Genomic DNA, 56,423 nt, shown 5'->3' with positions numbered 1-56,423 from the left:
CGCTCCCACAGGGCGAAGACCGCGCCCTGGGGGTCGGCGACGAGTGCGCTCGTGCCCAGGCCGTCGACCGGCGCGGGCGGCGTGACGATCTGTCCGCCGGCGTCCCGGATCCGTCCGGCCAGCGCACCGGCGTCCCGGGTGGCGAAGTACACCGTCCACACGGTGGGCATCCGGCCGTCCGTCTTGGGCACCAGTGCGGCGACGGGCTCGCCGTCCAGCCGCGCCCGGTCGGCGCCGCCGGGCCCCGTCCCGTCGAAGGTCCACCCGAAGAGCTCGCCGTAGAAGCGCCGGCCCGCCGGGACGTCGGAGAGCTGTGCGTCCACCCAGCAGGGGACGCCTTCTGCGTACGCGGACGCCCTCTGGGCGGATGCACCGTTTTCGGCCATGCCGCCAACGTAACCGCGTCCCGCGCACCCCGCAGACCAGGCACAGCAGCCACTTCTCCCCCGCACACCCCATTTGCAGTCGGCCGAATCGCGCTCGGAACGCCCGTCGGTAAGCTGACGGCATGACAGGACAAGTGCGCACCGTCGACGGCCGCGTGGCCGGTCGACGCGGGCAGGCGACCCGGCAGAAACTGCTCGACTGCCTGGGCGACATGCTGAGCTCCTCCCCCTACCGGGACGTCAAGGTCATCGATGTCGCCCGGAAGGCAGGCACGTCGCCCGCGACCTTCTACCAGTACTTTCCGGACGTCGAGGGAGCCGTCCTGGAGATCGCCGAGCAGACGGTGGCCGAGAGTTCCGGCCTGGCCGAGCTGGCGGCGGAACGCTCGTGGGTCGGCAAGGCCGGCTGGCAGACGGCACAGGAACTGGTCGACGGGTTCCTGGAGTTCTGGCGGAAGAACGACGCGATCCTCCGGGTGGTCGACCTCGGCGCGGCGGAGGGCGACAAGCGGTTCTACAAGCTCCGGATGAAGATCCTCAACTCGGTGAACACGGCTCTCGCGGACTCCGTCGCCGAACTGCAGGCCAAGGGCAAGGTCGACAAGGACGTGAACCCGGCGGCGATCGCGGGTTCCCTGGTCACGATGCTCTCGGCCGTCGCCTCGCACCAGAAGGGCTTCACGTCCTGGGGCGTGAAGCAGGCCGAACTCAAGCCCAGTCTGGCCCTGTTGATGTACCTGGGCATCACCGGCAAGAAGCCCACGAAGTAACGCGCCCGACCGGTCACGCGGCACCTGTCATACCCGCCCGGTCCACCACGCCCCGCCCCGCGGACGCCCTCACCCACGTCGGTGACTCCCCGCCCCCCCCCCCCCCGCGCCTCCTTCCTGTCGGACGCCCGCCCGCCGCACTCGGCCCGAGGTACCGGGCTCCCAGCCGCCGTCGACCGTCCTCCCGGGGAACAACCGTCCGCCCGGCCGGTGTTGCACCCGGTGCAGTCCCCCGGACAGCCGGACGCCCGAGCGCCGTTGGAGGAGAGTCGGAATGGCCCTGACCCGCGAAGAGCGCGAGCAGTTCCTGGCAGAACCCCACATCGCCGCGTTGGCGGTGGACGCGGGAGCCGGACGCGCCCCGCTGACCGTGCCGATCTGGTACCAGTACGAGCCCGGCGGCGACGCCTGGATCATGACCGGGCTGGAGAGCCGCAAGAACGAGCTGATCAAGGCCGCGGGCCGGTTCTCCCTCATGGTCGACCGGCTGGAGCCCACCATCCGGTACGTGTCGGTGGAGGGCCCGGTCGTCGAGACGGTCCCCGCGACCGTCGAGCTGCTGCGGGAGATGTCCGCCCGGTACCTCCCGGCCGAGAAGGTCGACGGCTACGTCGACTTCGCCTGGAACAACCACGGCGAGCAGGTCGTCGTCCGGATGCGGCCCGAGCGCTGGGTCTCCTCCGACCTCGGCCAGGTGTGAACCGCACGGCGAACACCCCTCCCCCGGCCCGTCACCACGTGACAATCGGGGCATGGAAACCGATCTTCACGAGCTGCTGAGGTCGCTGCGGGTCTGGGACCCGGCGGTCACCGAGCTGCCCCCGTTCGACCCGGCCGGCGCGCCCGGCGACCCGCTGCCGTTGTTCACCCGGTGGCTCGCCGAGGCGGTCGCGGCCGGCCAGAGCGAGCCGCACACCGTGTCGCTGGCGACGGCCGACGCCGAGGGGTGGCCGGACGTACGGATCGTGATGCTGCACGGCGCGGACGCGGACGGCTGGTCCTTCGCCACGCACGCCGACAGCCGCAAGGGCCGCCACCTCGCCGCCCGCCCGTACGCCGCGCTCGTCTTCTACTGGCCCGTACTGGGCCGCCAGGTCCGGGTCCGCGGCCCGGTCGCCGTCGCCCCGGCCGACCAGGCGCGGGCCGACCTGCACGCCCGGTCGACCGGTGCGCTGGCCGCCGCCCTCACCGGCCGGCAGAGCGCGCCCCTGAGCTCCCCGGACGAGCTGGCGCGCGCCTCCGAGGCCGCGTGGGAGCAGGCGGAGCGCGACCCGGACGCGTCCGTCCCGTCCTGGACGCTGTACCGGCTGCGGCCGGACGAGGTGGAGTTCTTCCAGGGCGACGCGCGGCGCCGCCACGTCCGCCTCGCCTACCGGCGGGCGGAGGAGGGGTGGCGCACGCAGATGCTGTGGCCGTGAGCGGCGGTCACCGCACGCCGGGAGCGGCCGGCTCCGGGTCGGTCGCCAGCCGGGCGTGCAGGTGCGCGTCCCGGAAGGCGTCGCGCCGGTCGGCCTCGAACATGGCCCCGCGCATCGTCCCCTCGCAGAGGTAGCCGCACCGCTCGGCGACCCGGCAGGAGGCGTCGTGGCCCAGCGCGTGGCCCAGTTCCAGGCGGTGGAGGCCGAGTTCGGCGAAGGCCCAGCGCGACGCGAGGAGCAGGGCGCGGGTGGCGACGCCCCGGCCGCGGGCCTCGGGCAGCACCCAGTATCCGACGTGGGCGTGCCCCAGGGGCAGGTTGATCTCGTTGACGCCGATGTGCCCGAGCGTCGCGCCGTCCGCCCCTTCCGTGATCCGGAACGACGCGGACCTGCCCTCGCCGGCGTCCCGGGCCCGCGCACGCAGCGACTCGCGGGCCGCCTCGAGGTCGGTCACCGGCCTGAGCGGCGTGTTCCAGCGCCGGAAGTCGGGGTCCAGGCATCCGCGCAGCCACGTCCGCGCGTCGGCGTCGCCGCCGGCGTCCCAGGAACGGAGGTGCAGACCGTGCCCGCGCGGTTCGGTGACGGAGGGGGCGAGGGTGCGTATACGTGTGTGGGCCATCGGTCCATTCAAGCCGACCGGGGGCCGGCCGGGCCCGTGAGTTTCCCCGTGACCGATCCGCAACCGATTCCGGTCTTGACCGAGACCCATCAAGCCTGTCCCGGATTACGCTCGCCGCATGGCCGACTCCACAGCGTCCGCTGAACAGCGGTCCGCCCACCCCGCGGACCTCCCCGTGTACGTCATAGGCGCCGGCCCGGGCGGCCTGGCCGTCGCCCACGCGCTGCGCGCGCGGGGGCTGCGGGCCGTCGTCCTGGAGCGGGCCGACCGGGTCGGCGCGTCCTGGCGGCGCCACTACGACCGGCTGCGCCTGCACACCACCCGCCGCCTGTCGGCACTGCCCGGCCTGCCGATGCCGCGCCGCTTCGGACGGTGGGTGGCCCGCGACGACGTGGTGCGGTACCTGGAGAAGTACGCCGACCACCACCAGCTGGAGATCGTCACCGGTGTCGAGGTCTCCCGCGTCCAGCGCTCGCCCGACGGCACCGGCTGGCTGCTGCACGCGTCCGGGGGCCGCGAACTGACCGGCGCCGCCGTCGTGGTGGCCACCGGCCACAACCACACCCCGCGCCTGCCGGACTGGCCCGGCCGGGACACGTACGCGGGGGAGCTGCGGCACGCCGCCGAGTACCGGAATCCGGCCCCCTACGCCGGCCGGGACGTCCTGGTCGCCGGTGTCGGCAACACCGGTGCGGAGATCGCCGTGGACCTGGTGGAGGGCGGCGCCGCACGGGTGCGGCTGTCCGTGCGCACCCCGCCGCACATCGTCCGCCGCTCCACCGCCGGCTGGCCCGCCCAGTACACCGGCGTCCTGTGCCGGCGGCTCCCGGCCGGCCTGGTCGACCGGCTGGCCCGGCCGCTGGCCCGGGTCAGCGTGCCCGACCTCTCGGCCCAGGGCCTGCCGCGCCCCGGGACCGGGCTCTACACCCGGGCCCGGCAGGGTGCCATCCCGGTGCAGGACGTCGGCCTGATCGACGCGGTGCGCACGGGCCGGGTGGAGATCGTGGCCGCGGTGTCCGGCTTCGAGGACGGCAAGGTCCTCCTCACGGACGGCACCCGCGTCGCCCCCGACGCGGTGATCGCGGCCACGGGTTACCTGCGGGGCCTGGAGCCCCTGGTCGGCCACCTCGGCGTCCTCGACACCCACGGCAGACCGGTGGCACGGGGCGCCCGCACCCCGGCGGACACCCCCGGCCTGTACTTCACGGGCTTCACCAACCCGATCAGCGGCATGCTCCGGGAACTGGCCCTGGACGCCACACGGATCGCCAGGGCGATCGCGAAAACCGAGGGCGACCGGGTCTCACGGCTGCCGGGCTGACGGCGGCTCGGCCGCGGGTCACGACACCGCGAGCACCGGAGCGGTCCGGCGTCGGATCACCAGGGACATCAGGGCCGCGACCGCGCACAGGGCGCCGGAGGCGTACCAGACGACGTCGTACGTGCCGAAGGTGTCGCGGGCGACGCCGCCGAGGAAGGCGACGAGGGCCGCGCCGACCTGGTGGGAGGCGAGGACCCAGCCGAAGACGATCGCGCTGTCCTCGCCGTACTGCTCGCGGCACAGGGCGAGGGTGGGCGGGACGGTGGCGACCCAGTCGAGGCCGTAGAAGACGATGAAGAAGATCATCGGCGGGTGGACGCCGGGGGCCAGCAGGAAGGGGAGGAAGAGGAGGGAGACGCCGCGCAGGGCGTAGTAGACGGCGAGCAGGCGGCGCGGTTCGAAGCGGTCGGTGAACCAGCCGGAGGCGATCGTGCCGATCACGTCGAACACGCCGATCACGGCGAGCAGCGAGGCGGCGGCGGTCAGCGGCATGCCGTGGTCGTGGGCCGCGGGCACGAAGTGGGTCTGGATCAGGCCGTTGGTGGAGGCGCCGCAGATCGCGAAGGTGCCGGCCAGCAGCCAGAACGGACCGGTGCGCACGGCGGAGAACAGGACCGTCAGGGCGCGGCGGGCGGCGCCGGGGACTGGGGCGGGCTTCGGTACGAACTTCTTGCCGCCGTACGGCTTCAGGCCGACGTCGGCCGGATGGTCGTGCAGCAGGAGCCAGACGAAGGGGACCACGGCGAGGGCGGCGAGGGCCACGGTGACGGCCGCGGGGCGCCACCGGTACGTCTCCACGATCCAGGACAGCAGCGGCAGGAAGATCAGCTGCCCGGAGGCCGAGGCGGCGGTGAGGACGCCGGTGACCAGCCCGCGCCGTTCGGTGAACCAGCGGTTGGTCACCGTGGCGGCGAAGGCCAGCGCCATCGAGCCGGAGCCGAGTCCGACCAGCAGGCCCCAGCACAGGATGAGTTGCCAGGCGGACTCCATCCACACGGTCAGGCCCGAGCCGAGCGCGATGACGGTGAGGGCGACGGCCACCACGCGGCGGATGCCGAACCGGTCCATCAGGGCGGCGGCGAAGGGTGCGGTCAGGCCGTAGAGCGCGAGATTGACAGAGACGGCGGCGCCGATCGTGCCGCGCGACCAGCCGAAGTCGTCCTGGAGCGGGTCGATGAGGATGCCGGGCAGGGAGCGGAAGGCCGCGGCGCCGATGATCGTCACGAAGGTCACGGCGGCCACCCACCAGGCACGGTGCACCCGGGGGCCGCGGCGGGGCCGGCGGGGATCGGTCCGCCGCGCGGCCGCTGTGGCGTCGGTTGTCTGGGTCACGTCATCGAGCGTGCCGCCTCGGCACCACGCGATCGAGTGGCCCGAAAGTCAGGGTTCGCTAGGATCGGGCCATGACGTCCGGCCGTCCGCACCGTCCGCACCGTCCGCACCGCGTCGTCGTCCTCGCCCTCGACGGCCTGCTCCCCTTCGAACTGGGCATCCCGCAGCGCATCTTCGGGCGCGCCCGCGACGCCGACGGGCGCCGGCTGTACGAGGTCGTCACCTGCTCGGTCCGGCCACCGGGGCCGGTGCTGACGGACGCCGACTTCGCGATCCTGGTCGAGAACGGGCCCGAGGCACTGGCCGGCGCCGACACGGTCGTCGTCCCGGCGTCGTACGAGCTGGGCCCGGTCCACGAGGAGGGCACGCTGACCGGGGAGCTGGCCGCCGCGCTGGCTCTGATCCGGCCCGGCACCCGGCTGGTCGCCATCTGCACCGGGGGGTACGTGCTGGCCGCCGCCGGCTACCTCGACGGCCGCCCGGCGACCACGCACTGGGCCTCGGCCGCGCACTTCCAGCGCCTCTTCCCGAAGGTCCGGGTGGACGCCGACGTGCTGTTCGTCGACGACGGCGACGTGCTCACCTCGGCCGGGGTCGCCGCCGGGATCGACCTGTGCGTGCACATCGTGCGCCGGGACCACGGCACCGCCGTCGCCAACGACGTGGCCCGCCGGACCGTCGTGCCGCCCCACCGCGACGGCGGGCAGGCGCAGTACATCGAGCGGCCGGTGCCCGATCCGCAGCAGTCGTCCACGACCGGCGCCCGCGCCTGGGCGCTCGCCCGGCTCCGGGAGCCGATCCAGCTGCGGGACATGGCCGAGCGGGAGGCCATGTCGGTGCGCACCTTCACCCGCCGGTTCCGCGAGGAGGTCGGCGTCAGTCCCGGCCAGTGGCTGACCCGGCAGCGGGTGGAACGGGCCCGGCACCTCCTGGAGTCCACCGGCCTGTCCGTGGACCAGGTGGCGCGTGAGGCGGGTTTCGGGACGGCTCAGTCGATGCGGCAGCATCTGCAGGCGGTGCTCGGGGTCACGCCCACCGCGTACCGGCGGACGTTCCGCGCGGAGTCGTCCACAGCCTGTGGACAATGAGGGGGGCGCTGCCCCAAGGTGTCGGCCGGCGGCGCGGTGCCGTCCGCACCGAGCATGGGCACCGCACGCCGCCACCCGACTCCGGCGCTCCCGCCCGGTTCCCGCCGCCCCCGGGGGAACCGCCGCCGAATCACGACCCACACTCGTCGAGGGCTCCGTCACCGAGCCCTCGTCGTCCCCTCGCGGCGAATCGTTGCCTACAAGCGTGAAGAAATGGTCACGATCCGTCAACCGGCAAGAGGGGCCTACTCACTTGGGGCTTGGTCACGCGGGAAGCGCACGGAAGCACAGCCCGGCGCACTGCCGCGACGACGGGGGCTCCGGGCCGGCGCGCCCGGCACACCCCGCGCGTCCCGCCGGGCCTACACCGCTTCGTAGGCCAGCCCCTCCGGGGCCACCGTGCCGCCCGCGCAGGCCGGCGGGGCCGCTTCCGACCCGGGACAGCGGTCCAGTTCGCACCAGATCCGCTTGCCGGCGCCCTCCCGGCTCCAGCCCCAGCGGTCGGCGAGCCCGTCGACGAGGGCGAGGCCCCGGCCGCCCGTCGCGTCGCCGTCCACGCACCGGGGCACCGGGGCGCAACCGCTGGTGTCGTCCACCTCGAGGCGGACCGTGGTCTCCTCGCTCACCGCGCCCGGCAGGACGAGCCGCAGCACGGCGGGGCAGCCCGTGTGCACCACGGCGTTGGTGACGAGTTCGGAGACGAGGAGGACCAGCGTCTCGGCGAGTTGCTCGTCGGCCTGTATCCCGGACCCGGCGAGCCGTGCGCGCGCCCACCGACGGGCTCGCCCCACCTCTGCGGGGTCGGGCCGGATCTCCAGCTGCACTTGAAGCACCTGCACCGCTCACACCATCCGAACCGGCGGACACAAAGGCTCGCGCCTCATGAGGGCCACGATCGTAGCCATTTTCTGCATGGCCAGAACAACGGCCGGGTCAGGGTTCACGGAACGTGAATCCCGTACGGGACAGCATGGTTGACGTACAGTCACCCCAACAAGCGCTTCGGGCATATTCCCGCGCGAAGGAGTACCCGTGCGGCATACTGTGCGACGCTCGGTCCGGGCAGTCGAACAGGCGGCGGCCGACGGCCGTCCGGCCTTGCGGGGCACGGCGCACACGCCCGGTTCCGGGGCCGCCCGGCGGGCGGCACCGGCGCGGCCGGCGCTCGGGAGCACTCGCATCCCACACAAGGTACCGGAGCACGGCGCCGACTCCGGGCCGTGACGGGGCGCGCCCCGGGCCCGACCGGATGTCAACGCTCAGTGACCACGCACTGCCACGATCCGCGACACCACGGGCGGGGACGCCACACCGCCGCGCGTGTCACTCGGGCACGGTGAACCAGCGGGCGAACGCCGGGACGGCCTCCGCCTCCCCCACCTTGCCGTCGCCGTCCGTGTCGAGTTCGGCGGCGACCGTCCGGGCGGTGTCCCCGGGGACGCCGAACGCGGTGAGGACCCGCGCGGTGTCGGCGACCGTGACGGCCCCGTCGCCGTCCGCGTCGGCGACCGCGAGGGCCGCGTGCAGGAACGGACGGGCGATCTCGGCGAACCGGTCCGGGTTGTCACGCAGCCGCTTGACCGCCGCGGTGACGAACTCCTCACGGGTGATGCGCTGGTCGCCGTCGCGATCGGCGATGCCGGCCATGCCCTGCCACAGTGCCTCCGCTCCGCCGTACAGGGCCTGGCCCCGGTCGGACCGGGCGGCGACGGCGAACTCGGCGAGCAGCGCCTTGGCGGCCGCGCTGAAGTCCTGCCGGTCGATGTAGCCGTTGCCGTCCTGGTCGAAGGTGGCGAATCGCGCCGCGATCCTGCGCTCGTACTCGCTGTTGACCATGTCTTCTCCGACCGCCTTCACATCACGTCGGTGGGTGCGTCTCGCACGGAGAGTACGACGCCCCGGGACCGCCCGCAGGGCGAACGGGCGCCCGTCCCTCCCCGGGGCACGCCCGGTGCACGCTCCTACGCGGAGAGCGGGCGCGGTTCGTCGCCGGTGGCCGAGGCGAGGTCGGGGTGGACGTCGAAGAGCCGGCGCACACCCAGCGCACCGAGGACCCGGTTGACGTGGGAGCCGTCGACGGCGCCCTGGGCGGGCAGTATCAGGCGCAGCCTGCCCTGGCAGGAGCGGATGAGACGCCGGGAGGCGATGAGCACCCCGACCCCGCTGGAATCGCAGAAGAGCACCTCGGAAAGGTCCAGGACGAGGCTGTGCCGCCCCTCGGCCACCTCGTCGTGCACCCGCTGCCGCAGCACCGGGGACGTCACCAGGTCCAGTTCGCCCGACACCTGGAGCACGGCCCAGTCGCCCCGCTCGCCGCCGGTCACATTGAACGTCACCACCATGCCCTTCATTCGTCGGTACGTCCGGACTCGCCTGAAACGGAGGCCATGCCTACGCTTCTTGGGCGCGCGCCTGCCCAGCGGCCGTTCCCGCAAACACCCGGCCGGAAACGGGCCTCGATCAGAAGAGGCTTGTTTCAGACGCTTTCGATCCCGTTCGATCGAATTCGGTCGCACGATGGAGCCTAGGCGGTCGACCTGAGAGTCCGATGAGCGCCCTACCACCTGCGGCCCGCCGGGGGCGCACATTGACACAAAGGGGCGCGTGTCGCCGGACGTGCCGACTACATTCGAGGAGACGGTGGCCACAGGCTGGAGGCCGGCACGGGACCGGCCCGACCGTCGGGCCCGAGCAGGGGGGTGGAGGAGCCGTATGGCGAAGAAGGACCTGCCGCTGCGCTGGGACCGGAAAATGCAGCAGCGGCTCGCCCGGGGCGAGGCCGCGGCCCTCGGTGAGCTCTACGACCGGTTCGCCTCGCTCGTGCACGGCTTGGCGCACCGCGTGCTGGACGACGAGCGGGCCGCCGACCACATCACCCGCGACGTGTTCGCGCACGTCTGGGAACACCCGGACACCTACGACCCCAAGCAGGGACCGCTGCGGAGCTGGGTCGCCACGCTGACCCACCGCCTGGCCGTGCAGCGGCTGCGGGCCACCGAGGCGGCCGCCCTGGCGCGCGGGGGCCCCGGCACCACCGAGGAGCTGGAGCGCAAGGTGCGCCACGCCTCGGTCGCCGCCCGCGCCGACTACATCGTCCAGTCCATGCCGGCCCCGCTGCGGGCCGCCCTGGAGCTGGCCTACTTCCAGCGCCGCGACTACCGCCAGACCGCCGCCGACCTCGGCGTCACGGAGGACGAGGCCCGCCGCCGCCTGCGCCTGGGCCTGCAACTGCTGGCCACCGCCCGCGACGCCGGATCACCGGGGGCACCGCCGGGATACGGGGGTGCGGCATGAGCGGGGCGCACGACGAGCACGGCGGGAGCGACGAGTACAGCACCTTCGGCGAGCACGGCGAGCGTGACGAACGCGACGTTCCCGGTGACCGCGGTGAGCGCGGTGACCGCGGTGAGCGCGGTGACCGCGGTGAGCGCGGTGACCGCGGTGAGCGCGATGTTCACGGTGAACGTGACGAGAAGAACACGGACGGCGGGAGCGAGGCGTACGGCGGTGCCGGCGAGCCGGACCCCACGCCGCCGCGCATACCGCTGCCCCGTGCGTCCGTCGAGGACGGTGGGCGTCCGCTGCCCGCGGCGCGGCCGGCCGCGCCCCTCGTACTGGAGCATCACGTGCTGACCTCCCTCCTCGGTGCCTGGGCGCTGGCCGCCTGTTCCCAGGAGGAGGCCACGGCCGTCGAGGAGCACCTGGGCGAGTGCGGCGCCTGTGCGGAGGAGGCGCTGCGGCTGCGCGACGCGGTCGGGCTGCTCCAGCGTCCGGAGAGTCTCGACCTGGACCCCGCCCTGCGCACCCGGGTCCTGGAGGGCTGCCTGGAGCGCCGCCCGCCGCGCATCCCGGTGCCCGAGTGGGCGACACCGTACGACGCCGAGACGGCGCGCCTGGACGCACTGCTCCAGGACTTCGGGGACTCCGAGTGGCACGCGCCGGTACGGTTGCGCTGGTTCGGTGCCGACGGCACGGCGAGCCGGCGCACCACCGTGGCCGGGGTCATCGCGCACCTGCTGACGGTCGACGGACTGGTCGGGGTCGCGCTGGGCCTGCCCGACCCGCTCGGCGAGATCACCTCCCCGGCACCCGCTCCGGCGAGCCGCACCGAGGCCTACTGGCGCGCCTCGCACTACCCGCCCACGCGCGCGGTGCGGGCACCGTGGCGCGAGCAGAGCCACGCCCTCGTCCGGACCGTGGCGTTCACGGGCGGCACGGGTGGCGGCACGGGCCGGATGCCGGTCTCCTACGGCGACTTCGCGCTGCCGCTGCGCGACGCCATGCTGGACCGGGCCTTCGAGTGCTGGGTACACGCGGAGGACATCGCCGAGGCGGTGGACTACCCCTACGAGCCGCCCTCGCCGCGCCATCTCAACCGGATGATCGACCTGGCGGCGCGGATGCTGCCGGGCGTCCTGGCCGAGCGCCGCAGGGCCGGGCTCGCCGCGCCCGCCGGCGGCCGCCGTCTGGTCGCGGCGGGCGAGCCGGGGCGCAGCCTGCGGCTGGAGATCGAGGGCTCGGGCGGCGGCGAGTGGCTCATCCCGCTGGACTCACCGGCGGCGGTGGGCTCCGCGGAGCACGAGGTGGCCCATGTCGCCCTGGACGGGGTCGAGTTCTGCCGCCTGGCCGCGGGCCACGTGCCTCCGGCGGAGGCGGCGGCGGGGCAGGTCGGTGACCGGGAGGCGATCAGGGACGTGCTGTTCGCTGCGGCGAGCCTGAGCCGGATGTAGGGGCGGGTCGCGGTTTCGTGGGGGACTGCGGGCGCGTGAGGGCTGGTCGCGCAGTTCCCCGCGCCCTTCGGGGCGCGTTGCCTGCGCGTACCTCCAGGGGCGCGGGGAACTGCGCGACCAGCCGACGACTACGCGCAGCCGCCGACGAGACAGAACCCCCCGAGCCGCTAGGCGAACACGACCGTCCGCCGCCCGTTCAGCAAAATCCTCCGCTCGGCGTGCCACTTCACGGCCCGCGCCAGCGCCTGGCACTCCACGTCCCGCCCGATGGCGACCAGTTGGTCCGGCGTGACGTCGTGGCCCACGCGCTCGACCTCCTGCTCGATGATCGGCCCCTCGTCGAGGTCGGCCGTCACGTAGTGCGCGGTCGCGCCGATCAGCTTCACGCCCCGGGCGTGCGCCTGGTGGTACGGCTTCGCGCCCTTGAAGCTCGGCAGGAAGGAGTGGTGGATGTTGATGATGCGGCCGCTGAGCTGCTTGCACAGGTCGTCGGAGAGGACCTGCATGTAGCGGGCCAGCACGACGAGTTCGACGTTCTCCTCGCGCACCAGCTCCAGCAGCCGCGCCTCGGCGTCCGCCTTGGTGTCCTTCGTCACGGGGATGTGGTGGAAGGGGATGTCATAGGACCCCACCAGCTCCGCGAAGTCGGTGTGATTGGACACCACGGCGGCGATCTCCACGGGCAGTGCGCCGGTCCGGGCCCGGAACAGCAGGTCGTTCAGGCAGTGCCCGAACTTGCTGACCATGAGCACGATGCGCATCTTCTCGTCGGCCCGGTTGATCTGCCAGTCCATGTGGAAGGAGTCACCGATCGCCGCGAAGCTGGCCCGCAGCTTGTCCACGGTCACCGGAGCGTCCGCCGAGAAGTGGACACGCATGAAGAACAGGCCCGTGTCGTGGTCGCCGAACTGCTGGCTGTCCTCGATGTTGCAGCCGGTCATGAACAGGTAGCTCGACACGGCGTGCACGATGCCCTGCTTGTCCGGGCAGAACAGGGTGAGGACGTACTGGTCGGCCGGTGCGGCGGCGGGGCTGGACTGCTCGTTCATGGGGGACAGGGTCCCATACCCGGCCCTGCCGGGCCGAGGGCCGCCCGTCAGGCGGACCGCGTCATGATCCGCAGCACCTCGAGGCTGCGCGGCTCCGAGTCCGGCTCCTCCCCGTCGCTGGTGGCCAGCCGCACGTGCGCGTCCCGCGCCGCCCGCACCGCCTCCGGCCAGTCCGGGTGGTCCAGGTAGGCGGCCACCGGGGCGTCCGGCCCCACCTGGTGCATGATCCGCAGGACCCGCAGCACGGCGGTGTCGACGAGGGACGCCTCCTGGGAGTCGCGGAAGATGGTGCCGACGTACTTCTCCGCGGACCAGTGGTCCAGCCAGGTGTCCTCCACCAGCCGGTACACCGCGTCGGTGACGTCGCCGTAGCCGGGCGTACCGGCCAGCCAGACGTCCCGCTGGAAGGCGGGCGCGGAGAGCATGTGCAGCGCGGAGCGCACCTGGCTGCGCCAGCGCCACCACGGCATGTCGTTGAGTGGCATGCCGCCCATGGTGGAGGAGCGACGGCCGCGACGGGAAGTGTTCTCCGAACCTTGCACGGTCATCGATCGTACGTTCCCCTCCACCCGTGGCGTACCGGCCCCCGCAATTCACCTCGGTGTCACCGTGCGTTGACCGGAGGTCACTTCCAGGTTATCCGTGTGGCGGAATCGTGCGTGACCATGACCGGCAGGCGACGCAACCGCAGCACGTTCCTCCGCGACCTCCCGGGCCGCTCCCGGCGCACCCGAGCCGGAGCACTGACGGCGGCGGGTGCGCTGGCGGCGTGTGCGTCGCTCGTCACCGGCTGCGGGGTCGTCCCCGGTGTCACGGGGGGCGCCGGGGACGACCCGATCACCGTCATGACCTGGGCGCCCACGGACACGGGCGCGACCAACAAGCCCGGCATGCCCGCCTTCGCCCGTGCCTACGCCCGCTGGGTCAACGCCCACGGCGGCCTGGGCGGCCGCAGGCTGAACGTCCTGACCTGCAACGACCACAACGACAGCGTGGCCGCCGCGAAGTGCGCCCGCCGCGCAGTCAAGGAGGGCGCGGTCGCCGTGGTCGGCTCCTACAGCCAGCACGCCGACTCGTTCTTCCCCGTCCTGGAGGGCGCCGGCATCCCCTACATCGGCGGCTACGGCATCACCAACGCCGAGTTCACCAGCCCGCTGTCGTACCCCGTCAACGGCGGCCAGCCCGCGCTGCTCGCCGGTCTGGGCAGTGCGCTCGCCGAGCCCTGCGGGCCCGTCACGCTGGTCCGCCCCGACACCATCGCCGGCGACCAGCTGCCCGCGCTGCTCGACTCGGGGCTGACCGGAGCCGGGCACTCCTCGACGCACGACCAGCGGGCGAAGGAGGACGCCACCGCGTACGACGCCGAGTCCGACCGGGCACTGCGGCAGGCGACCGCCGACCCGGCGAACCGGGGATGCGTGGTGCCGGTCCTCGGGGACCGCACCGGCACCTTCATGGACTCCTTCCGGCGGGCCCGCGAGAACTACCCGGAGGTGCGGACGGCGACCGTGCTCGGCAGCGTCGACCAGTCGACCGTGAACGCGTCCGGCGGCGCCTCGGGACCGTACGAGGGCGCGTACGTCACCGGCTGGTACCCGGAGGTGAGCGATCCGGGCTGGGCCGGGATGAAGAAGGTCATCCAGGAGGAGGCGTTCGGCGACAACACCGTCGACGCCGCGGACGCCGGGGTGCAGACCACCTGGATCGCGTACACCGTGTTCAAGGAGGTCGTCGAGTCCCTCGGCGACGGCGGGGTGAGCGCCGACCGGGTCACCCGGGCCCTGGACGGCGGGCTGAAGGTCGGCACGGGCGGCCTCACGCCGACGCTCCAGTGGAAGTTCCAGGACAAGCTGGCCTCCGTCGGCTTCCCGCGGCTGGTCAACACGGAGGTCACCCTGCAGGTCGTCCGGCAGGGCCGGCTGGTGTCGGCCCGCGAGGGCGCCGTCGACACCACCCGGACCCTGGGCGACGCCGACATCGCCTGAGCCGGACCGGACCGGGCCGCGTCACGGGCGGGCGGGCCGTGCGAGCCCGCCCGCGGGCGGTCACAGCTGGGTCGCGTCGCGCTCCGTCAGGCCGTACTGCTTGGCGATGGTGTTCCAGAGGTCGGCGGCCTTCGCCTTCTCCGTGCTCGCCGTGCCGCTCGCCCGGTTGCCCGCCTGGGTCTCGGTGGTGCTGCGGGCCTTGCCCTTCTTGCAGCCCTTCTTCCCGGCCGTCTGGTCGGCCCAGGCCGCGTAGTGGTTGTCGGCCGACGCCGAGGCCTGCCACGCCTTGGTGAGCGCGGCGGTCAGCTCGGCGTGGCCGGGCAGCTTGTCCACGGAGAGCTGGGAGAGGCTCGTGACCAGGCCGGTGCGCTGCTTGGCGGCCTCGCGCAGGTCCTTGGCGGCCTGCGGCAGGTTGTCGCAGGACTTCACGTCCGCCACCGCGTCGATCACGGTGGTCCGGCTGCTGCCGCTGTCGGCCAGCAGCTTGTCGAGGGCCACGGCCTGCTGGCGGACCGGGTCGGCGGACGGTGACGCCGGGGCCGACGCGGAGTCCGCGGGGGCCGTGGCGGAGACGGTCTGGTTGTCGGCCTTGTCGTCGTCGCTGTCCCCGCCGGCCATCATCGCGCCGGCGCCGATCCCGACGACGGCGATGCCGACGCCGACGGCCGCGAGGAGCGGGAGGCGCGAACCGGTCCGTCCGCCGCGGCCGCCCCGGCCACCGTCGTCGTGACCGCCGCGCCGCCTGCCGCCGCCCGGACCCTGGGGGACGTACCCGGCCGGGTCCGGGGAGTGCGCGGGGCCCGGCTCGTCGAAGCGGGGCATCTGCTGGGTGGCGGAGGCGGGGCCGTCGGCGCCGGGGGCGCTGCGGAAGAGGTTGTCGAACTCGGCGGGCGGCTGCCGGCCGTCGTCGGCGCCGGGAACGCCGCCGTGGGGCCCGGCGGGCACGGGCGCGATGTACTGCGTGGCCTCGGCGTCGGGGCCGCCGGCCGCCGGGGCGGGCTGATGGCCGGCCCCGGGGTGCGGGGTGTGCTGCGGCGCGTGGCCGAGGAACTGCGTGGCGTCGGAGGGCGCGCCGGCGGGTCTCTCGGGAGGCAGCGCCCCCGGGGAGACGGGGGGTATGTACTGCGTCGCCCCCTCGTCGGCGGGCATGCCGACCGGCGGCAGGTACTGGGTGGCGCCCTCGTCGGCCGGCGGGAGCGGCGCGGACGGCTGCCCGTGCTGTCCGTACGCCTGCTGCCCGTACGCCTGCTGTCCGTACGCGGGTTGCCCGTGCTCCGGCTGCCCGTACTGCGGCTGCCCGTACTCCGGCTGCCCGTACGGCGGTTGCGGGCTCTGGGCGTGCCCGGCCGCGGCCGGACCGCCGTACGCCGGCGGCTGCGTGTTCTCCGGGGGCAGCGGGCCGGGGCCCGCCTCGGGCGGCAGGCCGCCGGGGGCCTGCGCCGGCCAGCCGTGCTGCTCGGCGGGCGGGCGGCCGGTGTCCGGGGAACCCCAGGGCTGGGCGCCGGGCGGAGTGGGCCAGCTCTCCCCCTGGGGCGGGCCGTACTGCTGCTGCCCGGGCCCCCACGGCTGGTCCCAGGCCTGGGCGCCGGGCGGCGCCGAGGCGGGCGCGGGCCGAGCGGCCTGCGGCCCGGCGGTCCCGCCCGCCGGGCCCGGCAGCAAGGGCGCACCGCCGTCCGAGGGCAGCACGATGCCTTCGCGCGCTTGCCGCGGCGAGGGCTCCTCGCCCTGTCCACTCTGCGTCACCGGGACTCCTGTGAATGGGGGACCTTCGGAATCGTCGGCTCACGCTACCGGGTACCCCGAGCCCCCTGCCACGCCGCCCGGGGCGCGACCTTCTTCCCTGTGACCGCAGTAACAAAACCGGGCCCCGGCACGCTGTTTACGTTCCTTTCCGCTCTCCGCACAGTGTTTCACCGCACGTTCACGCACCGGGCCCGTCGGCTCAGGCGGCGGCGGGCAGGTCGAGCCGCGCCCCGAACTCCCTCACCACCGCCTCCTCCCGGTAGGGCTCCAGGCGCTGCTGGAAGTCCTCCAGGTACTCGGCGCCCCGGTTGGACCGCAGCGTCTCCAGCAGGTCCACGGCCTTCAGCGCCGTGTGGCAGGCCTGTTCGATCTCCCGCTGCTGCACCTGCGCCGTGGCGAGCAGCACATGGCCGATGGCCCGCCTGCGCACCCGGGACTCGGGGTGCCCGGCCAGGGACTCCTCGGCGCACCGCGCCGCCGCGTCGGCCTGTCCGAGGTCCCGGTGGCAGTGCGCCAACTCGTCGGCCAGGTAGGCCTGGTCGAAGTGCGCGATCCACGCCGGGTCGTCGCCGGAGGCGGCGTCGGCCGCCTCCATCGCCCCGACCGCGCGCCCGGCCGCCTCCTGGGCCGAGCGCGCGTCGCCGAGCAGGGCGTGGCCGCGCGCCTCGGCCGCGTGGAACATCGACTCCGCGCGCGGCGTCACCCGCCCCCGGGCTCCCTCCTGCGCGGCCCGCGCCAACTGCGCGATCTCCCGCGGATTCCCGAGCTGCGCGGCCAGGTGGCTCATCGACGCGGCGAGGACGTATCCGCCGTACCCGCGGTCGCCGGCCGCCTGCGCGAGCCGCAGCGACTGGATGTAGTACCGCTGGGCCAGGCCCGGTTGCCCGGTGTCGACGGCCATGTACCCGGCGAGCTCGGTCAGCCGGGCGACCGTGGCGAACAACTCCCGCCCGACCGCCTCCCGGTAGGAGCCCGCGAGCAGGCCGGAGACGACGCTGTTGAGGTAGTGCACGACGACCGGGCGCACGTGCCCGCTGCCGTGCTGGTGGTCCAGGTCCACCAGTGCCTGCGTCATCGCCCGCACGGCCGCCACGTCGGACTGGCCCACCCGCGGCCCGGCCGAGCGCGACACCTGCGGGTCGGGCGCGGAGATCAGCCAGTCGCGGCTCGGCTCGACCAGGGCGGACGCGGCGACGGAGGAACCGGACAGGAAGTCCCGCCGCCCCACGTCGCTGCGCCACAGTTCGCAGACCTGCTCGATGGCTCCCAGTACCGTCGGCGAGAACTGGAGGCCGACGCCCGACGCGAGGTTCTTGCCGTTGGCCATGCCGATCTCGTCGATCGTGACCGTACGGCCGAGCTTGCGTCCCAGCGCCTCCGCGATGATCGCCGGTGCCCGTCCGCGCGGCTGCTGACCGCGCAGCCACCGGGCCACCGACGTCTTGTCGTACCTCAGGTCGAGGCCGTGCTCGACGCCGCACATGTTCACCCGGCGGGCGAGGCCCGCGTTCGAGCAGCCCGCTTCCTGAATGAGCGCCTGCAGCCGTTCGTTCGGCTGTCGCGCGACGAGAGGCCTTGCGGCCATGGCGTACCCCCATGCGGTCTCGATGCTGTCTCGGCGGAACGAGGAATTTCCGGCCGTGAAGATCAATGCCCCGCCGCTGTGCCGACAATGCGAGGCTTGTGAGGTTTGCCGGGGTTACGGCCGGTGCCGGCCCCAGACGTGGCTACCCAGCTCCGGCCACGGATCCTCCCGCGCGCCCCCGAACGTGCACCCATGCGCCCCGAGTGCGGGATCGATGCTCCTCCCCCGCGCGCGGGGGAGCCGTAACCCGTGGTGGGTGCGGGAGTTGAGTTCCACGTGGAAGAGACCATCCCGGGCACCGATACCGCTCAGATCCCGCAGCAACGAGGAACGTCGCTGCTGGAGACCGCCGTCCGCTATGCCGAGGAACGCCACTGGGACGTGTTTCCCGGGGTCTGGCTGGACGCCTCCGACGGGGTGCAGCGCTGCTCCTGCGGGGAGGCGGCGTGCGCCGCCCCGGGGGCGCACCCGGCGCGCGAGGACTGGGCGACGCAGGCGACGGGCAGTGCGACGGTCGTCCGCCGGATGTGGCAGCAGCACCCGTCGGCGTCGGTGCTGCTGCCGACGGGGCGGACGTTCGACGCGATCGAGGTGCCGGAGACCGCGGGGTTCCTCGCACTCGCCCGGATGGAGCGGATGGAGCTGACGCTCGGGCCGGTGACGCTGGCGCCGGACCGCCGGATGCGGTTCTTCGTCCTGCCGGGGGCCACGGTGAAGGTGCCCGAGCTGGTGCGGAATCTGGGCTGGTCCCCTCGCTCGCTCGACCTGACCGTGCTCGGGGAGGGCGGGTACGTCGCGGCTCCGCCGACGCGGGTGGGGACGCGGGGGGCGGTGCAGTGGGTGTGCCGGCCGACGCCGGCGAACCGGTGGCTGCCGGACGTGGAGGAGTTGATCTCGCCGTTGGCGTATGCGTGCGGTCGGGATCGCTAGGGGGCGCCCCTTCATCTGCGTGGCTCGAGCCCGGCGGCGGCTGCGGGTCGTTCTCGGTTGCTCGCGCAGTTCCCCGCGCCCCTGACGGGGCGCTCCTCCCCCGTAGGGTTTCACCTGACGGAGGGAGTTGCGGTGAGTGCTAGTGCCGTGCGGGTGCAGGGGTTGTGGAAGCGGTTCGGGCAGCAGGTGGCCGTGGGCGGGATCGATCTGGAGTTGCCCGCGGGCAAGTTCATCGGGCTCGTCGGGCCGAACGGGGCCGGGAAGACCACCACGCTCTCCATGGTCACCGGGCTGCTCCGGCCCGATCAGGGGTCGGTCGAGGTCGTCGGGCACGACGTGTGGCGCGACCCGGTCGAGGTGAAGGCCCGGATCGGCGTACTGCCCGAGGGACTGCGGCTGTTCGAGCGGCTGTCGGGACGGGAGCTGCTCGCCTACTCGGGCCGGCTGCGCGGACTGCCCGGCGCCGAGGTGGACAAGCGCGCCACGCAGTTGCTGGACGTGCTCGACCTGGCCGGGGCCCAGCACAAGCTGGTCGTCGACTACTCGACCGGCATGCGCAAGAAGATCGGCCTCGCGACCGCGCTGCTGCACAATCCCGAAGTGCTGTTCCTGGACGAGCCGTTCGAGGGGGTCGACCCGGTGTCGGCGCAGACGATCCGCGGCGTCCTGGAGCGCTACACCGCGTCCGGCGCCACCGTCGTCTTCTCCTCGCACGTGATGGAGCTGGTGGAGTCGCTGTGCGACTGGGTGGCCGTCATGGCCGCCGGACGCATCCGCGCCACCGGCCCGCTCGCCGACGTGCGCGGCGACGCCGCCTCGTTGCAGGAGGCCTTCCTGGAACTCGTCGGCGCGGGCGGCCGGAACGCCGGAAGCGACCTCGACTGGCTGGGCGGCGGGGCGCGATGAGCGCGCGGACCGTCCCCGCCGCCGGGGCCACGCCCCTGACGGCCGTCTTCGTACGGCTGAAACTGTCCCTGCTGCGCAACGGGCTGCGGCAGTCCGGCGGCCGGCGGGCCGCCTGGGTCGCCTCGGCCGTCGTCGTGCTGCTCTTCGCCGCGCTCCAGCTGATCGGCCTGATCGCCCTGCGCGGACACGCGCACGTGGACGCGCTGATCGTGCTGCTCGCGGCGGTGCTCGCCCTGGGCTGGGCGGTGATGCCGCTGTTCTTCCCGAGCGGCGACGAGACGCTCGACCCGACGCGGCTGGTGATGCTGCCGCTGCGGCCCCGCCCGCTGGTGCGGGCCCTGCTCGCGGCCTCGCTGGTCGGGATCGGGCCGCTGTTCACGCTGTGCATGTTCGCCGGTTCCGTGGTCGCGGTCGCGCACGGCGGTGCGGCCTTCGCCGTCGGCGTCGTCGGTGCCGTCCTCGCGCTGCTGGTGTGCGTGACCCTCGCGCGGGCCGTCGCCGCCGCGAACGTCCGGCTGCTGACCAGTCGCAAGGGCCGGGATCTCGCCGTGCTGAGCGGCCTGGTCGTCGCGGTCGGGGCGCAGCTGGTCAACTTCGGCGCGCAGCGGCTGGGCACGTCCGGTCTGGAGCAGCTCGACCCGGTGGCCGACGTGCTGCGCTGGGTGCCACCCGCGTCGGCGGTCGGCGCGATGGACGCGGCGAGCGACGGGGCGTACGGCGTCGCCCTCGCCCAGCTGGCGCTGACCGCGGCCGCCCTGGTGCTGCTGCTGTGGGTGTGGGCACGGCACCTGACGCGGCTGATGACCTCGCCCGACGGCTCCACCCTCCAGGCGGCCGAGGGCAGGCCCGCCCGCGGACCGGGCTCGGCGGGCCCGGCCCGGCTGCTCCCGGCGGGCCGCACCGGCACCACCATGGAGCGCTCCCTGCGGTACGTGTGGCGCGACCCCAAGACCAAGGCGGCCTGGGTGACCTCGCTCGCCATCGGCCTGATCGTGCCGGTGTTCAACGCCTGGCAGGGCACCGGCTCGGTCTACTTCTCCTGCTTCGCCGCCGGGATGCTCGGCATCCAGATGTACAACCAGTTCGGCCAGGACACGTCCGCCTTCTGGATCGTCGCGATGACGATCTCCTCGACGCGGGACGCGTACGTCGAGCTGCGCGCCAGGGCGCTGGCACTGCTGCTGATCACCCTGCCGTACGCCGTCCTCGTCACCGTCCTGACCACGGCGATGCTCGACGACTGGCGGACGCTGCCGGAGGCGCTCGGCCTGTCCTTCGCCCTGCTCGGCGCGATGCTGGCGACCGGTGCCTGGACCTCGGCCCGCTTCCCGTACTCCATTCCGCAGGAGGGCCACAAGAACGTGGTCCCCGGCCAGGTCGGACTGGCCTGGATCTCCATCGTCGGCGGGATGGTGGGAGCCGCCCTGCTGTGCGCGCCGGTCATCGCGCTGACCGTCTGGCTGAACGTGCGCGAGGGCGGCGACGCGTGGAGCGCGGTCCTGCTGCCGGTCGGCGCGGTGTACGGGGCGCTGCTCACCCTGCTCGGCCTGCGGCTGGCCGCCCCGCACACGGCGCGGCGGCTGCCGGAGATCCTGACGGCGGTGAGCAAGGGATGACGGGGGCGGGGCGGCCGCCCCGCCTCACTCCACCCTGAGGGCGTCCAGGAACGGCTCGATGGCCGCCCGCCAGGCCTCCGGCTGGTCGTAGTGGACGAGGTGGCCGGCGTCGGCGACCTCCGCGTACTGGCCCCGCGGCAGGACCCGGACCATCTCCTGGGCCTCCGCACGGCCGAGCTCACCGTCCAGGCCGCGCACGACCAGGGTGGGGCAGCGGACCTGGGCCAGCTCCTCCCAGTGGGCGTCGTGGACCCAGGTCGCGCGGGAGCGCAGCATCTGCTCGGGTTCGAAGACGGGGCGCCAGCCGTCCGGGGACTCGGCCATCACCTCGGCGTAGAACTCGCCCCGGGCCGGGTTGGGCCGCTCCACCCACGGGTCGTCCTCGCCGAACCACTTGCGCACGTCGGCGAGCGTCGCGAAGGGGACCGGCCAGGCCTTGAACCACTCGGCCCACACCTGCTGCGAGGCGGCGCCGAGCGCGGAGGCCCGCATGTCGCAGATGATCAGGCCGCGGACCAGGTCGGGCCGTTTGGCGGCGAGCTGCCAGGCGGTGAGCGCCCCCATGGCGTGACCGACGAGGACGGCCGGGCCGAGGCCGAGCTGCTCCAGGGCGGCCTCTGCGTCCTCGACGTAGGCCTCCCGGGTGTAGGCACTCCCCGAGGGCTTGTCGCTGCGGCCGTGGCCGCGCTGGTCGAGGGCCACGGCCCGGTGGCGCGCGGAGAGCCAGCGCGCGGTGGGCGCCCAGTGCGAGGCGCGGCCCATCAGGCCGTGCAGTAACAGCACGCCCGGGAGGCCGCCGTGCCCGTCGGCCGGCTCCGTGCCGTGCGTCCCGTCGGTCTTGGGCGGGTCCGCGAACTCCCAGGCGGCGAGGCGTACCCCGCCCGCCCCGGTGACGTCGATGCGCCGCGCCATAGGTCCTGGCACCCCCAAGTGTCGCGCCCTGCCGTGCCTGCGCCCTGCCGTCCCCGCGCTGCTTCTCGTGTCCGCGCTTGTCCTGCCGGGCGCCTGTCGTACGGGCCGTTCGTGTCCGACCGTCGCAGAGTATCGAATACGTATTCGAAAATGCCGTCCCGCTGGGCAACACCCCTCATTCGAGTGACACCCCTCAGGGATTGATCGCCGCCGCCGGGGGGAGATCTTCAGCGGGAGGCGGACCGCTCGGGGAAAACGGTCCGAGGGGATTGACCCTGAGAGCTCGGGGCTCCGGGTCAGCACAGGGGAGGACAGGCCCCGGCGCCACCAGGCGCCGGGGCCCTCTCCGTCTCACCGGCATGTCCCTCCCCCTCCCCGGCCGGGCCGACATCGCTGTCGGACCACGGTGCCGTCGGACCACGGTCCACCGCCCGGCGCATCCGCACTCACGCGACAGCCTCGCACGCGAAGCGCGCGACCGCTGCGATTCGGCGCACCCCGTCCCGGAAACGACGGGATCGGCGCGGTGGCACGCCCCCTGCCTCACCGACCGCCCGGCCGCCCCGCGACCGGCCGATACGCGCGCTCAGCGCTTGGCGACGAACACGTGGGACGCGACGTCCGCCTCCAGCTCGGCCGCCTCGCCGCCGCTGCCGACCAGCACACCGCCCGCCGACTCCGTCACGCTCACCACCGAGCCCGGCTGCACACCGGCCCGGCGCAGCGTGTACATCAGCTGCGCGTCCGTCTGGATCGGCTCGCCGATGCGGCGCACGACGACCGTCTTGCCCTCGGGACCCGGGCCGAGCTCGGCGAGCGACACCATGCCCTCGTCCAGGAACGGGTGGACGCCGTCCGTCTCGCCCAGCTCCTCCAGGCCCGGGATCGGATTGCCGTAGGGCGACTCCGTCGGGTGCCGCAGCAGCTCCAGCACGCGGCGCTCGACGGCCTCGCTCATCACGTGCTCCCAGCGACAGGCCTCGGCGTGCACCTGCTCCCACTCCAGGCCGATCACATCGACGAGCAGGCACTCCGCGAGCCGGTGCTTGCGCATCACGCGCGTCGCCAGCCGGCGCCCCTCGTCGGTCAGCTCCAGATGCCGGTCGGCCGCCACGGACACCAGACCGTCGCGCTCCATCCGCGCCACCGTCTGGCTGACCGTCGGGCCGCTCTGGTCGAGCCGCTCGGCGATCCGGGCACGCATCGGGACCACACCTTCCTCCTCCAGCTCGAGGATGGTGCGGAGATACATCTCCGTGGTGTCGATCAGTCCGGACATACGTGCCCCTCGATGAGATGTGCCGGAGGCCGAGGCCCACCGGCGCGTGCGCTGGCCCTGCATTCAATTCTGACGCATACCACCGACAAGCGTCCCTCGCCGCGGGAAGCCGGCCGCATCCGGCACCCCCGGACGCCGCCCGCGCGCCCCGCTCGGCCGTATTGACACCGCACAGGTCCAGACCGCACCGTGATCGCGACGCAGCCACACCGAAGGGGCCCCGCATGAGCGACCGCAAGCCGGCCGGCCAGTTCCTCGACGCGGCGATCGACCTGCTGCGCCGCGTCCGCGACGAAGAGGCCGACGCCATCGAGGCGGCCGGCACCCTGCTCGCCGACACCGTCCGCGACGGGGGGCGCCTCTTCGCCTTCGGCGCCGGCCACTCCTCGCTCGCCGCCCAGGACGTCGTCTACCGCGCCGGCGGACTGGCCCTGATGAACCTGCTCGCCGTGCCCGGCGTCGTCGGCGTCGACGTCATGCCGGCCACGCTCGGCTCCGCCCTGGAGCGCGTCGACGGCCTCGCGAGCGCCGTACTGGACTCCTCGCCCCTGCGCGAGGGCGACGCCCTGGTGATCATCTCCCTGTCCGGGCGCAACGCCCTCCCCGTCGAGATGGCCATGAACGCCCGCGCGCTCGGCGTGAAGGTCATCGGCGTCACCTCGGTGGCGTACGCCTCCGGGACCAGGTCCCGGCACACCTCCGGCACCTTCCTCAAGGACCACTGCGACCTGGTCCTCGACTCCAAGATCGCCGTCGGCGACGCGGAACTCACCCTCGACACCGTCCCGGCCCCCTTCGCGCCCGCCTCCACGGTCGTCACCACGGCACTGATGCAGGCGGTGATGGCCACGGCGGCCGGCGTCCTCGCCGAGCACGGCATCGAACCGCCCCTGCTGCGCTCCGGCAACGTGGACGGCGGTCACGAATGGAACGGCCGCGTCCTGCAGGAGTACCGCGACCGGATCTTCTACCGGCACTGACCCCCGGACGCACCGCCGCCGACGGCACACCGCCCGCGCCACGGCGGGCGGCCGCCCCCACCGGGGACACCCGCGGCCCGGGTCCCGTCCCACCCGGCGGCGCGCCACCGCGACCCCGGCTCACCGGGCACACCCGCGTCACGCGCGGACGGCCGGCCCCGGCCGAGCAGGTACGCCTACTCCCCGGCCACCGCCCCGGCCAGGTCCAGCGTCGTCGCGATGCGGACCGCCACGTCCTCCGCGTACATCGCGTCGGGGCGCTCGAAGGCACCGCGGCCGGCGCCCCGCAGGAACGTCACCACACCCAGCGTCCGCCCCCGGCTGCGTAGCACGGTGCACAGAGCGTGCACCGTGTCCGGCGGCCACTGCCGGGCCTCGGCCCACCGGCGCGCCTGCTCGGGGGGCACCGCGCCGACCCCCGCACTGGCCCGCACCGAGCCGACGCGCTCCACGCACTGCAACGCCGGATGCCCCTCGCCGTACCGCACCGGCAGCCCGGCCGCCCCGGAGGGCAGGCCGGTCCCCGGCGCCCCGGACGGCGTCGTCACCACCCGCACCAGACGCACCGGATCCGCCGGCCCGGTCTCCGCGAGCGCCCCGCCCGCCACCCGGTCGATCAGCGCGTGGTCCGCGAACCCGGCCAGCGCGAAGTCGAGATGGACGGTCGCCGCCTCCGCCGGGTCCTCGCACTCCGCCGCCGCCCGCGCCGCCCGGTGCAGCTGATTGGCACGGAACCGCAGCAGCGCCGCCTCCTGCTCGCCCTGCTTGGCCTCCGTGACGTCCTGGAACAGCCAGCCGACGCCCAGCGGCACCGGCTCCTCCGCGAGCGGCGAGGCCAGCCGCACGAAACCGCTGCGCCAGCACCGCCGCCGCTCGCCGTCGGGCGTGCGCACGCTCACCCACACCTCTGCGGGCGCCGGCGGCGCACCCTCCGCCAGGACGTGCGTGAGGGCGCTCTCCAGTTCCTCCACGCCCTGGGAGAGCAGATCGCCCAGCGGCCGGCCCAGCACCGACGTACGGCCGGTACCCAGCGCGCGCGCCGCGTGCGCGTTGACCACGGCGGGCCGCAGATCCACGTCCACCAGCACGACGCCCCAGCTCGCGTCCTCCAGCAGCGCCTCGCTCAGCGCGATCGACCGCTCCAGGTCGATCTGCGCGTGCACCTCGCTGAACGCGCAGTACACCCCGGCCGGTCCGCCGTCCGGGCCGCGCACGGCCGCCGACTGGGTACGCACCAGCACCCGCCCGCCGTCCTTCGTCAGCAACGCGAACTCGTTCACCTGACGCCCCGGCGACCGCATCGCGGACAGCAGCCGCTCCTCGACCTCCCCGGCGTCCGCGCTGCGCACCGCCCAGCCGGCGAACCCCTGCCGCCCCACGGCCTCCGCCGCGGTCCAGCCCAGGATGCGCTCCGCCTCACGGTTCCAGTGGGTGACGACGCCCTCGGCGTCGAAGGCGCACAGCGCCGCGTCCATCCCGTCGAGGAGCGCGGCCAACAGGTCCGCACCGTCCCGCTCGGGCTGCTCCGGTTCGCCCGGCCCCAGCTCGTCAGTGGTCCCACTACGCCGGGAAGCACTCACCTGAACCCCCTGCAGGCTGCGTCCGCCGTACCGTACGCCGGTTCGTTCACTGGCCTTCATTCAACTCGAACGTGATGCAGCACACACCGGGTTCCCGCAAGATTGCGGAAATCGTTGCGCAGCGGAAACCCGGCATACGCCCCTGTCATCAAGGGTCCCGCCGTCACGCCCCGGTCGCCAGCCGCAGATCGACCCACTCGTCGCTCCCGCCGTCCAGGACGTACCGCTCCCGCTCCGTGAACCCGCGCGCCCCGGCGAACCGCAGCCCCTCCTCGTTGGCCGCCAGCACCACCGTCTCCACCGCCCCGGCACCGAGCCCGCGCGCGTGCGCGAGCCCCCGCTCATAGAGCGCCGCGCCGATCCCGCGCCCCCGGAACGCCGGCAGCACCCGGGCGATCACGGTCGCCACCCGCTCCTCCCCCTCGGGCGGACGCACGGTCGAGCAGCCGACGAGGACGTCCCCCAGGTAGGCGTTCTCCAGCCGGTACCGGACGCTGCGCTCGCGCACGTCGTCCAGGGACATCGCCGCCGGCGGCACGATCTCGTTGTGGACGTGCCGCCACTCCTCCGCCATGTCGTCGCCGGCCACGGCGGCGATCCGCAGCCCCGACCCCGGCCCGACGGGCCCACGGCGCGCGTCCACCTCGATCTCGATGCGCATCCGCTCGTCCGCGAGCCCGCACACCGCCATCGTCGCCGCGGGCCGCACCGCGCCGAACACCCGCCGCAGCACCGGCCAGCACGGCTCGAAGTCCTCCCGCTCGGGCAGCAGGTACCGCACCCGCACCACGTCCGCGAAGGTGCAGCCGGCCCCGGCCAGCGCGGTCCCGATGTTGCGCAGGCACTGCTCGGCCTGCTCCACCACGTCGTCGGCGATGGTCATCGCCGCGTAGTCGAACCCGGTGGTCCCCGACACGTGCACCCGGTCCCCGTCGACGACGGCCCGGGCATACCCGATCCGCTCCTCGAACGTGGACCCACTCAGAATCGTCCGCCGCTGCGTCATGCGCGGAACGGTAGGTGACCAGGCAGAACACGTCCAAGCATATCGGTCGGCGGACCGGCTCGAAAAAAAGCCGTTGCCTCGGTGGCCGTCCGGTTCCTAGTGTGGTGGCACACGAGAAGGGAGGTGGTTCGGCAGATGTATGAGATCCGGACGCGTGAGGTGGCTGCGGGCTAGCGGCCCGGCACCACACGGAGTGCGGTGCCGGACCAGCGCGTGAGAAACGCGTGCAGCCGGCCCAATCCCAAGCAGTCACCCGACCCGCGAGTCGCCGGTACGTCCGGCCGGCTCCTCCCCGGAGGAACCAGACTCGCGGGTCGTCTGCGTTTCGCGGCAGCTCCCGAAGGTCAGCCCGCGATGTCCTCGTAGCCCTCGACCGCACGCGGGTCGCGGGGGCCCGGGCCGGTGTAGCGGGCGGAGGGGCGGACCAGGCGGCCCGTGCGCTTCTGTTCCAGGATGTGCGCCGACCAGCCGGCCGTGCGGGCGCAGGTGAACATGGACGTGAACATGTGGGCCGGGACCTCGGCGAAGTCCAGCATGATGGCCGCCCAGAACTCGACGTTGGTGGCCAGGACCCGGTCGGGGCGGCGGGCGTGGAGTTCGGCGAGGGCCGCCTTCTCCAGGGCCTCCGCGACCTCGTAGCGCGGGGCGCCCAGTTCGCGGGCGGTGCGGCGCAGGACGCGGGCGCGGGGGTCCTCGGCGCGGTAGACGCGGTGGCCGAAGCCCATGAGGCGTTCGCCGGCGTCGAGGGTCTTCTTGACGTACGCCTCGGCGTCGCCGGTGCGTTCGATCTCCTCGATCATGTGCAGGACGCGGGAGGGCGCGCCGCCGTGCAGCGGGCCGGACATGGCGCCCACGGCGCCGGACAGGGCCGCGGCCACGTCCGCGCCGGTGGAGGCGATGACGCGGGCGGTGAAGGTGGAGGCGTTCATGCCGTGCTCGGCGGCGGAGGTCCAGTAGGCGTCCACGGCGGCCACGTGCTTGGGGTCGGGCTCGCCGCGCCAGCGGATCATGAAGCGTTCGACCACCGACCGGGCCTTGTCGATCTCGCGTTGCGGGACCATCGGCAGGCCCTGGCCGCGTGCGGACTGGGCGACGTAGGACAGGGCCATGACGGCGGCGCGGGCGAGGTCGGCGCGGGCCTGCTCGGCGTCGATGTCCAGCAGGGGCTTGAGGCCCCAGACCGGAGCCAGCATGGCGAGCGCGGACTGGACGTCGACGCGGATGTCGCCGGAGTGCACGGGGATGGGGAAGGGTTCGGCGGGCGGCAGGCCGGGGTTGAACGCGCCGTCGACGAGCAGGCCCCACACGTTGCCGAAGGAGACGTGGCCGACCAGGTCCTCGATGTCGACCCCGCGGTAGCGGAGGGCGCCGCCCTCCTTGTCGGGTTCGGCGATCTCCGTCTCGAACGCGACGACTCCCTCTAGCCCGGGTACAAAATCGGACATCAGGCGGCTCCTCGTGGTCGTGATGTGTGGCGACCGGCGCGGGGACGAGTGCGGTCGTCCCGATGGATCCACGGCCGTGTGCCGGCTCGCGGTCCCCGCGGTCACCCGTGTGATGCCCCGTCCGGCAGGCGCTCACCCGACCGGGACGGAACCAGCACGATAACCCCGGGTGTCACCCTTGGGGAGGGGTCGCGGCACTCAGTGCCACTCAGTGACGAAGGACACCGCGGAACGGGGCCGTGCGGATACGGCAGGATGGCCGTCGTGACCGACCGCGATGCCGCCCCCTTCGATCTTCCGTCGATGCGCAAGCAGTACCGGGCCGACGGGCTCCGCGAGAGCGAGCTCGCCGCCACCCCCGTCGAGCAGTTCGCGCGCTGGTTCAAGCAGGCCGCGACGGACGGCGGCCTGTTCGAGCCGAACGCCATGGTCGTCTCCACGGCGGACGCCGAGGGCCGGCCCAGCTCGCGCACGGTGCTGCTGAAGCACTTCGACGAGCGGGGCTTCGTCTTCTACACCAACTACGAGTCCCGCAAGGGCCGCGAGCTGGGCGAGAACCCGCACGTGTCGCTGCTGTTCCCCTGGCACGCAATGGCCCGCCAGGTCATCGTCACGGGTGTCGCGCGGCGGACCGGGCGGGACGAGACCGCCGCGTACTTCCGGACCCGGCCGCACGGCTCCCAGCTGGGGGCGTGGGCGAGTGTCCAGTCGTCGGTGGTGGCCGGCCGGGAGGCCCTGGACTCCGTGTACGCGGAGCTGTCGGCGCGCTATCCGGAGGGCGAGCAAGTGCCGGTGCCGCCGCACTGGGGCGGGTTCCGGGTGGTGCCGAGCGCGGTGGAGTTCTGGCAGGGCCGGGAGAACCGGCTGCACGACCGGCTGCGGTACGTGGCTCCGGACGGCGGGGGCTGGCGGGTGGAGCGGCTCGCGCCGTGAGCCGCCGGGCGGGCCGCGGAATGCGGGCCGGCGGGCGTCAGCCCAGCGCCCCGTCCAGCAGGTCCGCCCACTGGGCCACGACCCGTTCCCGCCGGCCGGCGTCGTCGGTGAGGAGGTTGGCGAGGCCGAGGCCGCGGGCCATGTCCAGGAGGCCCTGGACGGTCTCGCGGACGCCGGGGCGGCTCTCGTCGGCGCCGAGGAGGTCGACGGCGATGCGGTGCGTCTCGCGGCCGACGCGGGCCTCCAGCTCGGTCACCCGGCCGCGCAGCTGCTCCTCGTCGGAGGCGGCGACCCACAGGTGGAGCGCGGCGCGGAACAGCGGGCCCGTGTACAGGTCGACGAGGGCGGCCACGACGGCGCGGCGGTCGTCGGTCGCCGCGCCGTCGGGGAACAGGGCGCGCAGCGCGCCCGAGCGTTCCTCGGCGACGTACTCGACCGCCGCCGTGAACAGGTCCTCGCGGGTCGGGAAGTGGTGCTGGGCGGCACCGCGGGAGACGCCGGCGCGTTCGGCGACGGCGGAGACCGTGGAGCCGGCCCAGCCGTGTTCGGCGAGGCAGGCCACGGCGGCTTCGAGGAGCCGCTGCCGAGTGGCCCGGCTGCGGTCCTGCTTGGGTACTCGCTCGGCTCGGTCGGCCGTGCTCACACCACCCATTCCGGATCCCGTCGTTCGAGGAAGGCCGTCATCCCCTCGCGGGCCTGCGGGGAGGAGAACAGCCGGGCCGAGAGCGCGGTCAGGTCGGCCGCGTCCCGGTCGAAGGCTTCCAGCACCCTAGCCGTGAGCAGCCGTTTCGTCTCGGCCAGGCCCTGCGGTGAGGCACGGCGCACACCGTCGAGGACGGGCGCGAGGACGGCGTCGACGTCGTCGCCCGCCGCCGTGACCAGGCCGATGCGGGCGGCCTCGGCGGCGTCGAAGCGCTCGCCGGTGAGGTAGTGGCGGGCGAGGGCGCGGGGGTCGGTGCGGGGCAGCACGGTGAGGCTGATGACGGCGGGGGCGACGCCGATGCGGACCTCGGTGAAGGCGTACGTCGACGTGGTGGAGGCGACGGCGACGTCGCAGGCGGCGAGCAGTCCGAGGCCGCCGGCGCGGACGTGTCCGGTGACCCGGGCGATCACCGGTTTGGGCAGCTCCACGATGCGCCGGAGCAGGGCGACGAGGGCGTCCGGGGCGGGCGGGTCCCGCAGGTCGGCGCCGGCGCTGAAGGTGGTGCCGGTGTGGGTGAGGACGACGGCGCGGACGGCGGGGTCGTCGCCGGCTTCCGTGAGGGCGTCGGCCAGGCCGGTGACGAGGGCCGCGGAGAGGGCGTTGCGGTTGTGCGGGGAGTCGAGGGTGAGGGTCTCGACGCCCCGCGCGCGGGTGCGGTGGACCGGGGTCACGGGCGGCCTCGCAGTTCCCGGCGGAGGATCTTGCCGCTGGCGGCCCGGGGCACGGCGTCGACGAAGGTGACCCGGCGTACGCGTTTGTAAGGGGCGACGCGTTCGGCGACGTACATCATGACCTCTCCTTCGGTCGGCCCTTCGGCGGGCGCCCGGCGCACGACGTGGGCGTGCGGCACCTCGTTGCCGTCGTCGTCGTGGGTGCCGACGACGGCGGCGTCGGCGACGCCGGGGTGGGTGAGGAGGAGGGCCTCGAGTTCGGCGGGGGCCACCTGGAAGCCCTTGTACTTGATCAGTTCCTTGACGCGGTCCACGACGAACAGCCAGCCCTCGGCGTCGACGTGTCCGACGTCCCCGGTGTGCAGCCAGCCGTCCTGGTCGATCATGGCCGCGGTGGCGTCGGGGCGTCCGAGGTAGCCCTTCATGACCTGGGGGCCGCGGATGAGGATCTCGCCGGACTCGCCGGCGGGGAGGTCCTTGCCGGGGTCGTCGAGGGAGACGATGCGCATCTCGGTGCCGGCGATGAGCTTGCCGACGGTTCCGGGGGGTGCGTCGGCCATGGCGTCCAGGGGGACGACGTGGGTGCCCGGGGACAGTTCGGTCATGCCGTAGGCCTGGCCGACGGGCGGCAGGCCGAGCCTCCTGGAGCAGGCGGCGGCGAGGCCGGCGTCCAGGGGGGCGGCGGCGCTGATGACGTACTTCAGGGAGGACAGGTCGTAGTCGGCGACCAGGGGGTGCTTGGCGAGGGCGAGGACGATCGGCGGGGCGACGTACAGGCCGGTGATGCGGTGGTTCTGGATGGCGGCGAGGAACTGTTCCAGGTCGAAGCGGGGCAGGACGACGACGGTGGCGCCGAGCCGCAGCGGGGCGTTCATGAGCGCCGTGAGCCCATAGATGTGGAAAAGGGGCAGAACCGCCAGAATCCGGTCGCCGGGTCCGGCGGCGACGGCGGGCTGGAGCTGGGCGAGGTTGGTGGCGATCTGGCGGTGGGTGAGCATGACGCCCTTGGGGACGCCGGTGGTGCCGGAGGAGTACGGCAGGGCGGCGACGTCCTCGGCCGGGTCGACGGCGACGTCGGGTTCGGGTGCGGTCGAGGCCAGCATGTCGATGAGGGAGCGGTGACCGGGTGCGCTGTCGCACACGAAGATCTCCTGGACCCCGCCCGCGAGTTCGGCGGCCCGGCGGGCGGTGGCCAGCAGGGGTGAGACGGTGACGATCCAGCGGGCCCGGGCGTCGCCGAGCTGTTTGGCGAACTCCTCCGCCGTGGCGAGCGGGTGCACGGTGGTCACGGCGGCGCCCGCGCGGGTGGCGCCGTAGAACGCGACCGGGAAGGCGACCGTGTTGGGGCTGTGCAGGGCGAGGACGTCGCCCTTGCGCAGGCCGGCCTCGGCGAGGGCGGCGGCGACGCGCCGGTGGAACCGGTCCACCTGTTCGTAGGTGAGCGTGGTGCCGTCGGTGCCGTCGATCAGTGCCGGGGTGTTCCCGAACACGGCGGCCCGGCCGAGCACGGCTTCGTGGATGGGCAGTTCGACGGGCGGGACTTCTGCGTACTCGCTGCGGAACACGGTTCCTCCACGGTGGGCTAGTACGACTTGGGCAGGCCCAGGGTCTGGTGGGAGACGTAGTTGAGAATCATCTCCCGGCTCACCGGGGCGATGCGGGACACACGCGCGGCCGTGATCAGCCGGGCGATCCCGTACTCGCGGGTGAGGCCGTTGCCGCCGAGGGTGTGCACGGCCTGGTCGACGGCCTTCACACAGGCCTCGCCGGCCGCGTACTTGGCCATGTTGGCGGCCTCACCGGCTCCCATGTCGTCGCCTGCGTCGTACAGGTGGGCCGCCCTCTGCATCATCAGGCGGGCCAGTTCGAGGTCGATGTGCGCCTGGGCGAGGGGGTGGGCGATGGCCTGGTGGGCGCCGATGGGGGCCTTCCAGACGGTGCGTTCGCGGGCGTACTCGACGGCGCGGGCCAGGGCGAAGCGGCCCATGCCGATCGCGAAGGCGGCGGTCATGACGCGCTCGGGGTTGAGGCCGGCGAACAGCTGGAGGAGCCCGGCGTCCTCGTCGCCGACGAGGGCCTCGGCGGGCAGCCGTACGTCGTCCAGGACGAGCTCGAACTGCTTCTCGGCGGCGTTGAGTTCCATGTCGATGGGGCGCCGCTGGAAGCCTTCCGCGTCGCGCGGGACGATGAAGAGGCAGGGCTTGAGCCTGCCGGTGCGAGCGTCCTCGGTGCGGCCGACGACGAGGGTGGCGTCGGCGATGTCGACGCCGGAGACGAAGACCTTGCGGCCGGTGAGCAGCCAGTCCCCGTTCGCCGGGTCGCGGCGGGCGGTGGTGGTGATGCGGTGGCTGTTGGAGCCGGCGTCGGGTTCGGTGATGCCGAAGGCCATCAGGCGGCTGCCGTCGGCGAGGGCGGGGAGCCATTCCTGTTTCTGGGCCTCGGTGCCGAAGCGGGCGATGACGGTGCCGCAGATCGCCGGGGAGACGATCATCATGAGCAGGGGATTGCCCGCGGCGCCCATCTCCTCGAGGACGAGGGAGAGTTCGGCGATGCCGCCGCCGCCACCGCCGTACGCCTCCGGCAGGTTGACGCCGATGTAGCCGAGCTTGGCGGCGTCGCGCCAGAACTGCCGGTTGTCGGTGGCGGGGTGGTTCTTGGCGAAGGCCGCGACCGCTTCGCGGAGGGACTTGTGCTCGTCGGATTCGATGAGGGTGGTCACTGTGCTCCTTCGGGTGCGGGTTTCGTCGTGGCTGGTCGCGCAGTTCCCCGCGCCCCTAACCGGCGTCCCCGTCGACCACGGCCAGGAGGGCGCCGACCTCCACCTGTCTGCCGGGCTCGGCGTTGAGAGCGCTCAGCGTTCCCGTGGCCGGGGCGGTGATCCTGTGTTCCATCTTCATCGCCTCCAGCCACAGCAAGGGCTGGCCCGCCTGCACGGTCATGCCCTCGGTCAGGCCCTCCGCGATGCGGACGACCGTGCCCGGCATGGGCGCGAGGAGGGAGCCGGGGGCGTGCTGGGCGGTGGGGTCGGGGAAGCGGGGCAGGAGGGTGAGGGCGGTGGTGTTCACGTGGACCCGGTCGCCGTAGCGGGCGATCTCGTACGTGCGCCGGACGCCGTCCGTCTCCAGGACGACGCGTGCGGCGTCGGCGTGGAGGACGCGTACGCCGTCGGCGGCGAGGCCGTCACGGGTGTGCCGGTAGCGGACCTCGTGTTCCTCGCCCGCGATGGCGTACCGCTTGACCTGGGGCTGTGACGGGACGTTCCGCCAGCCCCCGAACCGGGAGCGGCCGTGGGCGTCGGCCAGGGCGGCGGCCAGCGGGGCGAGGGGGTCGGGGGCCGGCTCGGTGAGGGCGGCGAGGTGGCGGTCGTAGAAGCCGGTGTCCATGCGGGCGGAGGTGAAGTCCTCGTGGCGCAGGGAACGGACGAGGAGGTCCCGGTTGGTGACCGGGCCGTGGATCGCCGCCCGTTCCAGCGCTCCGGCGAGGCGGCGGACGGCTTCCGCGCGGGTGGGGGCGTGGGCGACGGCCTTGGCGAGCATCGGGTCGTAGTGGACGCCGATGTCGTCGCCGTCGGTGCAGCCGGTGTCCAGGCGGATGCCGTCCGGGACGGCGAGGCGGTGCAGGCGGCCGGTCTGCGGGGCCCAGCCCCGCGCCGGGTCCTCGGCGTACAGGCGGGCCTCGACGGCGTGGCCACGCGCGCGCGGGGGGTCGGTGTCGAGGGCGTGGCCCTCGGCGACGCGGAGCTGGAGGGCGACCAGGTCGATCCCGAAGACCGCCTCGGTGACGGGGTGTTCGACCTGCAGCCGGGTGTTCATCTCCAGGAAGTGGGCCCGGCCGTCCGCGACGAGGAACTCGACGGTGCCGGCGCCGGTGTAGTCGACGGCGCGGGCGGCCCGGACGGCCTGCTCGTGCAGGTCCCGGGTGAGCGACGCGGACAGTCCCGGCGCCGGCGCCTCCTCGATCACCTTCTGGTGGCGGCGCTGGAGGGAGCAGTCCCGGGTGCCGAGCGCCCACACCGTGCCGTGCGTGTCGGCGAGGATCTGCACCTCGACGTGGCGGCCGTTCTCCAGGTAGGGCTCGACGAACACCTCGCCGTCGCCGAAGGCGGCCGCCGCCTCCGCGCGGGCGGCGGTCAGCTCGGCGTCCAGGTCCGCCAGGCGCCGTACGACGCGCATGCCGCGTCCGCCGCCGCCCGCCGCGGCCTTGACCAGCACCGGCAGGTCGGCCTCGGTGACCTCGCCGAGGGGGGTGATGCCCATCAGCTCCTTGGCGCGGGTCTTGGACGCCATCGCCTCGATGGCCCGCGGTGGCGGTCCGATCCAGGTCAGGCCGGCGTCGGTGACGGCGCGTGCGAAGTCGGCGTTCTCGGAGAGGAAGCCGTAGCCGGGGTGCACGGCGTCGGCGCCGGCGGCGACGGCGGCCTTCACGATCAGGTCGCCGCGCAGGTAGGTGTCGGCGGACGCCGTTCCCGGCAGGCGGACCGCCGCGTCGGCCTCGCGCGTGTGGAGGGCGTTCTCGTCGGCGTCCGAGTACACCGCGACGGTCCTGATGCCCGACTCCCGGCAGGTGCGGAAGACGCGGCAGGCGATCTCGCCCCGGTTGGCGACGAGGACGGAAGTGATCACTGGTCCCTCACCCCTCACATCCGGAAGACGCCGAAGCCACCGCGCGCACCTTCGTAGAGCGCGGTGTGGACGGCGGACAGGCACAGGCCGAGGACGGTGCGGGTGTCGCGCGGGTCGATGACGCCGTCGTCGTAGAGCCGGCCGGACAGGAACACGGGCAGCGACTCGGACTCGATCTGCTGCTCCACCATGGCGCGCAGCGCCGCGTCCGCCTCGTCGTCGTAGGGCTGTCCCTTCGCGGCGGCCGACTGGCGGGCGACGATGGAGAGCACCCCGGCGAGCTGTTGCGGGCCCATGACGGCGGACTTGGCGCTGGGCCAGGCGAACAGGAAGCGCGGGTCGTAGGCGCGGCCGCACATGCCGTAGTGCCCGGCGCCGTACGACGCCCCCATGAGGACGGACAGGTGCGGCACCCGCGAGTTGGACACGGCGTTGATCATCATGGCGCCGTGCTTGATGATGCCGCCCTGCTCGTACTCCTTGCCGACCATGTAGCCGGTGGTGTTGTGCAGGAACAGCAGCGGGATGTCGCGCTGGTTGGCGAGCTGGATGAACTGGGCGGCCTTCTGCGACTCCTCGCTGAACAGGACGCCCCGGGCGTTGGCGAGGATGCCGACCGGGTAGCCGTGCAGGCGTGCCCAGCCGGTGGTCAGGCTGGTCCCGTACAGCGGCTTGAACTCGTCGAAGTCGGAGGCGTCGACGATCCGGGCGATCACCTCGCGCGGGTCGAAGGGGGTCCTGAGGTCGTCGGGGACGATGCCGAGGAGTTCCCCGGGGTCGTACTTCGGCGGTTCGGCCAGCGGCGGATCGGCGTACGCCTTGCGGTGGTTGAGGCGGGCGACCACGCGGCGGGCCTGGCGCAGGGCGTCCGGTTCGTCGACGGCGAAGTAGTCGGCGAGGCCCGAGGTGCGCGCATGCATCTCGGCGCCGCCGAGCGACTCGTCGTCGCTCTCCTCGCCGGTGGCCATCTTCACCAACGGCGGCCCGCCGAGGAACACCTTGGCGCGCTCCTTGACCATGATCACGTGGTCGGACATGCCGGGGATGTAGGCACCGCCGGCCGTGGAGTTGCCGAAGACGACGGCGACGGTGGGGATGCCGGCGGCGGAGAGCCGGGTGAGGTCGCGGAAGATCGCGCCGCCGGGGATGAAGATCTCCTTCTGGGAGGGCAGGTCGGCGCCGCCGGACTCGACCAGGCTGATGCAGGGCAGCCGGTTGGCGAGGGCGATGTCGTTGGCGCGCAGCGACTTCTTCAGCGTCCAGGGGTTGCTGGCGCCGCCGCGCACGGTCGGGTCGTTGGCGGTGATCAGGCACTCGACGCCCTCGACGACGCCGATGCCGGTGACGAGGGAGGCGCCGACGGTGTACTCGCTGCCCCAGGCGGCCAGCGGCGACAGTTCCAGGAACGGCGTGTCGGGGTCGAGGAGCAGCTCGATGCGTTCGCGGGCGAGCAGCTTGCCGCGCGCCCGGTGCCGGGCGACGTACTTCTCGCCGCCGCCCGCGAGGGCCTTGGCGTGTTCGGCGTCCAGCTCGGCGAGTCGGGCGAGCATGGCCTCGCGGTTCGCCCGGTGGTCGGGGGCGGCCGGGTCGACGGTGGTGGGCAGGACCGTCACAGGAGAACCTCCGGGATGTCCAGGTGGCGGGAGCGCAGCCACTCCCCGAGCGCCTTGGCCTGCGGGTCGAAGCGGTGCTGGGCGGCGACGCCCTCGCCGAGGATCGACTCGACCACGAAGTTCAGGGCGCGCAGGTTCGGCAGCGCGTGCCGGGTGACGGGCAGGTCGCGGGCCTCCGGGAGCAGTTCCCGGAACCGGTCGGCGGTCAGCTCGTGCGCGAGCCAGCGCCAGACCTCGTCGGTGCGGGCCCACACGCCGACGTTGGCGCTGCCGCCCTTGTCGCCGCTGCGGGCCCCGGCGACCAGGCCGAGGGGGGCGCTGCGGCGGGGCCCGTCCGGCAGCGGCTCCGGCAGCGGCGGCTCGGGTACGGCGCGCAGGACGGCGCTGTCGCGGGGCGGCGCCACCGGGACCCGGCGGCCGTCGGGCAGGACCGCGGCGTGCTCGACGGCGTCCTGCGGGACGTGGACGGCCTCGAAGACGCCGTAGGGGGTGCCCTTGCCGGGCGGCGCGGTCACGTGGAAGCCCGGGTAGCTCGCGAGGGCCAGCTCGATCGCGGCGCCGCTCAGTGCCCGCCCGACGGCCCGCTGGTCGGCGTCGCGGACGACCAGCCGCAGCAGGGCACTCGCCGTCTCCTCGGCCGGCGCGTCGGGACGGTCGGTGCGGACCAGGTCCCAGCGGACGTCGGCGACCTTGCCGAGGGCGGGCTCCATCTGCGCCCGCACCAGCGCGGCCTTGGCCTCGACGTCGAGGCCGGTGAGCACGAAGGTGACCTCGTTGCGGAAGCCGCCGAGCCGGTTGCGGCCGACCTTGAGCGTGGGCGGCGGGGCCTCGCCCCGGACGCCGTCGATGCGCACCCGGTCGGGGCCGTCCTGGGTGAGCCGTACGGTGTCCAGCCGGGCGGTGACGTCCGGCCCCGCGTACCGGGCACCGTCCGTCTCGTACAGCAGCTGGGCCGTCACCGTGCCGACGTCGACGAAGCCGCCGGTGCCGTCGTGCTTGGTGACGACCGAGGTGCCGTCGGCGTGCAGCTCGGCGAGCGGGAAGCCGGGGCGCCGTACGTCGCCGTCCCGGAAGAAGGCGTAGTTGCCGCCGGTCGCCTGCGCCCCGCACTCCAGTACGTGACCGGCGACGACCGCGCCCGCGAGCCGGTCGTGGTCCGTCGGCGCCCAGCCGAAGTGCGCGGCGGCGGGCCCGGTGACCAGGGCGGCGTCGGTGACCCGCCCGGTGACGACGACGTCCGCCCCCGCGCGCAGGCACTCCGCGATGCCGAAGCCGCCGAGGTAGGCGTGCGCGGCCAGCGCTCCCGGGTGGCCGGCGGTGAGGTCGTCGCCCTCGACGTGCGCGACCCGTACGGGGATGCCGAGCCGCCCGGCGAGGGCGCGCACGGCGTCGGCGAGTCCGGCGGGGTTGAGTCCGCCGGCGTTGGTGACGATGCGGACGCCCCGGTCGTGGGCGAGGCCGAGGCACTCCTCCAGCTGGCGCAGGAAGGTGCGCGCGTATCCCGCGTCGGGGTTCGCGAGCCGGTCGCGGCCGAGGATGAGCATGGTCAGCTCGGCGAGGTAGTCGCCGGTGAGGACGTCCAGGGGGCCGCCGGTGAGCATCTCGCGCATCGAGTCGAAGCGGTCGCCGTAGAAGCCGGAGGCGTTGCCGACGCGGAGGGGCGCCGTCATCCCTCGGCCCCCTTCGGTTTCCGTCCCGCTCCCGGCGGTCCGGCGAAGGCCTGGGCGATGTCCAGCCAGCGGTCGGCGTCCCGTCCCTCGGCGGTGAGGGCGAGGTCGGCGCGGTGGGCGCGCTGGGTGACCAGCAGGCAGAAGTCGAGGGCGGGGCCGGTGACGCGCTGGGCCGCGTCCTCGGGGCCGTACGTCCACGGGGCGCCGTCCGGTCCGGTGAGTTCCACGCGGAACTGCTCGGCGGGCGGGGTGAGGCCGTGGGCGGCGAAGGCGAAGTCCCGGGTCCGGGCACCGATGCGGGCGATGTGCCGCAGGCGGTCGGTGGGCGGGCGCGTGACACCGGCCGTGGCGGCGATGTCGAGGCCGTGGGCCCAGGTCTCCATGAGCCGGGCGGTGGCCATGGAGGCGGCCGCCATGGGCGGGCCGTACCAGGGGAAACGGGCGCCGGGGGCCGACGCGCGCAGTGCGGTCTCGAGCCGCCGGCGGCCCTCCCGCCAGTGCTCCAGCAGCTCGGCGGGGGGCCGGCGGGCGCCGTCCTCCGCGCCCTCGTCGACGAAGGTGCCGGGCGCGGCGAGGGCCTTCTCCACCAGCGTCCGGAAGCCGTCCTCGTCGGTGACGGCGAGCAGGGCGGACCCGTCGGTCCAGGCCAGGTGGGCGATCTGGTGGGCGATCGTCCAGCCGGGGGCGGGGGTGGCGAGCGCCCACTGCTCGGGGCTCAGCGCGGCGACCAGCGCGTCGAGCTCCTCGCCCTCCTCGCGCAGGTCGTCGATCACGGGTGTCGGGTCGGACACGGGCGCTCCCCTCGAGCACGGCGGCGTGCGGCGCGGTGTGGGGTGGAGCATGGCAGCGGGGGCGCAAACAATCAAGCATGCTTGCATGAATTTCGCGCGGAAGGCCGCGAAGGCCGGGGCCGGGGCGAGGCGGGCCGGGACAGGGCCGGGCAGGCCGGGGCGAGGCGGGGCGGAAGCGCCGCGGCCCCCGTACCGGGGGCGAACCGGGGCGGGGGCCGGGGGCGGAGGTGCCGGAAGGAGGTGCCGCGCGTCCAGCGTGTGCCCGTTGGAGGCTGCCGGACAGGGGGCCGTCTACTGCCCGTCCGCTCCCGCCCCCGGCAGCTCGCGCTTCGCGCGGCCGCGCCGTCCCACCTGCGTGCGCACCGCGCCCATGCTGGCCGCGACGACCAGGGCGATGGCGGCGGACTGGGCGGCGCTCAGGGCCTGGTCCAGGATGAGGAAGCCGGCCGTCGCGGCGATGGCGGGCTCCAGGCTCATCAGGATGGCGAAGGTCGGCGCGGGCAGCCGCCGCAGCGCGAGCAGCTCGAGCGTGTACGGCAGGACGGACGAGAGCAGGGCCACCCCGGCACCCAGCGCGAGCGTCACGGGGTCGATCAGCTTCGACCCCGACTCGGCGATGCCCAGCGGCAGGAACAGCACCGCGCCGACCGCCATGGCGAGGGCCAGCCCGTCGGCCTGCGGGAAGCGGCGGCCGGTACGCGCGCTGAAGACGATGTACGCGGCCCACATCACGCCGGCCCCCAGCGCGAAGGCGGCACCGGCCGGATCGAGACTGTCGAAGCCGCCGCCGCTGAGCAGGAAGACGCCGGCCAGGGCGAGCGCGGCCCAGACCAGGTTGACCGCGCGGCGGGAGGCGAAGACGGACAGGGCCAGCGGGCCGAGCACCTCCAGGGTGACGGCGGGGCCGAGGGGGATGCGGTCGACGGCCTGGTAGAAGAGGCCGTTCATGCCGGCCATGGCGATGCCGAAGACGACGACCGTGCCCCAGTCGGCCCGCGAGTGGCCGCGCAGCCGGGGCCGGCAGACCAGGAGCAGGACGACGGCGGCGACGACCAGCCGCAGGGTCACCACGCCGAGGGCGCCGGCCCGGGGCATGAGGCTCACCGCGAGCGCGGCGCCGAACTGCACGGAGATGCCGCCGGCGAGGACCAGCCCGACCGGGCCGAGGGAACCCCACCGGCCCGCCGGGGCACCACCCGGCGCGGGCGCGTGGCCGGCGGCCTGCGCCGCCTCGGGGCCCGCCGTGGAGGCGGCCGGGGAGGGGGTGCCGGGGGTGGCGCTGGAGGTGCTCACGAGGGCTCCGGGTCGGTCTGCGGGTCGATGTCGTTCATCGTGCTGTACGGCACAGTCCAGGGTAGTGGACTCGGTCAGGCGCGTAGCCCTGCCATGCAACTGTCGGGGGCGGGGTGTGCGGCTGTCAACGGACGTCCGCCTGGCGGGCGGGGGCCTCGCCGGACGGGCCCGCTCACCGAGGAGGTAGCGTCCGCGGCGTGAGACGACTCCTTGCCCGCCTCTGGCGCCTGCTGCGCCCGCTGCAGAGCCGCATCATGTGGTTGCTGAACGCCAAGTTCGTGGTCGGTGTGACCGGGGTCGTGCGGGACGACGAGGGCCGGGTCCTGATGCTGAGGCACCGGATGTGGCCGCCGGGCCGCCAGTGGGGTCTGCCGAGCGGCTTCGCACGCAAGGGCGAGGACTTCCGGGCCACCGTGGTGCGCGAGGTCGCCGAGGAGACCGGCCTGGACGTCGAGGTGGGCCGGCTGGTCATGCTGAACAGCGGTCTGCGCACCCGCCTGGAGGTGGCGTACGAGGCCCGTCTGCTGGGCGGCGAGTTGCGCCTCGACCCGTTCGAGATCCTGGAGGCCCGCTGGTGCCGCCCGGACGACCTCCCCGAGGGGACCCAGCCGGTCTGCGGTCCGCTGGTGCGGGGCGAGACGGCTCCGTGAGCGGTCGCCCCGGGGCGTCGGAGACACCGGTGGCGGGTCGGGCGAGGGCCGCCGCCGGTAGCCGTGACGTCGCCCGTCCACCGGGCGCGGGCCGGCGCGGCTCCGGTCACGCACGGGTGCCCCCGGCCGCCCACCCGGAGCACGGCTCCGTAGAGTGACCGGGCCGCCCCCACGGCGCCCGTGCCCTCAGCTGAGTTCGGAGTCCCGGCAAGTGCTCTTCGACGTCACCCGCGGCGAACTCGCCGACATCTTCGGCGAGGACCGGCTCGCCACCCTGCCCGCCACCGCCTTCCCGCCCTTCGCGGCGGACACCGAGGGCGCGCGCCTCCTGGGGACCGTCGGCGTCCCCACCGGGACGCTCTCGCTGCGCGAGCCCGACGAGGAGTCCGGCCGGCTGCCTCTCGTCCGGGACGTCGTGCACGCCGAGGACTTCGAGACCGCCCCGCGTGGCGCGGGCGGCTGGCCCGTCATCGGCTGGCTGCTCAACGCCCACCTCGCCCTGGACCCCGGCAGCGGCACGGTGTACGCCGTCGACCCCGACGAGGAGACCGTGCGGGAGCTCCACACGGACGTCTCCTCGCTGGTCCGGGTCACCGTCCGGTTCCAGCGCCTGCTGGAGGAGTTCACCTTCGGCGACGACGACGAGGAGGCCGGCTTCGAGCGCCTGGACCGCGAGGTCGAGCGCGTCCGCCGGGAGACGGACGGCCTCGACCCGCTCCCCTTCCAGGACGACGAGACGGTCTGGTCGGTGGTCGGCGACGAGATCGCCATGGGCCAGCGCTTCGCGGCCGGCAGCCCGGCAGCCCGCTCGCTCTACGGCTGACCGCCCGCCGCCGGTCAGGCCATGCTCTTGGCGCCGTCCAGGGACTCGCGGATGATGTCGGCGTGGCCGGCGTGCTGAGCGGTCTCGGCGACGATGTGCATCAGCACCCGGCGCGCCGACCAGTGCGTGTCCTGGAACCACGGGGCCTTCGGCAACGGCTGCACGGCCCCCAGGTCGGGCAGGGTGGCGACCAGGCCGTCGGTCCGGCGGGCCACCTCGGCGTAGTCGGCCAGCACACCGGCCAGCGTCTCACCGGGCAGCATCCTGAACTCGTCGGCCCGCCGCTCCCAGTCGGCCTCGGTCATGGCCGTGAAGTCCCCGAACGCCGACGGGCCGTCCAGGAGGAAGTCGCCCCACTTCCGCTCGACCGAGGTCACGTGCTTGATCAGCCCGCCCAGACAGAGCTCGCCGGCGGTGGTCCGCAGCCCGGCCTGCTCGTCGGTGAGGTCACGGGTGGTGAAGCGCAGGAAGTGCCGGTGCTTGGCCAGCATCGCCAGCAGGTCGTCGCGCTCGCCGGAGACGGCCGGGGCCTCGGCCGCGTCACGGACGGCCAGGTCGTCGGTGGCCAGGTCTCGGGTGGTCGACTCGTCGAAGGTCATGGTCGTTCTCCGTCTTCCGGTGTTCCTGTGTCCCTCGGTCGAGACCACGCTATGAGGCATCGAGGTCAGATCCCGTCCTAGATCGAGCACCGGAAGGCGCGGAACCCCGAGACGGTCTAGTGGGCGACCTCTCCGCCGCCCATCAGCAGCCCCAGCCCCTCCGTGTCGTCGAAGACGTCCCCGGACAGCCGGGTGACGCCCTCGGTGGACGGCCCGTCCGCGGTGCCACGCAACAGGTACGCGACCCCGTCGACCGTGTCGCTGCCGGGCGCGGTCACCACGAGGTCGGCACGTCCGTCGCCGTCCAGGTCGGTGAGGCCCACGGCGCCGCCGAAGTCGGCGTCACCGCCGGGTGCGGCGCCGAGGTCGTCGCCGTCGAACAACCGGGCGCCCTCACCGCTCAGCCCGTCCGGGCCACCCGCCAGGAACAGCACCTGCTCCGGGCCCGGCTCGCCGTACACGTCCCAGCGGGGAGCACCGGCCACCACGTCCTCGTATCCGTCGCCGTCGACGTCCCCGGTGTCCAGGGCGACGAAGACGGCGTCCTCGTCCTGGGGTTCCTCGCCGGGCACGCCGGGCGTGGCGCGGTCGACGGTCGTCGTACGCCGCCCCGGCCCGGCCTCCGAGCCGTACACCACCGTCACCGAGCTGCGGCTCGCGTCACCGCCCCGGGGGCTGAGGACCAGGTCGTCACACCCGTCCCCGTCCACGTCACCGACCGCTCCCTCGCCCGCGTCGGGGAGCCGCGTGTCCTCGGGCTGCGTGAAGCCGTCCCGGCCGCCGTGCAGGTAGCTCACCGGCCGCCTCTGCTCGCCCCAGGGCGCCTCTGGGTCCGGGTCGGCCGCGTGGAAGCTGACCAGGTCGTCGGCGCCGTCGCCGTCGAGGTCCCCGGCCAGGAGGTCGCCGTAGACGGCGTTCTCGACGTCCGGCGCGGGCCTGCGCGGCGCGGGGACGCGGCCCGTGCCGGCCGGGGCGCCGTCGCGTCCGAAGGGGCCCACGAGCAGCCCCTTGTCGGAGCCGAGCCCGAAGACGAGGTCGGCGTGCCCGTCCCCGTCGAAGTCCCCGCCGACGAGCTGCTCGTCCAGGATCGGGTCGTTGTCCCAGGCGACGTGGCTGCGGTCCGTGCCCGGCACCCTGGTCGCGCGCGACAGCCCGTCCTCGGAACCCCACACGATGATCACGCTCGGCTTCCAGTCGAAGACGGAGGCGGCGAGGTCGGTGTACCCGTCCCCGTCGAGGTCGCGGGCCACGACGTCCGTCCCGAAGAAGGCCTCGTCACGGTTCTTCCCGGGTATCCCGGCGTCGTCCTGCGTCAGGTACTGGCACCGGCCGATCCCGGTCCCGGCCCCCGTCCCGTACGCCACCTCGATGCTCCCGCCCCCGCTCCCGCCCGGCACGCTCCCCAGGGAGCCGAAGGCCAGGTCGGGGTGCCCGTCCCCGTCGAAGTCGGCGGCGCCGTCCGGGGCGGGCGCGGTGGCCGCGGTGCCGCGGACGCCGGTACCGCAGCTGTACGGCGCGGCGAGGCCGGCCGGCTCGTCGTCGGCCACCACCGCACCCACAGCGACCGCCAGCGCGACGACGGCCGCACCGCCCCCGGTCAGCCACGCCCGCTTCCCGCCCCACCGCCGCGGCGCCTCCGCTTGATCACCCGAACCGTCCATACGGACGATCACGCGAGGCCCGCGGCACCCGGTTCCACCGCCGTCGGACCGGCCGGCGCCCTACGGCCGGCCGGAGCGGACTCGCCGGCGTCAGCTCCGGTCAGGCCTCGGTCGTGCCTGCCGTGCGGGTGGGCCCGGGACCCCGGTCGGACACCGGGGCCGAGGATCACCCCCCGGGCCTACGCCGAAGTACCGCCCCGGTCCGACGCGCCGGGTGGCCGTCCGGGCCTAACTTCGCCTGCATGAACCGGAGATCACGCACCGCCGCCCTGGCCGCGTTGCTCACCTGCGCCCTGTCCGTCCCGCTGCTGGGCGCCGCGCCCGGCGCATCGGCGGCCCCGCCCCGGGCGGTCCAGGCACCGTCCGCCGTCGCGGAGCCCGAGCTGCCCGCGCCCGCCGGGCCCCACCCGGTGGGCCGGCGCACCCTGCACCTCGTCGACCGGAGCCGTACGGACCCCTGGGTACCGGCCGTGGGACACCGGGAGTTGATGGTGTCCGTGTCCTACCCGGCCCGTCCGTCGGGCGGGGCGCCCGCGACGTACATGACCACCGAGGAGGCGCGGCTCCTGCTGGAGGAGAGAGGGCTCGGCGGAGTGGTGCCGGCCGGGACGGTCGCCGGGACGCGCACCCATGCCCGGGTCGCCGCTCCCCCGGCGCCGGGCCGCTTCCCCCTGGTGCTGCTGTCCCCCGGCTTCGGGATGCCGCGCACCACGCTCACCTCGCTCGCCGAGGACCTGGCCAGTCGCGGCTACGTCGTCGCTGCCGTGGACCACGCCTACGAGTCCGTCGGCACGGAGTTCCCCGGCGGCCGGATGCTGCCCTGCGTGGCGTGCGAAGAGGTCGATCCGGGGCCGGAGCAGGCGGCCGTCGTGCGCGGGCGCGCCGCCGACCTGTCCTTCGTCGTCGACGAACTGACGGCGCACCGGGGCCCCGGCGCCGCCTTCTCCCGCATGATCGACACGCGGCGGATCGGGGCCGCCGGACACTCCATCGGGGGAGCGGCCGCCGCCGCGACCATGGCGGCCGACCGGCGGGTGCGGGCGGGTGCCGACCTGGACGGTGACTTCTTCGTCCAGGCCCCCGGGGCCGGGCTCGGCGGGCGGCCCTTCCTGATGATCGGCGCGGAGGCCACCCACCGTCCCGGCAGCACCGGCACCGACTGGGCGGAGGCCTGGAACCGTCTGCACGGCTGGAAGCGCTGGCTGACCTTCGACGGCGCCGGGCACTTCTCCTTCACCGACTTCCCCTGGCTGGGGGACCAGCTCGGACTGCCCGACCCGACGGTGCCGCTGTCGGGCGAGCGGAGCTGGTCCCTCACCCGCGACTACGTCGCCGCCTTCTTCGACCTCCACCTGCGCGGCATCCCCCGGCCCCTGCTCGACGGCCCCACGCCCTCCCGCCCGGAGGTCGCCTTCCACCGGCCGTAGGGCCCCCGAACCGTCACTCGCGCGCCAACCCCTCCGCCAGCACCTCCGCCAGGTGCCGCCCCCGCACCCCCGCCAGCTGCTCCAGCTGGGTCCGGCACGAGAAACCGTCCGCCAGAACCACCGCGCCGTCCGGTGCCTCGCGCACCGCCGGCAGCAGCCGGTCCTCGGCGCAGGCGGCCGAGACCTCGTAGTGGCCGTCCTCGAAACCGAAGTTGCCCGCGAGGCCGCAGCAGCCGCCGCTCAGCTCACCGGTCAGGCCCGCCGCCTCGCGCAGACGGCGGTCGGCCGCGTCACCCAGGACCGCGTGCTGGTGGCAGTGGGTCTGGCCGGTGACCGGCCGGTCCACGGCGGGCGGGGTCCAGTCGGGGGCGTGGCGCTCCAGGGCCTCCGCGAACGTCACCACGCGGGCGGCCAGCCGGGCCGCCCGCGGATCGTCGTGGAGCAGTTCCGGCAGGTCCGTGCGCAGGGCCGCCGCACAGCTCGGTTCCAGGACGACGACCGGCGCCCGCGTCTCCAGCACTGGCGCCATCAGGTCCAGCGTGCGGCGCAGCACCGCGCGGGCGCGGTCCAGTTGGCCCGTGGAGACGTACGTCAGGCCGCAGCAGACCCGGCCCCGGCGGACCTTCGACAGGGCGGTCGCCGACCGCGAGGCGCCGTCCCCGACGGCCCGTCCCCGCAGCGTCGGCGGCAGCACCACCCGCAGCCCCGCCGCCTCCAGCACCCGTACGGCCGCCCGGCCCACGGACGGTGACAGGTGCTCGGTGAAGGTGTCGGGCCACAGCACCACCAGCTCACCGGACGGCCCGGGAGCCGGACGCCGCCCGCGCCACCACGCGCTGAACGTCTCCCCCGCCAGCCGCGGCAGCTCCCGCTCGGCCGCGATCCCGCCCAGCCGTTTCGCCACCGCGGCCAACGGCCGGACGGAGGCGAGGGCGTTGACGACCGGAGCGGCCCGGGTCCGCGCCACCCAGCGCAGCCACACCGGCAGCCACCCCATCGCGTAGTGGGCGGCCGGGCGGCGCCGTCCCGCGTAGTGGTGGTGCAGGAACTCCGCCTTGTACGTGGCCATGTCGACCTCGACGGGGCAGTCGGAGCGGCAGCCCTTGCAGGACAGGCACAGGTCGAGGGCGTCCCGTACCTCCGTCGACCGCCAGCCGTCGGTCACCAGCTCACCGGCGAGCATCTCGTGCAGCAGGCGGGCCCGTCCGCGCGTGGAGTGCTCCTCGTCCCCCGTCGCACGGAAGGACGGGCACATCACCCCCGGGCCGGTCACCGACGCCGTACGGCACTTGGCGACTCCGACACAGCGCCGCACCGCCGCCGAGAAGTCGCCGCCGTCGGCCGGGTAGCCGAACACCACGTCCACCGGCTCGCGCGGCAGGACGGAGAAGCGCAGGTTCGCGTCGAGCGGCGCCGGACGGACCAGCATCCCCGGGTTGAGCAGGTCGTCCGGGTCCCAGACGCCCTTGGCCCGCTCGAAGAGGGCCACCGTCTCCTCGCCGTACATCCGCGGCAGCAGCTCCGCCCGCGCCTGCCCGTCCCCGTGCTCCCCGGACAGCGAGCCCCCGTGCGCCACGACCACGTCCGCCAGCTCCTGCGAGAAGCGGCGGAAACGGGCCACGCCCGCCTCCGACAGCAGGTCGAAGTCGATGCGTACGTGGATGCAGCCGTCCCCGAAGTGGCCGTACGGCGTGCCCCGCAGGCCGTGGGACGTCAGCAACGCCCGGAAGTCCCGCAGATAGGCGCCCAGCCGTGCCGGCGGCACCGCGCAGTCCTCCCACCCCGGCCACGCCTCCGCCCCTCCCCCGGCCCCCGTCCCGGAGGTGCCCGCGGGCATCCGCGTCGCCGTGCCGCTCGCGTCCTCCCTGATCCGCCACAGCGCCCGCTGCCCGGCCGGGTCGGTCACCACCAGCGCGTCCACGACGTCCGCGGCCCGCACGACCGCCTCCGCACGCGCGCGTGCCTCCGCCTCCGTGTCGCCGCCCGTCTCCACGAACAGCCACGCCCCGCCCCGCGGCAGCCCGTCCGAGGACGGCACCAGATCCACCGCCATGCCCTCCACCGTCAGCGGGCCGAGCGGCAGCAGCCCGGCCGCCGCCTCCGCCGCCCCGGACTCGTCGGCGTAGCCCAGCACCGCGAGGGCACGCGCGCGGGGCGCCTCGACCAGCCTCACCACCGCCTCGGTCAGCACGCCCAGCGTGCCCTCCGAGCCGCAGAAGGAGCGGGCCACGTCCGCGCCGCGCTCCGGGAGCAGCGCGTCCAGCGCGTAGCCGGAGATACGGCGGGGCAGGGCGGGGAAGCCGGTGCGCAGCCGCGCCAGGTCGCCGTCGACCAGCTCGCGCAGGCCCTCCGGGGCCCCGGCCCAGTCCCGCCCGAGGCGCAGCCGGCGTCCGCGTGCGGTGAGCACGGTCAGCTCGCGCACGCTGTCCGCCGTCGTGCCCCAGGCCACCGAGTGGGAGCCGCACGCGTTGTTGCCGATCATCCCGCCGAGCGTGCAGCGGCTGTGGGTCGACGGATCGGGGCCGAAGCGCAGGCCGTGCGGGGCGGCGGCCTCCTGGAGCCGGTCGAGGACCAGGCCGGGCTGGACGACGGCCGTGCGCGTCTCCGGGTCGACCGAGACCAGCCGGTTCATGTGCCGGGTGAAGTCGAGCACGACGCCCGTCCCCGTCGCCTGCCCGGCGATCGACGTGCCCCCGCCGCGCGCCACGACCGGCACGCCGCGCTCCCGGCACACCTCCAGCACGGCCGCGACGTCGTCGGCGTCCCACGGTGCCACCACACCGAGCGGCACACGACGGTAGTTGGACGCGTCCATGGTGGTCAGCGCCCGGGAGGTGACGTCGAATCCGACCTCGCCCCGGACGGCCCCGCGCAGTGCTGCCTCCAGATCGGTCATGCGTCCAGGATGGCTTCTCGTAGGTCGGTACAGGTCCGCAAGGCGGAGATCTCGTCTCATCGGACGGACATGTCACCGTCCGGTTTCGCCCAGGGGGTAGCCTCCGGCTCGTGGCTGAGATCCAGATTCCTGCTGACATCAAGCCCGCGGACGGTCGATTCGGCGCGGGTCCCTCCAAGGTGCGGGTGGAGGCGCTGGACGCGCTGGCCGCCACCGGTACGTCCCTGCTCGGGACCTCCCACCGCCAGGCCCCGGTCAAGAACCTGGTCGGCAAGGTCCGTGAGGGCATCCGCGAGCTGTTCCAGCTCCCCGACGGTTACGAGGTGATCCTCGGCAACGGTGGCTCGACGGCGTTCTGGGACGTCGCGACGCACGGCCTGATCGAGAACAAGTCGCAGCACCTCACCTTCGGCGAGTTCTCCTCCAAGTTCGCCAAGGCGGCCAAGCTCGCCCCCTGGCTGGCCGAGCCGACGGTCGTCTCCGCCGACCCGGGCACCCACCCCGAGGCGCGGGCCGAGGCCGGCGTGGACGTGTACGCGTTCACCCACAACGAGACCTCGACCGGCGTCGCCATGCCGATCAAGCGTGTCGCCGGCGCCGACGAGGGCTCCCTCGTGCTGGTCGACGCCACCTCGGGTGCCGGCGGCCTGCCCGTCGACATCGCCGAGACCGACGTCTACTACTTCGCCCCGCAGAAGTCCTTCGCCTCCGACGGCGGCCTGTGGATCGGCGTCTTCTCCCCGGCCGCGATCGAGCGCGCCGAGCGGATCCACGCCTCCGGCCGGCACGTCCCGGAGTTCTTCTCGCTGCCGACGGCGATCGACAACTCCCGCAAGAACCAGACCTACAACACCCCGGCGCTGGCCACCCTGTTCCTGCTCAACGAGCAGCTGGAGTGGATGAACGGCCAGGGCGGCCTGGACTTCACCGTCCGCCGCACCGCGACCTCCGCGCGCACGCTGTACGGCTGGGCGGAGGACGTGAAGTTCGCGACGCCGTTCGTCACCGACCCGGCGAAGCGGTCGCAGGTCATCGGCACCGTCGACTTCTCCGACGACATCGACGCCGCCGCCGTCGCCAAGGTGCTGCGCGCCAACGGCATCGTCGACACCGAGCCGTACCGCAAGCTCGGCCGCAACCAGCTGCGCGTCGCCATGTTCCCGGCGATCGACCCGGCGGACGTCGAGGCGCTGACCAAGTGCATCGACTACGTGATCGAGAAGCTGTAGTCGTTTCTCCCGTACGACGACGGAGGGCGCCCCGCGGATCACCGCCGGGCGCCCTCCGTGTGTGTGATGCCCGCGGGAACTTCCCGGGCTTGAAGCTGACACCGTGTGAGGACCTAGCGTTGTGGCTGTGGGCGACGACGGGACGTGGTGGACGGTGGGCGAACTGGCGCTGGCGTCCGGGGTGTCGGTGCGGGTGTTGCGGCACTGGGACGCGTTGGGCGTGGTGTCTCCCGCGCGGACGTCGAGCGGCCACCGCCGTTACGGACCCGCGCACGTCACCCGTCTCTACCGGGCGATGGCCCTGCGCCGGACCGGCCTGGGGCTCCGGCGGATCGCCGCTCTGCTGGACCACGAGGATCCGGACCCGGCGGCGACGTTGCGCGCCCACCTCGGCGACGTCGAGGAGGACCTCGGACGGCGGAGCCGCCTCCGGGACCGGCTCGTGGCCGCGCTGGAGAGTCCGGAACCGGACCAGTTGATGAAGGTGATCGAGACCATGACCATGTTCGAGCAGTACGTGCACGGCTACCGGTCCGAGGAGAGCACCCGGCTCGCGGACCAGGCCGACGCGCTGGTCGAGTTGCTGCACGGCGACACCCGCTTCGAGCCCGGCCAACGGGTCCTGGAGATGGGGTGCGGTGTGGGTGCGCAGACCACCGCCCTGGCGTCCCGCAGCCCCCACACGCACTTCGTGTCGGCGGACGTCGCCCCCGAGTCGCTCGCGACGGCCTCGCGTCGCGTCGCCGCGGCGGGGCTGACGAATGTCGAGTTCGTCGAGAAGGACGTGTTCGCCCTTCCCGAGCGGGAGGGCGGATTCGGCGACGGTTCCTTCGACCACGTCTTCGTGTGCTTCCTGCTCGAGCACCTGCCCGATCCGGCCGACGCGCTGCGACGGCTGCGGCGCCTGGTCCGGCCGGGTGGCACGATCACCGTCGTCGAGGGGGACCACGGCTCCACCTATTTCCATCCGGACGACGAAGCCGCGCGTGCGGCCATCGCGTGCCAGGTGACCCTGCAGCGGCACGCCGGCGGTGACGCCCTCATAGGCCGTCGGCTCTTCCCCCTGCTGCACGGAGCGGGGTGGTCGGACATCGCCGTCGGCCCGCGCACCGTCTACGTCGACGGCAGCCGGCCGGACCTGGCCGAGAGCTTCACCAGACGCACCTTCACCGCGATGATCTCCGGTGTCCGGGAGCCCGCGGTCGCGGCGGGGCTGATCGACCCGGGCACCTTCGACGCGGGCATCGCCGCGCTGCGACGCACCGCCGAACCCGACGGAGTGTTCTGCTACACGTTCTTCAAGGCGGTCGCGCACCGCCCGGCCTGACCCGGGCGGGCCCGCGCACACCCACCGGCGACCGCCGTCCCCGCCTCCTCGTGGCCCCGGGCCGGCCGCTCCGGCCGGCCCTACCGGCTCAGCCGCACGAGGGCCCTGCGGAATCAGCGGCGCCGGAACAGCCGGCGCATCCCGAACAGCGCCGCGCACGCCACGATCAGGCCGACCGCGCCGACCTTGAGCGTGTTGCCACCGGCCCCGTCCTCGCCGGAGGCCTCGGACCCGCCGCCGTCGGACGAGGCGCCGTCGCCGCCCGACGAGCCTCCGGGCGCGTCCTCCGCCTTCACCGGGCTGTTCGCCCCCTCCATACCGAGCAGCAGCTTCTTGCCGTCGGCCGTGTACGTGGCCGACTCCCCCTGTCCCAGGGGCACGCTGATCCGGCCCTTGCGCTGGATCTTGCCGTCGTTCCACGCGTACCAGATGCCGCCGAGGTAGCCGCGCACGGCGAGCTGCTCACCGTCCGGGGAGAACGCGGCGTCGGTGGCCCAGAGATCGACGGGGACGGTGGGCCGGAAGACGTTGGTGCCGGAGGAGGACAGCGTCGCCGGGCCCTCGTACAGGTGCCCGCCGTCCTCGTTCTTGTCGATGATGTAGACCCGGCCGGTCTTCGGGTGGACGACCATCGACTCGGCGTCGCGGGCGCCGTCCGCGTACTTCACGACGTACTGCGTGGCCTTGACCGTCTGGTCCTTCAGTTCCTTCGGCTCGGGCAGCTCGTAGATCCACACGTACGGCCAGGTGCCGCCGAGGTTGTCGCCGATGTCGCCCACGAAGATCTTGTTGCCGGGGCCGATGGAGATCGCCTCGACGTCCCGGGGCGTGCCCACGCCGGAGAGGGCGACGCGCGCCACGGTCTCGCCGGTGGCGCCGTCGACGGCGTACAGGTAGGGCCCGTTGTCCTGGTCGTTGTGCGTCCAGTAGATGCCGGGGTGGAGGCGGGAGGCGGCGAGGCCGCTGGACTCGGTGATGCGCGGGTCCCTGATCGTGAACCCGTCGCTCCCGTCGTCCCCCTCGGCGACGGAGGCGGGCACGGCGAACGCGCCCACGAGAAGGGCCGAGGCGAGGAGGGCGAAAGATCGGCGCATGCGCCAAGCCTGCCATCCCGCGCGGGGGTTCACGGTGACGGTCGTCCCGGGTGGCCGGGCTCACATCGCGCCGGCCAGTCCGATCGTCCATGATGAGCGGATGCTCAGGTTCATGTTCGTCGGTGACTCCATGACGATCGGGAGCGCCGGCGAACACACCTGGCGCTACCGCATGTGGCAGCACCTGCGGGACTCCTACGGCCGCCCCTTCACCTTCGTCGGCCCCCGCGAGACACTGCACGACCCGTCGACGGACGCCCCGACCTCGCACGCCTACGCCGTCCCCGACTTCCCCCGGGCCCACCTGGCCGGCTGGGGCGAGGGCTGGCACCACATGACGCCGGTCATCGGCGAGACGGTACGGTCCTGCCGCGCGGACGTGCTCCTGGTCTCGCTGGGCCTGATCGACCTCGGCTTCTACACGAACGCGGAGCAGACCGCCGACAACGTCCGGGCCTTCGTCGCGGACGCCCGGTCGGCGAACCCGCGCGTCCGCGTGGCCGTGATGCCGGTGCTGCACAACATCCGGGTGGACACCGACGCGCCCTTCGCCGACCAGGTCCACCGCTTCAACGACCTCCTGGCCAAGACGGTCACCGACCTCGACGAGCCGGGCTCCGCCCTCCTCCTCGTCCCGCCGCCGGCGTCGTACGACTTCCACACCGACACGTACGACGGCACCCACCCCAACGAGGACGGCGAGCACAAGATCGCGGGCGCGTTCGCGAAGGCGCTGCACGAGGAGTGGGGGCTGGGCGGGCCGTACTCCGGCGAGTCCTAGTCTGCTGGCATATGCGCGGCCTGCCGTGAGCTGACCTCCGTGCGTATCGTTGTACCGCGCGGCTGCTCCGGCCCGTGGGACAGCCGGTGAGAAGCGCCACGATGACCGTCCTTGACGACAGGATCGCCATGGCCGACGCCAACACCCAGCGCCTGGACGAGTGGTTCGAGCGGCTGGAGCGGATGCCCGTCCCCGAAGGATTCAGGGTCGAGATCGTCGGGGGCAACGTCCACATGACACCGCAGCGGGACACGCACTGGGGAATCATCCGCCGGATCGTACGGCCCATCGAGGACCGGTTCGGCATGAACGTCGCCGTCTTCTCGGACGTCCGCATCGACTTCCCCGGCCATGAGAACGGCTTCTGCCCGGACGTGGCCAAGCTCCGCGAGGGAGCGGAGCAGGACGACACGGGTCACTGGCGCCACCAGGACGTCGAGTTCGTGGCCGAGGTCATCTCCCAGGGCACCGCCGCCAACGACTACGGCCCCAAGAAGCATGCGTACGCCGCCGCCGAGGTCCCTCTGTACCTCATCGCCGACCCCTACCAGGGCAGGTGCCACATCTTCACCCACCCCAAGGACGGCGACTACACGACCGAGACGCGGGTCGCCTTCGGGCAGGACCTGGACCTCACCGACACCGTCCTCGGCCTCACCCTCCCCACCGCCGACTTCCCCCGCGACTGACCGCTCCGAGCCGCTTGCCTGGAGCGCACTCCAAGTCGTTGGCTTGGGGACCATGAAGTACACGCAGCTCGGACGCACAGGACTCAAGGTCAGCCGGCTCGTCCTCGGCACCATGAACTTCGGTCCGCAGACCGACGAGGCCGACAGCCACGCGATCATGGACGCGGCGCTGGACGCGGGCATCAACTTCTTCGACACCGCCAACGTGTACGGCTGGGGCGAGAACAAGGGCCGTACCGAGGAGATCATCGGCAACTGGTTCGCCAAGGGCGGCGACCGGCGCGACAAGACCGTCATCGCCACCAAGGTGTACGGCAACATGGCCGCCGACGGCGACGCGTGGCCCAACCACGACAAGCTGTCCGCCGTGAACATCCGCCGGGCCGTCGACGCCAGCCTGAAGCGGCTGCGGACCGACCACATCGACCTGTACCAGTTCCACCACATCGACCGCGCCACCGGCTTCGACGAGATCTGGCAGGCCATCGACACGCTGGTCCAGCAGGGCAAGGTGCTGTACGCCGGTTCGTCGAACTTCCCCGGGTACAAGATCGCCCAGGCCAACGAGACCGCCGCCCGGCGCGGCGGCACCATCGGCCTGGTCAGCGAGCAGTGCCTGTACAACCTGGCCGAGCGCCGCGCCGAGATGGAGGTGATCCCGGCCGCGCAGGACTACGGCCTCGGCGTCATCCCGTGGTCGCCGCTGCACGGCGGGCTGCTGGGCGGGGTCATCAAGAAGGAGGTCCAGGGCGGGCGCAGGGCCTCCGGGCGGGCCGCCGACACCCTGGCCGCCCCCGCGAAGCGCGCGCAGATCCAGGCCTACGAGGACCTGCTCGACAAGCACGGCGTCGAACCCGGCGAGGCCGCGCTGGCCTGGCTGCTGACCCGGCCCGGCGTGACCGGCCCCATCGTGGGTCCGCGGACCGCCGAGCAGCTGGCGTCGGCGCTGCGGGCCGTGGAGCTGGAGCTGTCCGACGAGCTGCTGGCCGGACTGGACGAGATCTTCCCGGGGCCGGGGCCCTCTCCGGAGGCCTTCGCCTGGTAGGGCGCGCGGGGCTCGGAGGTGGCGGCGGCCCTCGGCTAACCGAGCGCCGCCGCCACCGCCACGACGACGAGCATCAGCACGAGCACACCGGCCATGATCCGGTTACGGGTCTTCGGGTCCACGCCCCCGAGCCTAACCGGCCGCACCGAGCGGGCTGCGGGCGACCGTCTCGTAACGGGGCTGCTCTCCCGGCACCCCGGACCTCGGCAGGTTGCTGCGCACCAGCGCCAGGTCCGTCACGGTCCAGGTGCGGCTGGTGAATCCGTCCAGCGCGTCGACGTACGGTGCCACGTCGAACGCCTCCCGGCCGCGGGCCACGGTGAGGTGGGGATGGTAGCGCCGGTGCTCGCCCATCTCGACGCCCGCCCTGCGCCCGGCCGACTCCGCGCGGTCGGCGAGCAGCCGCAGCGTCGCGAGCTCACCGTCCGCGCCCGCCCACAGGGCCCGCCCGTGCCCGAACTGGCCGCCGCCGCGCAACGCCAGCTCGAAGGGCGCGGTACGGTGCGCGGCTCGCTCCAGGCGGGCCGACAGGTCCGGCACGACGTCGGTGTCGACCTCGCCGTAGAAGGCCAGCGTGAAGTGCCATCCCGGGCGCCCGGTCCAGCGCAGCCCGTCGGCGCCGGGCAGGCGCCTCAGCGCGGCCACCTCGGTGGCCAGGGAAGCGGTGACGTCCTCGGGGGGCAGCACGGCGGCGAAGAGTCTCATGCCGGTCAGTCTCCCCCGGAGAACACGCGTACGTCCGCGCGTGCCCCGGTCACCGTGCGTATCGTTGTACCGCGCGGCTGCACTCGCGTCGGGGGCAGCCGGGGAGGAGCGCCACGATGACCGTCCTTGACGACAGGATCGAGATGGCCGAGGAGAGCACCGAGCTGACTCTGGACGTCATGTTCGAGTGGCTCGAGAAGTTGCCCGTCCCCGAGGGATACAAGACCGAGATCGTCGGGGGGCACGTCTTCATGTCGCCGCAGCGGCACCATCACTTCGAGATCATCTTCGACATTCTTGAGCAACTGCGCGTCACGTACACACGCAAGCAACTGGCCTCTGACGTGCGGATCGACTTCCCCGGGCGGCTCAACGGATTCGCCTGCGACGTCGCGGCCATCGCCGAACGCTCGGTGAAGGACGGCAAGGGCCACTGGCGCTATCAGGACGTCGAATTCGTCGCCGAGGTCATCTCCAAGGACACCGCCGCCAACGACTACGGCCCCAAGAAGGACACCTAC

51 protein-coding genes (2 of these 51 only partly in view) are annotated in these 56,423 nt (G+C 73.8%); 22 read left to right on the top strand and 29 right to left on the bottom strand.

From position 1 onward, the window contains the following. Positions 1–386 carry the 5' portion of a VOC family protein gene (locus ACGF3H_RS19790; protein ID WP_362499648.1) on the bottom strand. 373 nt of this gene lie to the left of the window's left edge, so the window shows 386 of its 759 coding nt (coding positions 1–386); its start codon is at positions 384–386; its stop codon lies beyond the left edge, outside the window. Between the two features lie 122 nt (positions 387–508). Here ACGF3H_RS19790 and ACGF3H_RS19785 point away from each other — a divergent pair, with 122 nt between their 5' ends. The 3 genes from ACGF3H_RS19785 (at position 509) to ACGF3H_RS19775 (ending at position 2,574) form a co-directional block, all read left to right on the top strand. Further along, positions 509–1,156, top strand: coding sequence for a TetR family transcriptional regulator (locus ACGF3H_RS19785; RefSeq protein ID WP_362499650.1), 648 nt, complete (start codon positions 509–511; stop codon positions 1,154–1,156). Between the two features lie 274 nt (positions 1,157–1,430). After that, the gene (locus ACGF3H_RS19780; protein ID WP_362490069.1) at positions 1,431–1,856 is read left to right on the top strand and encodes a pyridoxamine 5'-phosphate oxidase family protein; all 426 of its coding nucleotides are present in this window, start codon (positions 1,431–1,433) and stop codon (positions 1,854–1,856) included. 52 nt (positions 1,857–1,908) lie between these two features. Continuing rightward, positions 1,909–2,574 (top strand): pyridoxal 5'-phosphate synthase, encoded by a 666-nt coding sequence (locus ACGF3H_RS19775; protein ID WP_362490042.1) that lies wholly within the window; start codon positions 1,909–1,911, stop codon positions 2,572–2,574. A gap of 7 nt (positions 2,575–2,581) precedes the next feature. Here the strand turns inward: ACGF3H_RS19775 and ACGF3H_RS19770 are convergent, their stop codons facing one another. Further along, positions 2,582–3,193, bottom strand: a complete 612-nt coding sequence (locus ACGF3H_RS19770; RefSeq protein ID WP_362490041.1) for a GNAT family N-acetyltransferase — start codon at positions 3,191–3,193, stop codon at positions 2,582–2,584. A 118-nt stretch (positions 3,194–3,311) separates the two neighbouring features. Between ACGF3H_RS19770 and ACGF3H_RS19765 the strand changes: the two genes are divergently transcribed. Then, on the top strand, positions 3,312–4,514 hold the full coding sequence (locus ACGF3H_RS19765; protein ID WP_362490039.1) for an NAD(P)/FAD-dependent oxidoreductase: 1,203 nt from the start codon (positions 3,312–3,314) through the stop codon (positions 4,512–4,514). 18 nt (positions 4,515–4,532) lie between these two features. Here the strand turns inward: ACGF3H_RS19765 and ACGF3H_RS19760 are convergent, their stop codons facing one another. Continuing rightward, complete coding sequence (locus ACGF3H_RS19760) at positions 4,533–5,846, bottom strand: MFS transporter (protein ID WP_362490037.1); 1,314 nt, start codon at positions 5,844–5,846, stop codon at positions 4,533–4,535. Positions 5,847–5,917: 71 nt separating this feature from the next. On the opposite strand from ACGF3H_RS19760, the gene ACGF3H_RS19755 reads away from it, so the two are divergent. Continuing rightward, positions 5,918–6,934 carry a helix-turn-helix domain-containing protein gene (locus ACGF3H_RS19755; protein ID WP_362490034.1) on the top strand — a complete coding sequence of 339 codons (1,017 nt, stop codon included), beginning with the start codon at positions 5,918–5,920 and terminating at the stop codon, positions 6,932–6,934. Positions 6,935–7,296: 362 nt separating this feature from the next. On the opposite strand, the gene ACGF3H_RS19750 is transcribed toward ACGF3H_RS19755, so the two are convergent. From ACGF3H_RS19750 to ACGF3H_RS19740, 3 genes are all read right to left on the bottom strand, one after another. Further along, positions 7,297–7,758 carry an ATP-binding protein gene (locus ACGF3H_RS19750; protein WP_362490031.1) on the bottom strand — a complete coding sequence of 154 codons (462 nt, stop codon included), beginning with the start codon at positions 7,756–7,758 and terminating at the stop codon, positions 7,297–7,299. A gap of 499 nt (positions 7,759–8,257) precedes the next feature. Beyond that, entirely contained in the window at positions 8,258–8,770 is a 513-nt protein-coding gene (locus ACGF3H_RS19745) for an EF-hand domain-containing protein (protein WP_362490029.1), read from the bottom strand. Positions 8,771–8,895: 125 nt separating this feature from the next. Then, entirely contained in the window at positions 8,896–9,276 is a 381-nt protein-coding gene (locus ACGF3H_RS19740) for an STAS domain-containing protein (protein ID WP_189233881.1), read from the bottom strand. 370 nt (positions 9,277–9,646) lie between these two features. Here ACGF3H_RS19740 and ACGF3H_RS19735 point away from each other — a divergent pair, with 370 nt between their 5' ends. Together ACGF3H_RS19735 and ACGF3H_RS19730 are read left to right on the top strand one after the other, a co-directional pair. Continuing rightward, the gene (locus ACGF3H_RS19735; RefSeq protein ID WP_225650903.1) at positions 9,647–10,228 is read left to right on the top strand and encodes a sigma-70 family RNA polymerase sigma factor; all 582 of its coding nucleotides are present in this window, start codon (positions 9,647–9,649) and stop codon (positions 10,226–10,228) included. Then, positions 10,225–11,664, top strand: a complete 1,440-nt coding sequence (locus ACGF3H_RS19730) for a zf-HC2 domain-containing protein (RefSeq protein WP_362490025.1) — start codon at positions 10,225–10,227, stop codon at positions 11,662–11,664. The genes ACGF3H_RS19735 and ACGF3H_RS19730 overlap by 4 nt, the downstream gene beginning before the upstream one ends. Before the next feature lie 167 nt (positions 11,665–11,831). Here the strand turns inward: ACGF3H_RS19730 and purU are convergent, their stop codons facing one another. Beyond that, complete coding sequence (gene purU, locus ACGF3H_RS19725; protein WP_362490022.1) at positions 11,832–12,713, bottom strand: formyltetrahydrofolate deformylase; 882 nt, start codon at positions 12,711–12,713, stop codon at positions 11,832–11,834. 47 nt (positions 12,714–12,760) lie between these two features. Further along, positions 12,761–13,261 (bottom strand): hypothetical protein, encoded by a 501-nt coding sequence (locus ACGF3H_RS19720; RefSeq protein WP_362490019.1) that lies wholly within the window; start codon positions 13,259–13,261, stop codon positions 12,761–12,763. Positions 13,262–13,378: 117 nt separating this feature from the next. On the opposite strand from ACGF3H_RS19720, the gene ACGF3H_RS19715 reads away from it, so the two are divergent. After that, a complete protein-coding gene (locus ACGF3H_RS19715) occupies positions 13,379–14,698 on the top strand; it encodes an ABC transporter substrate-binding protein (protein WP_362490018.1) in 1,320 nt (439 codons plus the stop codon). 60 nt (positions 14,699–14,758) lie between these two features. On the opposite strand, the gene ACGF3H_RS19710 is transcribed toward ACGF3H_RS19715, so the two are convergent. Further along, positions 14,759–16,441, bottom strand: coding sequence for a hypothetical protein (locus ACGF3H_RS19710; protein WP_362490016.1), 1,683 nt, complete (start codon positions 16,439–16,441; stop codon positions 14,759–14,761). A 199-nt stretch (positions 16,442–16,640) separates the two neighbouring features. Further along, the gene (locus ACGF3H_RS19705; RefSeq protein WP_362490015.1) at positions 16,641–18,026 is read right to left on the bottom strand and encodes a transcriptional regulator; all 1,386 of its coding nucleotides are present in this window, start codon (positions 18,024–18,026) and stop codon (positions 16,641–16,643) included. 276 nt (positions 18,027–18,302) lie between these two features. On the opposite strand from ACGF3H_RS19705, the gene ACGF3H_RS19700 reads away from it, so the two are divergent. The 3 genes from ACGF3H_RS19700 (at position 18,303) to ACGF3H_RS19690 (ending at position 21,478) form a co-directional block, all read left to right on the top strand. After that, positions 18,303–18,956 (top strand): bifunctional DNA primase/polymerase, encoded by a 654-nt coding sequence (locus tag ACGF3H_RS19700; protein ID WP_362490013.1) that lies wholly within the window; start codon positions 18,303–18,305, stop codon positions 18,954–18,956. Between the two features lie 114 nt (positions 18,957–19,070). Continuing rightward, positions 19,071–19,862 carry an ABC transporter ATP-binding protein gene (locus tag ACGF3H_RS19695; protein ID WP_362490067.1) on the top strand — a complete coding sequence of 264 codons (792 nt, stop codon included), beginning with the start codon at positions 19,071–19,073 and terminating at the stop codon, positions 19,860–19,862. Next, the gene (locus ACGF3H_RS19690) at positions 19,859–21,478 is read left to right on the top strand and encodes a transporter (RefSeq protein WP_362490012.1); all 1,620 of its coding nucleotides are present in this window, start codon (positions 19,859–19,861) and stop codon (positions 21,476–21,478) included. The genes ACGF3H_RS19695 and ACGF3H_RS19690 overlap by 4 nt, the downstream gene beginning before the upstream one ends. Positions 21,479–21,502: 24 nt before the next feature. On the opposite strand, the gene ACGF3H_RS19685 is transcribed toward ACGF3H_RS19690, so the two are convergent. Further along, positions 21,503–22,390 (bottom strand): alpha/beta hydrolase, encoded by an 888-nt coding sequence (locus tag ACGF3H_RS19685; protein ID WP_362490010.1) that lies wholly within the window; start codon positions 22,388–22,390, stop codon positions 21,503–21,505. 586 nt (positions 22,391–22,976) lie between these two features. After that, positions 22,977–23,669, bottom strand: coding sequence for a metal-dependent transcriptional regulator (locus tag ACGF3H_RS19680; protein WP_362490008.1), 693 nt, complete (start codon positions 23,667–23,669; stop codon positions 22,977–22,979). A gap of 224 nt (positions 23,670–23,893) precedes the next feature. On the opposite strand from ACGF3H_RS19680, the gene ACGF3H_RS19675 reads away from it, so the two are divergent. Further along, positions 23,894–24,649 (top strand): SIS domain-containing protein, encoded by a 756-nt coding sequence (locus tag ACGF3H_RS19675; protein WP_362490006.1) that lies wholly within the window; start codon positions 23,894–23,896, stop codon positions 24,647–24,649. A 176-nt stretch (positions 24,650–24,825) separates the two neighbouring features. Here the strand turns inward: ACGF3H_RS19675 and ACGF3H_RS19670 are convergent, their stop codons facing one another. The 3 genes from ACGF3H_RS19670 to ACGF3H_RS19660 all read right to left on the bottom strand — a co-directional run bounded on the left by ACGF3H_RS19670 (position 24,826) and on the right by ACGF3H_RS19660 (position 28,680). Continuing rightward, positions 24,826–26,289, bottom strand: coding sequence for a PAS domain-containing protein (locus ACGF3H_RS19670; RefSeq protein ID WP_362490004.1), 1,464 nt, complete (start codon positions 26,287–26,289; stop codon positions 24,826–24,828). A gap of 103 nt (positions 26,290–26,392) precedes the next feature. Beyond that, positions 26,393–27,235 (bottom strand): GNAT family N-acetyltransferase, encoded by an 843-nt coding sequence (locus tag ACGF3H_RS19665; protein ID WP_362490002.1) that lies wholly within the window; start codon positions 27,233–27,235, stop codon positions 26,393–26,395. A 344-nt stretch (positions 27,236–27,579) separates the two neighbouring features. Beyond that, positions 27,580–28,680: a citrate synthase 2 gene (locus ACGF3H_RS19660; protein WP_362490000.1), complete on the bottom strand. Its 1,101-nt coding sequence runs from the start codon at positions 28,678–28,680 to the stop codon at positions 27,580–27,582. Between the two features lie 255 nt (positions 28,681–28,935). Here ACGF3H_RS19660 and pdxH point away from each other — a divergent pair, with 255 nt between their 5' ends. Next, entirely contained in the window at positions 28,936–29,613 is a 678-nt protein-coding gene (gene pdxH / locus ACGF3H_RS19655) for a pyridoxamine 5'-phosphate oxidase (RefSeq protein WP_393816514.1), read from the top strand. Positions 29,614–29,650: 37 nt separating this feature from the next. Here pdxH and ACGF3H_RS19650 read toward each other — a convergent pair whose 3' ends face one another. From ACGF3H_RS19650 to ACGF3H_RS19610, 9 genes are all read right to left on the bottom strand, one after another. Further along, on the bottom strand, positions 29,651–30,265 hold the full coding sequence (locus tag ACGF3H_RS19650) for a TetR/AcrR family transcriptional regulator (RefSeq protein WP_362489996.1): 615 nt from the start codon (positions 30,263–30,265) through the stop codon (positions 29,651–29,653). Further along, positions 30,253–30,987, bottom strand: coding sequence for an enoyl-CoA hydratase family protein (locus tag ACGF3H_RS19645; RefSeq protein ID WP_362489994.1), 735 nt, complete (start codon positions 30,985–30,987; stop codon positions 30,253–30,255). The genes ACGF3H_RS19650 and ACGF3H_RS19645 overlap by 13 nt, the downstream gene beginning before the upstream one ends. Continuing rightward, positions 30,984–32,552, bottom strand: coding sequence for a 4-coumarate--CoA ligase family protein (locus ACGF3H_RS19640; protein WP_362489992.1), 1,569 nt, complete (start codon positions 32,550–32,552; stop codon positions 30,984–30,986). The genes ACGF3H_RS19645 and ACGF3H_RS19640 overlap by 4 nt, the downstream gene beginning before the upstream one ends. Before the next feature lie 17 nt (positions 32,553–32,569). Continuing rightward, complete coding sequence (locus ACGF3H_RS19635; RefSeq protein WP_362489990.1) at positions 32,570–33,706, bottom strand: acyl-CoA dehydrogenase; 1,137 nt, start codon at positions 33,704–33,706, stop codon at positions 32,570–32,572. Positions 33,707–33,761: 55 nt separating this feature from the next. Then, positions 33,762–35,609: a biotin carboxylase N-terminal domain-containing protein gene (locus tag ACGF3H_RS19630; protein ID WP_362489988.1), complete on the bottom strand. Its 1,848-nt coding sequence runs from the start codon at positions 35,607–35,609 to the stop codon at positions 33,762–33,764. Between the two features lie 14 nt (positions 35,610–35,623). Beyond that, the gene (locus ACGF3H_RS19625; protein WP_362489986.1) at positions 35,624–37,222 is read right to left on the bottom strand and encodes a carboxyl transferase domain-containing protein; all 1,599 of its coding nucleotides are present in this window, start codon (positions 37,220–37,222) and stop codon (positions 35,624–35,626) included. Continuing rightward, entirely contained in the window at positions 37,219–38,892 is a 1,674-nt protein-coding gene (locus ACGF3H_RS19620) for an acyclic terpene utilization AtuA family protein (RefSeq protein ID WP_362489985.1), read from the bottom strand. Before ACGF3H_RS19620 ends, ACGF3H_RS19625 begins: the two co-directional genes overlap by 4 nt. Continuing rightward, positions 38,889–39,683, bottom strand: coding sequence for a TIGR03084 family metal-binding protein (locus ACGF3H_RS19615; RefSeq protein ID WP_362489983.1), 795 nt, complete (start codon positions 39,681–39,683; stop codon positions 38,889–38,891). The genes ACGF3H_RS19620 and ACGF3H_RS19615 overlap by 4 nt, the downstream gene beginning before the upstream one ends. A 291-nt stretch (positions 39,684–39,974) precedes the next feature. After that, positions 39,975–40,976 carry an EamA family transporter gene (locus ACGF3H_RS19610; protein ID WP_362489981.1) on the bottom strand — a complete coding sequence of 334 codons (1,002 nt, stop codon included), beginning with the start codon at positions 40,974–40,976 and terminating at the stop codon, positions 39,975–39,977. A gap of 197 nt (positions 40,977–41,173) precedes the next feature. Between ACGF3H_RS19610 and ACGF3H_RS19605 the strand changes: the two genes are divergently transcribed. After that, complete coding sequence (locus tag ACGF3H_RS19605; protein WP_362489979.1) at positions 41,174–41,626, top strand: NUDIX domain-containing protein; 453 nt, start codon at positions 41,174–41,176, stop codon at positions 41,624–41,626. A 211-nt stretch (positions 41,627–41,837) separates the two neighbouring features. After that, positions 41,838–42,449 carry an SUKH-4 family immunity protein gene (locus tag ACGF3H_RS19600; RefSeq protein WP_362489977.1) on the top strand — a complete coding sequence of 204 codons (612 nt, stop codon included), beginning with the start codon at positions 41,838–41,840 and terminating at the stop codon, positions 42,447–42,449. A gap of 14 nt (positions 42,450–42,463) precedes the next feature. Here ACGF3H_RS19600 and ACGF3H_RS19595 read toward each other — a convergent pair whose 3' ends face one another. Next, positions 42,464–43,048, bottom strand: a complete 585-nt coding sequence (locus ACGF3H_RS19595; protein ID WP_393816513.1) for a DinB family protein — start codon at positions 43,046–43,048, stop codon at positions 42,464–42,466. 116 nt (positions 43,049–43,164) lie between these two features. After that, on the bottom strand, positions 43,165–44,721 hold the full coding sequence (locus tag ACGF3H_RS19590) for a VCBS repeat-containing protein (RefSeq protein WP_362489975.1): 1,557 nt from the start codon (positions 44,719–44,721) through the stop codon (positions 43,165–43,167). 230 nt (positions 44,722–44,951) lie between these two features. Between ACGF3H_RS19590 and ACGF3H_RS19585 the strand changes: the two genes are divergently transcribed. Continuing rightward, entirely contained in the window at positions 44,952–46,136 is a 1,185-nt protein-coding gene (locus ACGF3H_RS19585) for an alpha/beta hydrolase (protein WP_362489974.1), read from the top strand. Positions 46,137–46,149: 13 nt separating this feature from the next. On the opposite strand, the gene ACGF3H_RS19580 is transcribed toward ACGF3H_RS19585, so the two are convergent. Continuing rightward, positions 46,150–49,032, bottom strand: a complete 2,883-nt coding sequence (locus ACGF3H_RS19580) for an FAD-binding and (Fe-S)-binding domain-containing protein (RefSeq protein WP_362489972.1) — start codon at positions 49,030–49,032, stop codon at positions 46,150–46,152. A gap of 110 nt (positions 49,033–49,142) precedes the next feature. Between ACGF3H_RS19580 and serC the strand changes: the two genes are divergently transcribed. Both serC and ACGF3H_RS19570 read left to right on the top strand, forming a co-directional pair. After that, complete coding sequence (gene serC, locus ACGF3H_RS19575) at positions 49,143–50,261, top strand: phosphoserine transaminase (protein ID WP_362489970.1); 1,119 nt, start codon at positions 49,143–49,145, stop codon at positions 50,259–50,261. Positions 50,262–50,388: 127 nt separating this feature from the next. Continuing rightward, positions 50,389–51,588 carry a methyltransferase domain-containing protein gene (locus tag ACGF3H_RS19570; RefSeq protein WP_362489969.1) on the top strand — a complete coding sequence of 400 codons (1,200 nt, stop codon included), beginning with the start codon at positions 50,389–50,391 and terminating at the stop codon, positions 51,586–51,588. A 113-nt stretch (positions 51,589–51,701) separates the two neighbouring features. Here the strand turns inward: ACGF3H_RS19570 and ACGF3H_RS19565 are convergent, their stop codons facing one another. After that, a complete protein-coding gene (locus ACGF3H_RS19565; RefSeq protein WP_362489967.1) occupies positions 51,702–52,682 on the bottom strand; it encodes a WD40 repeat domain-containing protein in 981 nt (326 codons plus the stop codon). 100 nt (positions 52,683–52,782) lie between these two features. On the opposite strand from ACGF3H_RS19565, the gene ACGF3H_RS19560 reads away from it, so the two are divergent. The 3 genes from ACGF3H_RS19560 to ACGF3H_RS19550 all read left to right on the top strand — a co-directional run bounded on the left by ACGF3H_RS19560 (position 52,783) and on the right by ACGF3H_RS19550 (position 55,197). Beyond that, positions 52,783–53,463, top strand: a complete 681-nt coding sequence (locus ACGF3H_RS19560; protein ID WP_362489965.1) for an SGNH/GDSL hydrolase family protein — start codon at positions 52,783–52,785, stop codon at positions 53,461–53,463. 101 nt (positions 53,464–53,564) lie between these two features. After that, positions 53,565–54,152, top strand: a complete 588-nt coding sequence (locus ACGF3H_RS19555) for a Uma2 family endonuclease (RefSeq protein WP_362489963.1) — start codon at positions 53,565–53,567, stop codon at positions 54,150–54,152. A gap of 52 nt (positions 54,153–54,204) precedes the next feature. Beyond that, positions 54,205–55,197 (top strand): aldo/keto reductase, encoded by a 993-nt coding sequence (locus ACGF3H_RS19550; protein WP_362489961.1) that lies wholly within the window; start codon positions 54,205–54,207, stop codon positions 55,195–55,197. 132 nt (positions 55,198–55,329) lie between these two features. Here the strand turns inward: ACGF3H_RS19550 and thpR are convergent, their stop codons facing one another. Beyond that, positions 55,330–55,902, bottom strand: a complete 573-nt coding sequence (thpR, locus tag ACGF3H_RS19545; protein ID WP_362489960.1) for an RNA 2',3'-cyclic phosphodiesterase — start codon at positions 55,900–55,902, stop codon at positions 55,330–55,332. A gap of 116 nt (positions 55,903–56,018) precedes the next feature. Between thpR and ACGF3H_RS19540 the strand changes: the two genes are divergently transcribed. Then, on the top strand, positions 56,019–56,423 hold the 5' portion of the coding sequence (locus ACGF3H_RS19540) for a Uma2 family endonuclease (RefSeq protein WP_362489958.1). 183 nt of this gene lie beyond the right edge of the window; only the first 405 of its 588 coding nucleotides appear in the window; its start codon is at positions 56,019–56,021; its stop codon lies beyond the right edge, outside the window.

This window comes from Streptomyces sp. NPDC048185, from assembly GCF_043202495.1.
Taxonomy (GTDB): domain Bacteria; phylum Actinomycetota; class Actinomycetes; order Streptomycetales; family Streptomycetaceae; genus Streptomyces.
This window is presented reverse-complemented; position numbering and strand designations above follow the sequence as displayed.

Excerpts from the sequence above, each read along its gene's own strand:
- ACGF3H_RS19785 (WP_362499650.1), top strand. The coding sequence starts at position 509 with ATGACAGGACAAGTGCGCACCGTCGACGGCCGCGTGGCCGGTCGACGC.
- ACGF3H_RS19780 (WP_362490069.1), top strand. The coding sequence starts at position 1,431 with ATGGCCCTGACCCGCGAAGAGCGCGAGCAGTTCCTGGCAGAACCCCAC.
- ACGF3H_RS19775 (WP_362490042.1), top strand. The coding sequence starts at position 1,909 with ATGGAAACCGATCTTCACGAGCTGCTGAGGTCGCTGCGGGTCTGGGAC.
- ACGF3H_RS19770 (WP_362490041.1), bottom strand. The coding sequence starts at position 3,193 with ATGGCCCACACACGTATACGCACCCTCGCCCCCTCCGTCACCGAACCG.
- ACGF3H_RS19765 (WP_362490039.1), top strand. The coding sequence starts at position 3,312 with ATGGCCGACTCCACAGCGTCCGCTGAACAGCGGTCCGCCCACCCCGCG.
- ACGF3H_RS19755 (WP_362490034.1), top strand. The coding sequence starts at position 5,918 with ATGACGTCCGGCCGTCCGCACCGTCCGCACCGTCCGCACCGCGTCGTC.
- ACGF3H_RS19745 (WP_362490029.1), bottom strand. The coding sequence starts at position 8,770 with ATGGTCAACAGCGAGTACGAGCGCAGGATCGCGGCGCGATTCGCCACC.
- ACGF3H_RS19740 (WP_189233881.1), bottom strand. The coding sequence starts at position 9,276 with ATGGTGGTGACGTTCAATGTGACCGGCGGCGAGCGGGGCGACTGGGCC.
- ACGF3H_RS19735 (WP_225650903.1), top strand. The coding sequence starts at position 9,647 with ATGGCGAAGAAGGACCTGCCGCTGCGCTGGGACCGGAAAATGCAGCAG.
- ACGF3H_RS19730 (WP_362490025.1), top strand. The coding sequence starts at position 10,225 with ATGAGCGGGGCGCACGACGAGCACGGCGGGAGCGACGAGTACAGCACC.
- purU (WP_362490022.1), bottom strand. The coding sequence starts at position 12,713 with ATGAACGAGCAGTCCAGCCCCGCCGCCGCACCGGCCGACCAGTACGTC.
- ACGF3H_RS19720 (WP_362490019.1), bottom strand. The coding sequence starts at position 13,261 with ATGACCGTGCAAGGTTCGGAGAACACTTCCCGTCGCGGCCGTCGCTCC.
- ACGF3H_RS19715 (WP_362490018.1), top strand. The coding sequence starts at position 13,379 with ATGACCGGCAGGCGACGCAACCGCAGCACGTTCCTCCGCGACCTCCCG.
- ACGF3H_RS19705 (WP_362490015.1), bottom strand. The coding sequence starts at position 18,026 with ATGGCCGCAAGGCCTCTCGTCGCGCGACAGCCGAACGAACGGCTGCAG.
- ACGF3H_RS19690 (WP_362490012.1), top strand. The coding sequence starts at position 19,859 with ATGAGCGCGCGGACCGTCCCCGCCGCCGGGGCCACGCCCCTGACGGCC.
- ACGF3H_RS19685 (WP_362490010.1), bottom strand. The coding sequence starts at position 22,390 with ATGGCGCGGCGCATCGACGTCACCGGGGCGGGCGGGGTACGCCTCGCC.
- ACGF3H_RS19680 (WP_362490008.1), bottom strand. The coding sequence starts at position 23,669 with ATGTCCGGACTGATCGACACCACGGAGATGTATCTCCGCACCATCCTC.
- ACGF3H_RS19675 (WP_362490006.1), top strand. The coding sequence starts at position 23,894 with ATGAGCGACCGCAAGCCGGCCGGCCAGTTCCTCGACGCGGCGATCGAC.
- ACGF3H_RS19670 (WP_362490004.1), bottom strand. The coding sequence starts at position 26,289 with ATGAAGGCCAGTGAACGAACCGGCGTACGGTACGGCGGACGCAGCCTG.
- ACGF3H_RS19665 (WP_362490002.1), bottom strand. The coding sequence starts at position 27,235 with ATGACGCAGCGGCGGACGATTCTGAGTGGGTCCACGTTCGAGGAGCGG.
- ACGF3H_RS19660 (WP_362490000.1), bottom strand. The coding sequence starts at position 28,680 with ATGTCCGATTTTGTACCCGGGCTAGAGGGAGTCGTCGCGTTCGAGACG.
- pdxH (WP_393816514.1), top strand. The coding sequence starts at position 28,936 with ATGGCCGTCGTGACCGACCGCGATGCCGCCCCCTTCGATCTTCCGTCG.
- ACGF3H_RS19650 (WP_362489996.1), bottom strand. The coding sequence starts at position 30,265 with ATGGGTGGTGTGAGCACGGCCGACCGAGCCGAGCGAGTACCCAAGCAG.
- ACGF3H_RS19620 (WP_362489985.1), bottom strand. The coding sequence starts at position 38,892 with ATGACGGCGCCCCTCCGCGTCGGCAACGCCTCCGGCTTCTACGGCGAC.
- ACGF3H_RS19595 (WP_393816513.1), bottom strand. The coding sequence starts at position 43,048 with ATGACCTTCGACGAGTCGACCACCCGAGACCTGGCCACCGACGACCTG.
- ACGF3H_RS19585 (WP_362489974.1), top strand. The coding sequence starts at position 44,952 with ATGAACCGGAGATCACGCACCGCCGCCCTGGCCGCGTTGCTCACCTGC.
- ACGF3H_RS19580 (WP_362489972.1), bottom strand. The coding sequence starts at position 49,032 with ATGACCGATCTGGAGGCAGCACTGCGCGGGGCCGTCCGGGGCGAGGTC.
- ACGF3H_RS19565 (WP_362489967.1), bottom strand. The coding sequence starts at position 52,682 with ATGCGCCGATCTTTCGCCCTCCTCGCCTCGGCCCTTCTCGTGGGCGCG.
- ACGF3H_RS19560 (WP_362489965.1), top strand. The coding sequence starts at position 52,783 with ATGCTCAGGTTCATGTTCGTCGGTGACTCCATGACGATCGGGAGCGCC.
- ACGF3H_RS19555 (WP_362489963.1), top strand. The coding sequence starts at position 53,565 with ATGACCGTCCTTGACGACAGGATCGCCATGGCCGACGCCAACACCCAG.
- ACGF3H_RS19550 (WP_362489961.1), top strand. The coding sequence starts at position 54,205 with ATGAAGTACACGCAGCTCGGACGCACAGGACTCAAGGTCAGCCGGCTC.
- thpR (WP_362489960.1), bottom strand. The coding sequence starts at position 55,902 with ATGAGACTCTTCGCCGCCGTGCTGCCCCCCGAGGACGTCACCGCTTCC.